Source organism: Franconibacter daqui, from assembly GCF_014644275.1.
Classification (GTDB): domain Bacteria; phylum Pseudomonadota; class Gammaproteobacteria; order Enterobacterales; family Enterobacteriaceae; genus Franconibacter; species Franconibacter pulveris.
In genome coordinates, this window is record NZ_BMKJ01000002.1 from 514955 (window position 1) to 570242 (window position 55288).

56 protein-coding genes, 5 tRNA genes and 2 pseudogenes (2 of these 63 cut by a window edge) are annotated in these 55288 nt (G+C 56.7%); 42 read left to right on the forward strand and 21 right to left on the reverse strand.

The genetic code is table 11. The annotated features are described in order from the left end of the window. The 3 genes from cysJ to IEX01_RS11705 form a co-directional block, all read left to right on the forward strand. Window positions 1–165 carry the 3' end of an NADPH-dependent assimilatory sulfite reductase flavoprotein subunit gene (cysJ, locus tag IEX01_RS11695; protein ID WP_024560157.1) on the forward strand. 1635 nt of this gene lie to the left of the window's left edge, so only the last 165 of its 1800 coding nucleotides appear in the window; its start codon lies beyond the left edge, outside the window; the stop codon is at window positions 163–165. Next, window positions 165–1877: an assimilatory sulfite reductase (NADPH) hemoprotein subunit gene (cysI, locus tag IEX01_RS11700; RefSeq protein WP_188723885.1), complete on the forward strand. Its 1713-nt coding sequence runs from the start codon at window positions 165–167 to the stop codon at window positions 1875–1877. The genes cysJ and cysI overlap by 1 nt, the downstream gene beginning before the upstream one ends. A 95-nt stretch (window positions 1878–1972) precedes the next feature. Continuing rightward, on the forward strand, window positions 1973–2707 hold the full coding sequence (locus IEX01_RS11705; RefSeq protein ID WP_024560158.1) for a phosphoadenylyl-sulfate reductase: 735 nt from the start codon (window positions 1973–1975) through the stop codon (window positions 2705–2707). A gap of 31 nt (window positions 2708–2738) precedes the next feature. Here IEX01_RS11705 and IEX01_RS11710 read toward each other — a convergent pair whose 3' ends face one another. Then, the gene (locus IEX01_RS11710) at window positions 2739–3779 is read right to left on the reverse strand and encodes an aminopeptidase (RefSeq protein ID WP_048887897.1); all 1041 of its coding nucleotides are present in this window, start codon (window positions 3777–3779) and stop codon (window positions 2739–2741) included. A 243-nt stretch (window positions 3780–4022) separates the two neighbouring features. Between IEX01_RS11710 and cysG the strand changes: the two genes are divergently transcribed. The 13 genes from cysG to rpoS all read left to right on the forward strand — a co-directional run bounded on the left by cysG (window position 4023) and on the right by rpoS (window position 15361). Next, window positions 4023–5438 carry a siroheme synthase CysG gene (gene cysG / locus IEX01_RS11715; protein ID WP_188723886.1) on the forward strand — a complete coding sequence of 472 codons (1416 nt, stop codon included), beginning with the start codon at window positions 4023–4025 and terminating at the stop codon, window positions 5436–5438. A 155-nt stretch (window positions 5439–5593) separates the two neighbouring features. After that, window positions 5594–6502: a sulfate adenylyltransferase subunit CysD gene (cysD, locus tag IEX01_RS11720; RefSeq protein WP_024557187.1), complete on the forward strand. Its 909-nt coding sequence runs from the start codon at window positions 5594–5596 to the stop codon at window positions 6500–6502. A 9-nt stretch (window positions 6503–6511) separates the two neighbouring features. Next, window positions 6512–7939 carry a sulfate adenylyltransferase subunit CysN gene (gene cysN / locus IEX01_RS11725; protein WP_188723887.1) on the forward strand — a complete coding sequence of 476 codons (1428 nt, stop codon included), beginning with the start codon at window positions 6512–6514 and terminating at the stop codon, window positions 7937–7939. After that, window positions 7939–8544, forward strand: coding sequence for an adenylyl-sulfate kinase (cysC, locus tag IEX01_RS11730; protein ID WP_024557189.1), 606 nt, complete (start codon window positions 7939–7941; stop codon window positions 8542–8544). The genes cysN and cysC overlap by 1 nt, the downstream gene beginning before the upstream one ends. A 49-nt stretch (window positions 8545–8593) precedes the next feature. After that, window positions 8594–8914: a DUF3561 family protein gene (locus IEX01_RS11735; protein WP_024551663.1), complete on the forward strand. Its 321-nt coding sequence runs from the start codon at window positions 8594–8596 to the stop codon at window positions 8912–8914. Window positions 8915–9095: 181 nt separating this feature from the next. Then, a complete protein-coding gene (gene ftsB, locus IEX01_RS11740; RefSeq protein WP_024551664.1) occupies window positions 9096–9407 on the forward strand; it encodes a cell division protein FtsB in 312 nt (103 codons plus the stop codon). Window positions 9408–9425: 18 nt separating this feature from the next. Next, entirely contained in the window at window positions 9426–10136 is a 711-nt protein-coding gene (gene ispD / locus IEX01_RS11745; protein WP_048887895.1) for a 2-C-methyl-D-erythritol 4-phosphate cytidylyltransferase, read from the forward strand. Beyond that, a complete protein-coding gene (gene ispF / locus IEX01_RS11750) occupies window positions 10136–10615 on the forward strand; it encodes a 2-C-methyl-D-erythritol 2,4-cyclodiphosphate synthase (protein ID WP_024557191.1) in 480 nt (159 codons plus the stop codon). Before ispD ends, ispF begins: the two co-directional genes overlap by 1 nt. Then, a complete protein-coding gene (gene truD, locus IEX01_RS11755) occupies window positions 10612–11661 on the forward strand; it encodes a tRNA pseudouridine(13) synthase TruD (RefSeq protein ID WP_188723888.1) in 1050 nt (349 codons plus the stop codon). Before ispF ends, truD begins: the two co-directional genes overlap by 4 nt. After that, complete coding sequence (gene surE / locus IEX01_RS11760) at window positions 11642–12403, forward strand: 5'/3'-nucleotidase SurE (RefSeq protein WP_024557193.1); 762 nt, start codon at window positions 11642–11644, stop codon at window positions 12401–12403. The genes truD and surE overlap by 20 nt, the downstream gene beginning before the upstream one ends. After that, complete coding sequence (locus IEX01_RS11765) at window positions 12397–13023, forward strand: protein-L-isoaspartate(D-aspartate) O-methyltransferase (RefSeq protein ID WP_024557194.1); 627 nt, start codon at window positions 12397–12399, stop codon at window positions 13021–13023. Before surE ends, IEX01_RS11765 begins: the two co-directional genes overlap by 7 nt. A 126-nt stretch (window positions 13024–13149) precedes the next feature. Next, entirely contained in the window at window positions 13150–14307 is a 1158-nt protein-coding gene (gene nlpD, locus IEX01_RS11770) for a murein hydrolase activator NlpD (protein ID WP_024557195.1), read from the forward strand. A 61-nt stretch (window positions 14308–14368) separates the two neighbouring features. After that, complete coding sequence (gene rpoS / locus IEX01_RS11775) at window positions 14369–15361, forward strand: RNA polymerase sigma factor RpoS (RefSeq protein WP_024551671.1); 993 nt, start codon at window positions 14369–14371, stop codon at window positions 15359–15361. 101 nt (window positions 15362–15462) lie between these two features. On the opposite strand, the gene IEX01_RS11780 is transcribed toward rpoS, so the two are convergent. After that, complete coding sequence (locus IEX01_RS11780) at window positions 15463–15873, reverse strand: MarR family winged helix-turn-helix transcriptional regulator (protein ID WP_024557196.1); 411 nt, start codon at window positions 15871–15873, stop codon at window positions 15463–15465. 173 nt (window positions 15874–16046) lie between these two features. On the opposite strand from IEX01_RS11780, the gene IEX01_RS11785 reads away from it, so the two are divergent. The 3 genes from IEX01_RS11785 to IEX01_RS11795 are packed head-to-tail and all read left to right on the forward strand — an operon-like array spanning window position 16047 to window position 18329. Further along, entirely contained in the window at window positions 16047–16640 is a 594-nt protein-coding gene (locus tag IEX01_RS11785) for a non-oxidative hydroxyarylic acid decarboxylases subunit B (protein WP_024561651.1), read from the forward strand. 14 nt (window positions 16641–16654) lie between these two features. After that, window positions 16655–18082 carry a non-oxidative hydroxyarylic acid decarboxylases subunit C gene (locus tag IEX01_RS11790; protein ID WP_188723889.1) on the forward strand — a complete coding sequence of 476 codons (1428 nt, stop codon included), beginning with the start codon at window positions 16655–16657 and terminating at the stop codon, window positions 18080–18082. A 10-nt stretch (window positions 18083–18092) separates the two neighbouring features. Further along, window positions 18093–18329 carry a non-oxidative hydroxyarylic acid decarboxylases subunit D gene (locus IEX01_RS11795; RefSeq protein ID WP_024561653.1) on the forward strand — a complete coding sequence of 79 codons (237 nt, stop codon included), beginning with the start codon at window positions 18093–18095 and terminating at the stop codon, window positions 18327–18329. Between the two features lie 185 nt (window positions 18330–18514). On the opposite strand, the gene mutS is transcribed toward IEX01_RS11795, so the two are convergent. After that, complete coding sequence (gene mutS / locus IEX01_RS11800; protein ID WP_188723890.1) at window positions 18515–21082, reverse strand: DNA mismatch repair protein MutS; 2568 nt, start codon at window positions 21080–21082, stop codon at window positions 18515–18517. Between the two features lie 414 nt (window positions 21083–21496). Here mutS and mltB point away from each other — a divergent pair, with 414 nt between their 5' ends. From mltB to IEX01_RS11880, 16 genes and pseudogenes are all read left to right on the forward strand, one after another. Next, entirely contained in the window at window positions 21497–22588 is a 1092-nt protein-coding gene (gene mltB, locus IEX01_RS11805) for a lytic murein transglycosylase B (RefSeq protein WP_188723891.1), read from the forward strand. 142 nt (window positions 22589–22730) lie between these two features. Continuing rightward, window positions 22731–23228 (forward strand): nicotinamide-nucleotide amidase, encoded by a 498-nt coding sequence (gene pncC / locus IEX01_RS11810; protein WP_024557202.1) that lies wholly within the window; start codon window positions 22731–22733, stop codon window positions 23226–23228. A gap of 88 nt (window positions 23229–23316) precedes the next feature. Next, window positions 23317–23538, forward strand: a pseudogene (recA, locus tag IEX01_RS11815) (recombinase RecA); the annotation flags it as partial. A 50-nt stretch (window positions 23539–23588) separates the two neighbouring features. Continuing rightward, a complete protein-coding gene (recX, locus tag IEX01_RS11820) occupies window positions 23589–24113 on the forward strand; it encodes a recombination regulator RecX (protein WP_024559825.1) in 525 nt (174 codons plus the stop codon). A 136-nt stretch (window positions 24114–24249) separates the two neighbouring features. After that, window positions 24250–26877, forward strand: a complete 2628-nt coding sequence (gene alaS / locus IEX01_RS11825; RefSeq protein WP_188723892.1) for an alanine--tRNA ligase — start codon at window positions 24250–24252, stop codon at window positions 26875–26877. 246 nt (window positions 26878–27123) lie between these two features. After that, entirely contained in the window at window positions 27124–27309 is a 186-nt protein-coding gene (gene csrA, locus IEX01_RS11830; protein WP_000906486.1) for a carbon storage regulator CsrA, read from the forward strand. A 292-nt stretch (window positions 27310–27601) separates the two neighbouring features. Next, window positions 27602–27694: transfer RNA gene (locus IEX01_RS11835), tRNA-Ser, on the forward strand. A 4-nt stretch (window positions 27695–27698) separates the two neighbouring features. Next, a tRNA-Arg gene (locus IEX01_RS11840) sits at window positions 27699–27775 on the forward strand. A gap of 82 nt (window positions 27776–27857) precedes the next feature. Continuing rightward, window positions 27858–27934 (forward strand) — tRNA-Arg (locus tag IEX01_RS11845). Between the two features lie 216 nt (window positions 27935–28150). After that, window positions 28151–28227 (forward strand) — tRNA-Arg (locus IEX01_RS11850). 216 nt (window positions 28228–28443) lie between these two features. Beyond that, window positions 28444–28520, forward strand: a tRNA-Arg gene (locus IEX01_RS11855). 342 nt (window positions 28521–28862) lie between these two features. Beyond that, window positions 28863–29429: a fructose-1-phosphate/6-phosphogluconate phosphatase gene (yqaB, locus tag IEX01_RS11860; RefSeq protein WP_024560119.1), complete on the forward strand. Its 567-nt coding sequence runs from the start codon at window positions 28863–28865 to the stop codon at window positions 29427–29429. Further along, on the forward strand, window positions 29426–29857 hold the full coding sequence (locus IEX01_RS11865) for a YqaA family protein (RefSeq protein ID WP_024558924.1): 432 nt from the start codon (window positions 29426–29428) through the stop codon (window positions 29855–29857). Before yqaB ends, IEX01_RS11865 begins: the two co-directional genes overlap by 4 nt. 77 nt (window positions 29858–29934) lie before the next feature. Next, complete coding sequence (gene gshA, locus IEX01_RS11870; protein ID WP_024558923.1) at window positions 29935–31491, forward strand: glutamate--cysteine ligase; 1557 nt, start codon at window positions 29935–29937, stop codon at window positions 31489–31491. A 150-nt stretch (window positions 31492–31641) separates the two neighbouring features. Further along, window positions 31642–32157: an S-ribosylhomocysteine lyase gene (gene luxS, locus IEX01_RS11875; RefSeq protein ID WP_024558922.1), complete on the forward strand. Its 516-nt coding sequence runs from the start codon at window positions 31642–31644 to the stop codon at window positions 32155–32157. Between the two features lie 445 nt (window positions 32158–32602). Then, the gene (locus tag IEX01_RS11880) at window positions 32603–35194 is read left to right on the forward strand and encodes a bifunctional diguanylate cyclase/phosphodiesterase (protein WP_308423946.1); all 2592 of its coding nucleotides are present in this window, start codon (window positions 32603–32605) and stop codon (window positions 35192–35194) included. 41 nt (window positions 35195–35235) lie between these two features. Here IEX01_RS11880 and emrB read toward each other — a convergent pair whose 3' ends face one another. The 13 genes from emrB to nrdH all read right to left on the reverse strand — a co-directional run bounded on the left by emrB (window position 35236) and on the right by nrdH (window position 48822). After that, window positions 35236–36774, reverse strand: a complete 1539-nt coding sequence (emrB, locus tag IEX01_RS11885) for a multidrug efflux MFS transporter permease subunit EmrB (protein WP_024558920.1) — start codon at window positions 36772–36774, stop codon at window positions 35236–35238. A 14-nt stretch (window positions 36775–36788) separates the two neighbouring features. Beyond that, window positions 36789–37961 carry a multidrug efflux MFS transporter periplasmic adaptor subunit EmrA gene (emrA, locus tag IEX01_RS11890; protein ID WP_024558919.1) on the reverse strand — a complete coding sequence of 391 codons (1173 nt, stop codon included), beginning with the start codon at window positions 37959–37961 and terminating at the stop codon, window positions 36789–36791. Window positions 37962–38095: 134 nt separating this feature from the next. Further along, window positions 38096–38626 (reverse strand): transcriptional repressor MprA, encoded by a 531-nt coding sequence (gene mprA / locus IEX01_RS11895; protein WP_024558918.1) that lies wholly within the window; start codon window positions 38624–38626, stop codon window positions 38096–38098. A 90-nt stretch (window positions 38627–38716) separates the two neighbouring features. After that, a complete protein-coding gene (gene ygaH / locus IEX01_RS11900; protein WP_188723893.1) occupies window positions 38717–39052 on the reverse strand; it encodes an L-valine transporter subunit YgaH in 336 nt (111 codons plus the stop codon). Then, window positions 39042–39788 (reverse strand): AzlC family ABC transporter permease, encoded by a 747-nt coding sequence (locus IEX01_RS11905; RefSeq protein ID WP_188723894.1) that lies wholly within the window; start codon window positions 39786–39788, stop codon window positions 39042–39044. Before IEX01_RS11905 ends, ygaH begins: the two co-directional genes overlap by 11 nt. A gap of 120 nt (window positions 39789–39908) precedes the next feature. Continuing rightward, entirely contained in the window at window positions 39909–41099 is a 1191-nt protein-coding gene (locus tag IEX01_RS11910; protein ID WP_028019997.1) for an MFS transporter, read from the reverse strand. Between the two features lie 272 nt (window positions 41100–41371). After that, entirely contained in the window at window positions 41372–42367 is a 996-nt protein-coding gene (proX, locus tag IEX01_RS11915) for a glycine betaine/L-proline ABC transporter substrate-binding protein ProX (RefSeq protein WP_024558446.1), read from the reverse strand. 88 nt (window positions 42368–42455) lie between these two features. Beyond that, window positions 42456–43529 carry a glycine betaine/L-proline ABC transporter permease ProW gene (gene proW, locus IEX01_RS11920; protein ID WP_188723895.1) on the reverse strand — a complete coding sequence of 358 codons (1074 nt, stop codon included), beginning with the start codon at window positions 43527–43529 and terminating at the stop codon, window positions 42456–42458. After that, window positions 43522–44724: a glycine betaine/L-proline ABC transporter ATP-binding protein ProV gene (gene proV, locus IEX01_RS11925; RefSeq protein WP_024561422.1), complete on the reverse strand. Its 1203-nt coding sequence runs from the start codon at window positions 44722–44724 to the stop codon at window positions 43522–43524. The genes proW and proV overlap by 8 nt, the downstream gene beginning before the upstream one ends. A gap of 353 nt (window positions 44725–45077) precedes the next feature. Further along, window positions 45078–46040: a class 1b ribonucleoside-diphosphate reductase subunit beta gene (gene nrdF, locus IEX01_RS11930; protein ID WP_188723896.1), complete on the reverse strand. Its 963-nt coding sequence runs from the start codon at window positions 46038–46040 to the stop codon at window positions 45078–45080. A 9-nt stretch (window positions 46041–46049) separates the two neighbouring features. Next, complete coding sequence (gene nrdE / locus IEX01_RS11935; RefSeq protein WP_188723897.1) at window positions 46050–48194, reverse strand: class 1b ribonucleoside-diphosphate reductase subunit alpha; 2145 nt, start codon at window positions 48192–48194, stop codon at window positions 46050–46052. Further along, on the reverse strand, window positions 48167–48577 hold the full coding sequence (nrdI, locus tag IEX01_RS11940) for a class Ib ribonucleoside-diphosphate reductase assembly flavoprotein NrdI (RefSeq protein WP_188723898.1): 411 nt from the start codon (window positions 48575–48577) through the stop codon (window positions 48167–48169). Before nrdI ends, nrdE begins: the two co-directional genes overlap by 28 nt. Beyond that, window positions 48574–48822: a glutaredoxin-like protein NrdH gene (gene nrdH, locus IEX01_RS11945; RefSeq protein WP_024558440.1), complete on the reverse strand. Its 249-nt coding sequence runs from the start codon at window positions 48820–48822 to the stop codon at window positions 48574–48576. The genes nrdI and nrdH overlap by 4 nt, the downstream gene beginning before the upstream one ends. A gap of 307 nt (window positions 48823–49129) precedes the next feature. On the opposite strand from nrdH, the gene pdxR reads away from it, so the two are divergent. Next, window positions 49130–50497, forward strand: coding sequence for a MocR-like pyridoxine biosynthesis transcription factor PdxR (gene pdxR, locus IEX01_RS11950; protein ID WP_034882224.1), 1368 nt, complete (start codon window positions 49130–49132; stop codon window positions 50495–50497). A gap of 32 nt (window positions 50498–50529) precedes the next feature. Here the strand turns inward: pdxR and IEX01_RS11955 are convergent, their stop codons facing one another. Beyond that, entirely contained in the window at window positions 50530–50865 is a 336-nt protein-coding gene (locus IEX01_RS11955; RefSeq protein ID WP_024558438.1) for a DUF883 family protein, read from the reverse strand. 163 nt (window positions 50866–51028) lie between these two features. Between IEX01_RS11955 and IEX01_RS11960 the strand changes: the two genes are divergently transcribed. After that, window positions 51029–51370, forward strand: a complete 342-nt coding sequence (locus tag IEX01_RS11960; RefSeq protein ID WP_024558437.1) for a DUF2002 family protein — start codon at window positions 51029–51031, stop codon at window positions 51368–51370. 41 nt (window positions 51371–51411) lie between these two features. Here IEX01_RS11960 and IEX01_RS11965 read toward each other — a convergent pair whose 3' ends face one another. Continuing rightward, window positions 51412–51864 carry an L-alanine exporter AlaE gene (locus tag IEX01_RS11965; RefSeq protein ID WP_024558436.1) on the reverse strand — a complete coding sequence of 151 codons (453 nt, stop codon included), beginning with the start codon at window positions 51862–51864 and terminating at the stop codon, window positions 51412–51414. A 382-nt stretch (window positions 51865–52246) separates the two neighbouring features. On the opposite strand from IEX01_RS11965, the gene IEX01_RS11970 reads away from it, so the two are divergent. Both IEX01_RS11970 and IEX01_RS11975 read left to right on the forward strand, forming a co-directional pair. Beyond that, window positions 52247–52441 carry a hypothetical protein gene (locus IEX01_RS11970; RefSeq protein WP_188723899.1) on the forward strand — a complete coding sequence of 65 codons (195 nt, stop codon included), beginning with the start codon at window positions 52247–52249 and terminating at the stop codon, window positions 52439–52441. Window positions 52442–52445: 4 nt separating this feature from the next. Beyond that, window positions 52446–52787, forward strand: a complete 342-nt coding sequence (locus IEX01_RS11975) for a hypothetical protein (protein WP_024558435.1) — start codon at window positions 52446–52448, stop codon at window positions 52785–52787. 26 nt (window positions 52788–52813) lie between these two features. Here IEX01_RS11975 and IEX01_RS11980 read toward each other — a convergent pair whose 3' ends face one another. After that, window positions 52814–52993: a GDFGVC terminal motif YodC-like protein gene (locus tag IEX01_RS11980; RefSeq protein WP_024558434.1), complete on the reverse strand. Its 180-nt coding sequence runs from the start codon at window positions 52991–52993 to the stop codon at window positions 52814–52816. A 319-nt stretch (window positions 52994–53312) separates the two neighbouring features. Here IEX01_RS11980 and IEX01_RS11985 point away from each other — a divergent pair, with 319 nt between their 5' ends. Together IEX01_RS11985 and IEX01_RS11990 are read left to right on the forward strand one after the other, a co-directional pair. Beyond that, window positions 53313–54023, forward strand: a complete 711-nt coding sequence (locus IEX01_RS11985) for a hypothetical protein (RefSeq protein ID WP_188723900.1) — start codon at window positions 53313–53315, stop codon at window positions 54021–54023. A gap of 8 nt (window positions 54024–54031) precedes the next feature. Then, window positions 54032–54445 carry a hypothetical protein gene (locus IEX01_RS11990; protein ID WP_188723901.1) on the forward strand — a complete coding sequence of 138 codons (414 nt, stop codon included), beginning with the start codon at window positions 54032–54034 and terminating at the stop codon, window positions 54443–54445. 84 nt (window positions 54446–54529) lie between these two features. Here the strand turns inward: IEX01_RS11990 and IEX01_RS11995 are convergent. Next, window positions 54530–54786 (reverse strand): annotated as a pseudogene (locus IEX01_RS11995) (helix-turn-helix domain-containing protein); the annotation flags it as partial. A gap of 166 nt (window positions 54787–54952) precedes the next feature. On the opposite strand from IEX01_RS11995, the gene IEX01_RS12000 reads away from it, so the two are divergent. After that, window positions 54953–55111 (forward strand): YqaE/Pmp3 family membrane protein, encoded by a 159-nt coding sequence (locus IEX01_RS12000; protein WP_035896923.1) that lies wholly within the window; start codon window positions 54953–54955, stop codon window positions 55109–55111. A 103-nt stretch (window positions 55112–55214) separates the two neighbouring features. On the opposite strand, the gene yncL is transcribed toward IEX01_RS12000, so the two are convergent. Beyond that, window positions 55215–55288, reverse strand: partial view of a stress response membrane protein YncL gene (gene yncL, locus IEX01_RS12005; protein ID WP_071788503.1) — the 3' portion only. 19 nt of this gene lie beyond the right edge of the window; 74 of the gene's 93 nt are visible here — the last part of the coding sequence; its start codon lies off the right edge, out of view — the gene reads right to left on this strand; it ends in the stop codon at window positions 55215–55217.

A 55288-nucleotide genomic window follows, 5' to 3' on the forward strand; every position in this document is an offset into this window, starting at 1 on the left:
GGCGCGCACATTTATGTCTGCGGCGACGCGACTCGCATGGCGCGAGATGTCGACCAGGCTTTACTGGAAGTGATTGCCGAACACGGCGCGATGGACGCCGAGGCGGCAGACGAATATTTAAGTGAGCTGCGCGTAGAGCGCCGTTACCAGCGAGACGTCTATTAATGAGCGAAAAACACCCAGGGCCTCTGGTGGTCGAAGGAAAACTTACCGACGCGGAACGCATGAAACGCGAAAGTAACTTCCTGCGCGGCACCATCGCCGAAGATTTAAATGACGGCCTGACCGGCGGCTTTAATGGCGACAACTTCCTGCTGATCCGTTTTCACGGCATGTATCAGCAGGATGACCGCGATATCCGCGCCGAGCGCGCCGAGCAGAAGCTTGAGCCGCGCCACGCGATGATGCTGCGCTGCCGTCTGCCAGGCGGGATCATGACCCCGAAGCAGTGGCTGGCGATTGATAAGTTCGCGGGCGAAAACACTATCTACGGCAGCATTCGCCTGACCAACCGTCAGACGTTCCAGTATCACGGTCTGCTGAAGAAAAACGTCAAGCCGGCGCACCAGATGCTGCACTCTGTCGGGCTGGACGCGCTGGCGACCGCCAACGACATGAACCGCAACGTGCTCTGCACCTCTAACCCGGTGGAATCGCAACTGCACGCCGAAGCGTATGAGTGGGCGAAAAAGCTCTCTGAGCATCTGCTGCCGCGCACCCGCGCTTATGCGGAAATCTGGCTCGACCAGGAGAAAGTGGCGACCACCGATGAAGAGCCGATTCTCGGGCTGACGTACCTGCCGCGTAAGTTCAAAACCACGGTCGTGGTGCCGCCGCAGAACGATGTCGACCTGCACGCTAATGACATGAACTTCGTGGCGATTGCCGAAAACGGCAAGCTGGTGGGCTTCAACCTGCTGGTGGGCGGCGGGCTGTCTATCGAACACGGCAATAAGAAAACCTACGCGCGCACCGCGACGGAGTTTGGCTACATTCCGCTGGAGCATACCCTTGCCGTGGCGGAAGCGGTGGTGACGACCCAGCGCGACTGGGGCAACCGTACCGACCGTAAAAACGCTAAAACCAAATATACGCTGGAGCGTGTCGGGCCGGACGTGTTCAAAGCGGAAGTGGAGCGTCGCGCGGGCATTAAGTTTGAGCCGATCCGTCCTTACGAATTTACCGGTCGCGGCGACCGCATCGGCTGGGTAAAAGGCATCGATAATAAATGGCATCTGACGCTGTTTATTGAAAACGGCCGTATCCTGGACTTCCCGGGCCGTCCGCTGAAAACCGGCCTGCTGGAAATTGCGAAGATCCACAAAGGCGATTTCCGCCTCACCGCCAACCAGAACCTTATCGTGGCGGGCGTGCCGGAAAGCGATAAGGAGAAGATTGAACAACTGGCGCGGGCGCACGGCCTGATGGACGCCGTTACGCCGCAGCGTGAAAACTCCATGGCTTGCGTGTCGTTCCCGACCTGCCCGCTGGCGATGGCGGAAGCCGAGCGTTTCCTGCCAACGTTTATCGATAAAGTGGACGCCCTGATGGCGAAGCACGGCGTGGCGGATGAGCATATCGTCCTGCGCGTTACCGGCTGCCCGAACGGCTGTGGCCGCGCGATGCTGGCGGAGCTGGGTCTCGTGGGTAAAGCGCCGGGGCGCTATAACCTGCATCTTGGCGGCAACCGTATCGGCACGCGTATTCCGCGGATGTATCGCGAGAACATCACCGAGCCGGAGATCCTGGAAACGATAGATGAGCTGGTGGGCCGCTGGGCGAAAGAGCGCGAAGCGGGCGAAGGCTTCGGCGACTTCACCGTGCGCACCGGGATAATCCGTCCGGTTCTCGATCCGGCGCGGGATTTCTGGGAATAAGCAGGCCTGGCGGGTGGCGCTGCGCTTACCCGCCTCACGGGGTGAAGCGATACGCTTCACCCGGCTGAAAGCGAACTCAAACAAGCGAGGTCAACATGTCTCAACTCGATCTGCACGCGCTTAATGGTCAGACGAAAGAAGAACGCGCGGCGGCGCTCGCCGAAACCAACGCCCGGCTTGAAACGCTGAGCGCCGAAGAGCGGGTGCGCTGGGCGCTGGAGCATTTGCCCGGCGAGTTTGTGCTCTCTTCAAGCTTCGGCATCCAGGCGGCGGTCTGCCTGCATCTGGTCACGCGCGAGCGCCCGGATATTCCCGTCATCCTCACCGATACGGGCTATCTTTTTCCAGAAACGTACCGCTTTATTGATGAGCTGACGGAAAAGCTCAACCTGAACCTGAAAATCTACCGCGCCGAGCAAAGCCCGGCCTGGCAGGAAGCGCGCTACGGCAAGCTGTGGGAACAGGGCGTGGAAGGGATTGAGAAGTACAACGAGATCAATAAAGTCGAGCCGATGAACCGCGCGCTCAACGCGCTTAACGCGCAAACCTGGTTCGCAGGCCTGCGCCGCGAGCAGTCCGGCAGCCGCGCCAGCCTGCCGGTATTAGGCGTTCAGCGCGGCGTATTTAAAATCCTGCCGATTATCGACTGGGACAACCGCACCGTTTATCAGTACCTGCAAAAGCATGGGCTGAAATATCACCCGCTGTGGGACGAGGGTTATCTTTCCGTCGGCGACACCCACACCACCCGCAAATGGGAGCCGGGCATGGCGGAAGAAGAAACCCGCTTCTTCGGCCTCAAGCGCGAATGTGGATTGCACGAAGGTTAAAAGAGAAAACGCGACGAAATGTCGCGTTTTTTTATTTCCCCGCCTTTGCCAGCTCTTTCACCAATGGCAGCATGACGCGCATTACATCACGGCTGCGTTTTTCAATGCGGCCCGGCAGTGCTTCATCAAGGTATTGCTGGTTATCGAGGCGCACGTTATGCCAGCTGTTGCCATCCGGAAACGCTTTGCTTTTCGCGCGCTGCTGGTAGCCATCTTTTTTGCCCAACGACCAGTTTGTCGCTTCAACCGAAAGCACCGGAATACCCGCTTTATCAAACACCTCAGCGTCGTTGCAGCAGCCCGTACCCTGCGGGTAGCGCGGGTTCAGGCCAGGGTTGGTGGCGGCGGGAATGCCATGCTGATGCGCGATAGCCAGCGCACGGTCGCGGGTGAGCTTACGCACGGCGGCGGGGGTGCTCTGACCGCTGTTGAAATAAAGCCGGTCGCCCACGACCAGATTGTCCAGGTTAATCACCAGCAACGTATTTTTCTTCTCTTTTTCGCTCATGCGCTTGAGGACATTTTCCGCGCCAAGCTTGCCCTCTTCTTCACCGCTGGTGGCGATAAAGCGAATGCCGTAGCGCGTGGGCACCGCTTTCAGGCGCTGCGCGAGTTCCAGCAGCACGCCGAGCCCTGCGGCATTGTCATCCACGCCCTGCAGGGTCAGCCCGCCCAGATTGTTATCGACATCGTTATCGCTTTGCGGCGCGTAAGTGTCGAGGTGCGCCATGATGATTATCTGCTGCGGCTCTTTTCCTTCATGCGCGGCGATGACTGTGCTGCCGGTGACGTTATGCCAGTTGGCGTGTTTATTCTCGGTGGTATAGACGTAACGGCTGTGAAAAGCGCGAATATCGCTCTGGTAGCCCCACTGCGCGAACTGCTGGCGCAGGTAATCCGCCGAGAGCATTTCAGCAGGCGAGCCGGTCATCCGGCCGGGAAAATAAGTGGCGATATAGCGAGTCTGTTGATTGGCGGTCTCCCCCAGCACAGGGGCGCGCGCCGCGGCAGGCAGAGTAAAGCATACGCTCAGCGCCAGGCTCAGGGTTAAGCGGCGCACTGCGGAAAGCATAGATAATCCTTAATCGAAAAAGAGCGGAAAAATTTTTCCGCTTAGTATGAAACTGTGACCGGGCTTACACAATTTCATTTCATCCCAAACGCCCGAAAAACCACGTCTTAAGCACTTTTTGGTATTTGCTTTGCCAGCGACTTATTCCTTTGTGGAACTACTCATGCCAATTCGTAATTTCATTCGTTATCAAGCGCCCCCTATAGTCCCCCGTAGTCCCTGTTACTTGCGAGCTTTGCCGTTGTGGATTATCTCCCCCTGTTTGCCGCGTTAAAAAATCGCCCCGTGCTGGTTGTCGGCGGCGGTGAGGTAGCGGCGCGTAAAATCGCTTTGTTGACTCGCGCGGGCGCGCAGGTGCGGGTGGTGGCGCGAGCGCTGCACCCGGAACTGGCGGCGCTCGCTGAAGCGAAAGCTATCGACTGGTTCGCGCAGGCGTTTGACGAAGCGCAGCTGGATACGGTTTTTCTGGTCATTGCCGCCACGAACGACAGCGAACTGAACCGCCGGGTTTTTGACGCGGCGAATGCCCGCCAGCGGCTGGTCAACGTGGTGGACGATCAGCCGCTCTGCTCGTTTATCTTTCCCTCTATTGTCGACCGCTCGCCGCTGGTGGTGGCTATCTCCTCCGGCGGCAACGCGCCGGTGCTGGCCCGCTTGTTGCGGGAGAAGATTGAGGCGCTGCTGCCCGCGAATCTCGGTCGCATGGCGGAAGTGGCGGGAAGCTGGCGCGAGAAGATTAAAGCGCGGTTGACCACCACCGATGCGCGTCGTCGCTTCTGGGAAGGTGCTTTCCGCGGCCGTTTCGCAAGCCAGATGGCGGCGGGCAATGAGCAGGCGGCGCAGGAGACCCTGGCGCAGACGCTGGCGGAGCCTGAGAGCGAGCAGGGCGAAATTATTCTCGTCGGCGCCGGGCCGGGCGACGCGGGGCTGCTGACGCTTCGCGGATTGCAGGTCATGCAGCAGGCGGATGTGGTGCTGTATGACCACCTGGTCAGCGACGGGGTGCTCGATCTTGTGCGCCGCGATGCCGAGCGTATCTGCGTAGGCAAACGCGCGGGCTCGCATGCCGTCGCGCAGCACGAAACCAACCAAATGCTTATCGATTTCGCGCGGGAAGGGAAAACCGTGGTGCGCCTGAAGGGCGGCGACCCGTTTATCTTCGGGCGCGGCGGCGAGGAGCTTCAGGCGGCGAAGGCCGCGGGGGTGCCTTTTCAGGTGGTGCCTGGCGTCACGGCGGCTTCAGGTGCGACGGCCTATGCCGGCATCCCGCTGACGCACCGTGATTATGCCCAGAGCGCGGTCTTCGTCACCGGACATTATAAGCCCGATAGCGCGCCGTTCGACTGGGCCTTGCTGGCGAAAAGCCGCCAGACGCTCGCCATCTATATGGGCACCATGAAAGCCGCTGAGATAAGCGAACAACTTATTCAACACGGCCGCGACGCCGATACGCCGGTGGCGGTTATCAGCCGCGGCACGCGGGAAGATCAGCAGGTCTTCACCGGCACGCTACAACAACTCGATGCGCTTGCGAAACAGGCGCCGATGCCAGCTCTGCTGGTGATTGGGGAAGTGGTGACGCTTCACCCGCAACTGGCCTGGTATCAACAATCCAACCCGGCGGAAGAGTTCCGCTCTTCCGTGGTTAATTTGGCTTAGTCCTGGCGCAACAGGCTAGTTTATTTGCCCTTTTTGTTCCGGGCTGTGCTCGCCATCCTCACGTACTTGTGTACGCTGCGGTTGCTGCGCGCAGGCCGTAACAAAACTGGCTGCAACAATAACGCCTGCTGCACCAGGCCTTATAAGGAAAGGTTATGGACCAAAAACGACTCACTCACCTGCGGCAACTGGAGGCGGAAAGCATCCATATCATTCGTGAAGTGGCTGCAGAATTTTCTAACCCGGTGATGATGTATTCCATCGGTAAAGATTCCAGCGTAATGCTGCACCTGGCGCGTAAAGCTTTTTATCCGGGCACGCTGCCGTTCCCGTTGCTGCACGTCGATACCGGCTGGAAATTCCGTGAGATGTACGAGTTCCGCGACCGTACCGCCAAAGCCTACGGCTGTGAACTGCTGGTGCATAAAAACCCGGAAGGGGTGGCGATGGGCATCAACCCGTTCGTGCACGGCAGCGCCAAACACACCGATATCATGAAAACCGAAGGGTTGAAGCAGGCGCTTAACAAATATGGTTTTGACGCCGCCTTCGGCGGAGCGCGCCGCGACGAGGAAAAATCTCGCGCTAAAGAGCGTATCTACTCCTTCCGCGACCGCTTCCACCGCTGGGACCCGAAAAACCAGCGCCCGGAGCTGTGGCATAACTATAACGGCCAGATCAACAAAGGCGAGAGCATTCGCGTCTTCCCGCTTTCCAACTGGACCGAGCTGGACATCTGGCAGTACATCTATCTGGAAAATATCGAAATCGTTCCGCTTTACCTGGCGGCAGAGCGCCCGGTGCTGGAGCGCGACGGCATGCTGATGATGATCGACGACGATCGCATCGACCTGCAGCCGGGCGAAGAGATCAAGCAGCGGATGGTGCGTTTCCGCACGCTGGGCTGCTGGCCGCTGACCGGCGCGGTGGAATCCGGCGCGCAGACGCTACCGGAAATCATTGAAGAGATGCTGGTATCGACCACCAGCGAACGACAGGGTCGCGTGATTGACCGCGACCAGGCAGGCTCGATGGAGCTGAAAAAACGCCAGGGTTATTTCTAAGGAGCCGTCATGAACACGACCATCGCACAACAAATCGCTAAAGAGGGCGGCGTGGAGGCTTATCTGCACGCCCAGCAGCACAAAAGCCTGCTGCGCTTTCTGACCTGCGGCAGCGTGGATGACGGGAAAAGCACCCTGATAGGCCGCCTGCTGCACGATACGCGCCAGATTTATGAAGACCAGCTTTCCTCGCTGCATAACGACAGCAAGCGTCACGGCACCCAGGGCGAAAAGCTCGACCTGGCGCTGCTGGTGGACGGCCTGCAGGCGGAGCGCGAGCAGGGCATCACCATTGACGTGGCTTACCGCTACTTCTCCACCGAAAAGCGCAAATTTATTATCGCCGATACCCCCGGGCACGAGCAGTACACCCGCAACATGGCGACCGGCGCCTCCACCTGCGATCTCGCGATTCTGCTGATCGACGCCCGTAAAGGGGTGCTGGACCAGACGCGTCGCCACAGCTTTATCTCTACGCTGCTGGGGATTAAGCACCTGGTGGTCGCGGTGAACAAAATGGACCTGGTGGAGTTCAGCGAAGAGCGTTTCGAGCAGATCAAACAGGATTACCTTAACTTCGCCGCGCAGCTGCCGGGCAACCTGGACATCCGTTTCGTGCCGCTTTCCGCGCTGGAAGGAGACAACGTCGCTCTCTCCAGCCTGAACATGACCTGGTATACCGGCCCGACGCTGCTGGAAGTGCTGGAAACCGTCGAGATAAATCGCGGCGTCGATGTGCAGCCGCTGCGCTTCCCGGTGCAGTATGTTAATCGCCCGAACCTCGATTTTCGCGGCTATGCGGGTACGGTGGCTTCCGGCGCCGTGAAAGTCGGCCAGCGCGTGAAAGTGCTGCCTTCCGGCGTGGAATCCGCCGTTGCCCGTATTGTGACCTTTGATGGCGATTTAGACGAGGCGGGCGCAGGCGAGGCGATTACGCTGGTGCTGAAAGATGAAATCGACATCAGCCGCGGTGACCTGCTGGTGGACGCCGCCCAGAACGTGCCTGCGGTGCAGAGCGCGTCGGTAGACGTGGTATGGATGGCGGAGCAGCCGCTGACGCCTGGCCAGAGCTACGACATTAAAATCGCCGGTAAGAAAACCCGCGCCCGTGTCGACAACATTCAGTATCAGGTGGATATCAATAACCTGACCCAGCGCGTAGTGGAAAACCTGCCGCTGAACGGCATCGGGCTGGTAGACCTTACTTTCGACGAGCCGCTGAGCCTGGATAAATATCAAGAGAACCCGGTGACCGGCGGGCTGATTTTCATCGATCGCCTGAGCAACGTTACCGTGGGCGCCGGCATGGTGCGCGAGCCGCAAACCGAGGTCTACCAGGAGCCTTCCGCTTACAGCGCTTTTGAGCTGGAGCTGAACGCGCTGGTGCGTCGCCACTTCCCGCACTGGGGCGCGCGCGACCTGCTGGGAGGCAAATAATGGCGCAGCATGACGAGAACGTCGTCTGGCACGCCCATCCCGTGACCGCCGAACAGCGCGAACACCTCCACGGCCACCGTGGCGTTGTGCTCTGGTTTACCGGGCTTTCGGGCTCGGGTAAATCGACGGTGGCCGGCGCGCTGGAAGAGGCGCTGCACCAGCTTGGCGTCAGCACCTACCTGCTGGATGGCGACAATGTGCGCCATGGGCTGTGCAGCGATTTAGGCTTTAGCGACGCTGACCGTAAGGAGAATATCCGCCGCGTTGGCGAAGTGGCGAACCTGATGGTCGACGCAGGTCTGGTGGTGCTGACGGCCTTTATTTCGCCGCATCGCGCCGAGCGCGCTATGGTGCGCGAGCGCGTAGGGGCGGGGCGGTTCATTGAAGTGTTTGTGGATACGCCGCTTGAGGTGTGCGAAGCGCGCGACCCGAAAGGGCTTTATAAAAAAGCCCGCGCCGGCGAGCTGCGCAATTTTACCGGCATCGACTCGGTTTACGAAGCGCCGGAAAAGCCGGAAATTCACCTCGATGGCCAACAATTAGTAACAAATTTGATTGCGCAATTGTTAGATCTGTTGCGCCGGGACGATATCATCAAATCCTGAGACGGCGCCGGGAAGCCGCTTCCCGGCATGTCAGGTCACAGGATAAGTTATGCGCAACGGCACCAATATCATCATCTCACAGGCTCAGACGCCACCCGCTGAAGAAACGACCTGGTCGTGGCCTGGCGCCGTGCTGGGATTTATCTCGTGGCTCATCGCGCTGGGCCCGCCCTTTCTGGTCTACGGCTCCAACACGCTGTTTTTCTTTCTGTATACCTGGCCTTTCTTTCTGGCGTTAATGCCCGTAGCGGTCGTGGTGGGCATCGCGCTCTATTCTCTGCTTAACGGCAAGCTTCTTTACAGCAGCATTGCAACACTGTTAACGGTGGTCCTGATGTTCGGGCTGCTGTTTTTCTGGCTGATGGGCTAAGACAAGCCTGCGCCTGTCGTTTTATCATGAATATGTTACAAATATGTGCAGTACGCATCGCGCCGCGTTCTGTGGTACATTCTGCCGCTGTTTTGGCAGCGCTGCTGCGCCTGGGGACTGTATCGGGTGTAGAGCCTGGCAGGAAGTTATGGGATGATAAGGCCGTTTTTCAGGGGGCGGAATGGGTAAACTAACGCTGCTGTTGCTGGCTTTACTGGTCTGGCTACAGTATTCGCTGTGGTTCGGCAAAAATGGCGTTCACGATTACTCCCGCGTCGCCGACGACGTCGCCGTACAGCAGGCTACTAACGCCAAACTTAAGGCGCGCAACGATCAGCTTTTCGCCGAAATTGACGATCTCAATGGCGGACAAGAAGCTATCGAAGAGCGCGCACGCAATGAATTAAGCATGACCAAACCTGGCGAAACCTTTTATCGTCTGGTGCCGGACGCCTCAAAGCGTCCTAACGGGTCAGGGCAAAACAATCGCTAACCAGACTCGGGTTAACTCATGGCGCCTTCCTTTGCGGACGTGATAGCCGTGGTGCCGGCTGCCGGAATTGGCAGCCGCATGCAAACGGAATGTCCGAAACAATATCTCACCATTGGTGAAAAAACGATCCTCGAACACGCGCTGGCGCCGCTGCTGGCGCATCCTCGCATCAGCCGGGTGATTATCGCCATCAGTCCTGGCGATGCGCGCTTTATGGCGTTGCCGCTGGCCTCCCATCCCCGCGTTCAGGTGGTGCAGGGCGGCGCGCAGCGGGCCGACTCGGTGCTGGCAGGGCTAAAGCAGGCCGACGACTGCATCTGGGCGTTGGTGCATGACGCTGCCCGCCCCTGTCTGCATCAGGACGATCTTGAGCGTCTGCTCACTCTTACCGAAACCAGCGCTGTCGGCGGCATTCTCGCCGCCCCCGTGCGCGACACCATGAAGCGCGGCGAGCCGGGTAAACCCGCTATCGCCCATACGGTCGACAGAGAAGATCTCTGGCACGCGCTCACGCCCCAGCTTTTTCCTCGCGAACTGCTGCTTGACTGTCTGACGCGCGCGCTCAACGAAGGGGCCACCATTACTGATGAAGCCTCGGCGCTCGAATATTGTGGTTTTCATCCTGAACTGATTGCTGGCCGCGCGGATAATATTAAAGTGACGCGCCCTGAAGACCTGGCGCTGGCGGCGTTTTATCTTACCCGGTTAACCCATATGGAGAATGCATAATGCGCATCGGACATGGTTTTGACGTACACGCTTTTGGCGGCGTTGGGCCGATTATTATTGGCGGCGTTCGTATTCCTTACGAGCAGGGGCTGCTGGCGCATTCCGACGGCGATGTCGCGCTACACGCCTTGACCGATGCGCTGCTGGGCGCGGCGGCGCTGGGCGATATCGGCAAACTCTTCCCGGATACCGACCCGGCCTTTAAAGGCGCGGATAGCCGCGAACTTCTGCGTGAAGCCTGGCGCCGCGTACAGGCCAAAGGTTACGCGCTTGGCAATGTTGACGTCACGATTATCGCCCAGGCGCCGAAAATGGCGCCGCACATCCCGCAGATGCGCGTTTTTATCGCCGAAGACCTGGGCTGCCATATGGAGCAGGTCAACGTGAAGGCTACCACCACCGAGAAGCTCGGCTTTACCGGACGTGGCGAAGGCATCGCCTGCGAGGCGGTGGCGCTGCTGCTTAAGGCTGGCGTATGATCGACGTGCATCAACTGACTTACCAGCATGGCAAGCCTCAGGGCAGCGGCGTGCTTAAAGCCAACCCGGAAGATTTTGTCGTAACGGAAGATTTAGGCTTCGAGCCGGATGGCGAGGGCGAACATCTGCTGGTGCGCATCGTCAAAACTGGCTGCAATACGCGCTTTGTGGCGGACGCGCTGGCTAAGTTCCTTAAAGTGCACGCCAGGGAAGTCAGCTTTGCCGGGCAAAAAGATAAGCACGCCGTCACGGAACAGTGGTTCTGCGTCCGTCTGCCGGGCAAAGAGATGCCGGATCTAAGCGCCTTTTCCCTGGAAGGGTGCCAGGTGCTGGAGTATGCCCGCCACAAGCGCAAGCTGCGTTTAGGGGCGCTGAAAGGCAACCACTTCCGGCTGGTGCTGCGCGAGGTGACGAACCGGGAGGAGATGGAAACCTGTCTGCAGGCGGTGCGTGACGAAGGCGTGCCGAACTATTTCGGCCCGCAGCGTTTTGGCATCGGCGGCAGCAACCTGTTGCAGGCGCAGCGCTGGGGCGAGACGGCTACGCCGCCCCGCGAGCGCAACAAACGCAGTTTTGCTTTGTCTGCGGCGCGCAGCGCGCTGTTTAATCAGATAGTCAGCCAACGTCTGAAAAAACCAGAATTTAATCAAGTTGTTGATGGCGATGCGCTACAATTAGCGGGCCGCGGCAGCTGGTTTGTCGCAGCCGCAGAAGAGCTGCCGGAGCTGCAGGCTCGTGTAGACGCGAAGGCTTTGCTTATCACCGCCGCGCTGCCTGGCAGCGGAGAGTGGGGTACCCAGCGTGAAGCGCTGGCGAACGAACAGCAGGCCATTGCTGGAGAAACAACGTTGCAGACGCTGCTGGCGCGTGAAAAAGTGGAAGCGGCGCGCCGGGCGATGCGGCTCTTTCCCCACGATTTTCGCTGGGAGTGGTGGGACGATATGACTGTCGAACTGCGCTTCTGGCTGCCGGCGGGCAGTTTTGCCACCAGCGTCGTGCGGGAATTAATGAACACAGCGGGTGATTATGCGGATATTGCTGAGTAACGATGACGGGATCCATGCGCCGGGCATTCAGACCCTGGCGAGAGCGCTTCGCGAATTTGCCGAAGTGCAGGTCGTTGCTCCCGATCGTAACCGCAGCGGCGCGTCCAACTCTCTGACGCTGGAATCCTCCCTTCGCACTTTCACCTTTGAAAATGGCGATATCGCCGTGCAGATGGGCACGCCGACCGATTGCGTGTTCCTTGGCGTCAACGCGCTGATGCGTCCTCGTCCTGACGTGGTGGTTTCCGGCATTAACGCCGGACCTAATCTGGGCGATGACGTCATTTATTCCGGCACCGTCGCCGCGGCGATGGAAGGGCGTCATCTGGGCTTTCCGGCGCTGGCGGTGTCGCTTAACGGCTACCAGCATTACGACACGGCGGCGGCGGTCACCTGTACGATTTTGCGGGCGCTCATGCGTGAACCTTTGCGTACCGGCCGCATACTGAACGTTAATGTGCCGGATCTGCCGCTGGCGGAGATCAAAGGCATCCGCGTCACGCGCTGCGGCAGCCGCCATCCGGCGGATAAAGTTATTCCGCAGGAGGATCCGCGCGGCAATACGCTTTACTGGATAGGCCCTCCGGGCGAAAAATGCGATGCCGGGCCGGATACAGACTTCGCCGCGGTGGAGGAAGGTTATGTCTCCGTCACGCCGCTGCATGTGGATTTAACAGCGCACAGTGCGCATGATGTTGTCTCAACCTGGTTAGACCGCGCCGGAGTGAACGGGCAATGGTAAGCAATCGCGTTCAAACTCTTCTCAATCAATTGCGTGCTCAGGGCATTCGCGACGAGCACGTGCTCGAAGCGCTCGCCCGCGTGCCACGCGAAAAATTTATCGATGAAGCGCTTGAGCACAAAGCCTGGGAGAACGTGGCGCTGCCTATCGGCTCCGGGCAGACCATTTCTCAGCCTTATATGGTGGCGCTGATGACCGAGCTGCTGGAGCTCACGCCCGAATCACGGGTGCTGGAGATAGGCACCGGCTCGGGCTACCAGACGGCGATTCTGGCGCATCTCGTCCACCACGTTTGTTCCGTTGAGCGCATCAAAAGTTTGCAGTGGCACGCTCGTCGTCGCCTGAAGCAGCTTGATTTACACAATATTTCTACCCGTCACGGTGATGGCTGGCAGGGGTGGCAGGCGCGTGCCCCGTTTGACGCTATTATTGTGACGGCCGCGCCGCCGGAGATCCCGCCTGCGTTGATGTCGCAGCTGGATGACGGCGGCATTCTTGTGCTTCCCGTTGGAGATGAGCATCAGCTATTAAAGCGGGTTCGTCGGCGGGGAGATGAATTTATTATCGACACCGTGGAAGCCGTGCGTTTCGTTCCTCTGGTGAAAGGGGATCTGGCGTAATCCAGGAGTTTTTCCTGTTACTTTCAGGCGTTATCCGCGTATGGTGGGCTCATTTTGAGCCTGCCGGACGTGCAGAGCCACGGTCGTCGTAAGTAGTCACTGACAGATAACAATCCTGGGGGATAAATGAGCGCGGGAAGCCCAAAATTCACAGCACGCCGGGTAGCAACAGCAACATTCATTTCACTTTGGCTGGCGGGATGTTCATCCAATGACGCCTCTCAGGCGCCGATAAGTTCTGTAGAGGGAAACAGCGGCGCAGCCGCCAGCAGCACGAGCAGCAGCGGTATGATGATTACGCCGCCACCCAAAATGGGCGCCTCTACTGCCGCACCGGTTTCCGCCCCCGTTTCTGCGCCGCAAATTCAGCCCGCGCAGCCTCCCGTTTCGCAGCCTCGTCAGGTTCAGCCTGTGATCGAGCAGCCGGTGCAGACCGAAAATGGCCGCATCGTATACAATCGTCAGTATGGGAACATTCCGAAAGGCAGCTATACCGGCGGCAGCACTTATACCGTTAAGCGCGGCGATACGCTCTTTTATATCGCCTGGATTACCGGGAACGATTTCCGTGATTTGGCCCAGCGCAATAACATTCCAGCCCCGTATGGCCTGAATGTTGGGCAAACGCTGCAGGTAGGCAATGCTTCCGGTACACCGATCACAGGAGGCAATGCAATTACACAGGCAGATGCAAATGCTCAAGGAATTGTCTCAAAACCTGCACAAAATTCCAGCACGGTGGTTGCGTCGAAACCCACAATTATTTATTCTGAGGACTCAGGTGAACAAAGTGATAACAAAATGTTGCCTGGTAACAGAAATAGCGGTGCTGTCGTAACGGCACCCGTTACCGCGCCAACCGTTAACACTACAGCCGAACCGACAGTCAGCAGTACGTCCACTAGCGCGCCGATAGCAGCATGGCGCTGGCCGACTGAGGGCAATGTTATCGAGAACTTTTCTGCTTCCGAAGGGGGCAATAAAGGGGTCGATATCGCAGGAAGTAAAGGCCAGGCTATCGTCGCTACCGCTGACGGTCGCGTCGTTTACGCCGGTAATGCTCTGCGCGGTTACGGTAATCTTATCATCATAAAACACAACGATGATTACCTGAGTGCCTACGCCCATAACGACACAATGCTGGTCCGGGAACAACAAGAAGTTAAGGCGGGGCAGAAAATCGCTACCATGGGTAGCACCGGAACCAGTTCTACACGCTTGCATTTTGAAATTCGTTACAAGGGGAAATCCGTAAACCCGCTGCGTTATTTGCCGCAGCGATAAATCGGCAAAGCATGCTTCTGTCAGGTGCTTTGCTTAGGGATCACGGGTAGGAGCCACCTTTATGAGTCAGAATACGCTGAAAGTTCATGATTTAAATGAAGACGCGGAATTTGATGAGAACGGAGTAGAGGCTTTTGATGAAAAAGCCTTGATAGAAGAGGAACCCAGTGATAACGACCTGGCAGAAGAGGAGTTGTTGTCGCAGGGTGCCACACAGCGTGTGTTGGATGCGACTCAGCTGTATCTGGGAGAAATCGGTTACTCTCCTCTGCTAACAGCAGAAGAAGAAGTCTACTTCGCACGCCGCGCGCTGCGTGGTGATATCGCCTCACGCCGCCGCATGATCGAAAGTAACCTGCGTCTGGTGGTGAAAATTGCCCGTCGTTACAGCAACCGCGGTCTTGCGCTGCTGGATCTGATCGAAGAAGGCAACCTGGGCCTTATCCGCGCAGTTGAGAAGTTCGATCCGGAGCGCGGTTTCCGTTTTTCAACGTACGCAACCTGGTGGATTCGCCAGACCATCGAACGGGCTATCATGAACCAAACCCGTACGATTCGTCTGCCGATTCATATTGTTAAAGAGCTGAACGTTTATCTGCGTACCGCACGCGAGCTTTCTCACAAGCTGGATCATGAGCCGAGCGCGGAAGAGATTGCAGAGCAGCTGGATAAACCGGTTGATGACGTAAGCCGTATGCTGCGCCTGAACGAGCGCATTACCTCTGTTGATACCCCGCTGGGTGGTGATTCAGAGAAAGCGCTGCTGGATATTCTGGCCGATGAAAAAGAAAACGGTCCGGAAGATACCACGCAGGACGATGACATGAAACAGAGCATCGTTAAGTGGTTGTTCGAACTGAACGCCAAGCAGCGTGAAGTGCTGGCTCGTCGTTTCGGCCTGCTCGGCTATGAAGCGGCAACGCTTGAAGATGTGGGCCGGGAAATCGGTCTGACTCGTGAGCGTGTTCGTCAGATTCAGGTTGAGGGTCTGCGTCGCCTGCGCGAAATCCTGCAGGGGCAAGGGCTGAATATCGAAGCGCTATTCCGCGAATAAGCTACGAATTGTTGTTTTCAGCCAAAAAGGCCGGTCATTTGACCGGCCTTTTTCTTTTATTTCCGTGGGTTACGGCCTTTGCAAAACAGAGAGGATAAGCCCTATTGCTTGTCCATCATCTTTCCAATTAGCTGTGTAAAAAGCGCTCGCTCATCCGCTTCCAGTTTACCCAGAAACCGTTCATCCACCGCGTTGCCTACAGGGATAATGGCATTCAGCAGAGATTCGCCTTCCGGCGTCAAATAGATAAAACGTCGCCGCTTATCGGCCGGATCGTTTTCTCGTCGAACCAGTCCACGGCTTTCCATACGACTTAGCATTTCCGCCAGTGTCGCTTTAGTGCTGACGGCCGCGTCGGTCAGCGCGACTTGTTCAATGCCCGGCTGCTCCTGAATCGCACGCATTACGGCATACTGCGGCTTGGTCAGTTCCGGCAGTTCGCTCTGCCAGCGCGACGTATGTTGTTGAAAAAGCTGGCGTAGCAGGTGAAAAGCCTCTTCACGAAGATACATGGCGGCTCCTGTTTTATCGTCCATCCCGCCATCATAGCCGCTTACGGCAGCCTTTATAACCTTTATAAAAATAAGCGATTCGTGCGGTTTTGCTCCTGTGGGCTTGTTCATCCCGCTGGCTGGCGATAGGCTTGGTTAAAACGTTCGTATACGAACAATATTGTGAGGTAAGGATGAGATTAATAGTGGGCATGACGGGCGCCACTGGCGCGCCGCTTGGAGTAGCACTGTTAAAAACGCTGCAGAAGATGCCGGAAGTGGAAACGCACCTGGTGATGTCGAAGTGGGCCAAAACCACTATTGAACTGGAAACGCCTTATAACGCCCGGGAAGTCGCAGCGCTGGCGGATGTTATACATAGCCCCGCCGATCAGGCGGCGACGATTTCTTCGGGGTCGTTTCACACTGACGGCATGATTGTTATTCCATGCAGCATGAAAACGCTGGCGGGCATTCGCGCTGGCTACGCCGAAGGGCTGGTTGGACGCGCCGCCGATGTGGTGTTGAAAGAGGGGCGCAAGCTGGTGCTGGTGCCGCGTGAAATGCCGCTTAGTACTATTCATCTGGAAAATATGCTGGCGCTATCCCGTATGGGCGTGGCAATGGTGCCGCCCATGCCCGCTTTTTATAACCATCCGAAAACCATCGAAGACATTACCCGCCATATTGTCGCGCGCGTGCTGGATCAGTTTGGGCTTAACGATCCGCAGGCACGGCGTTGGGGAGGCCTGCACAGTACAGGCTCAGCGAATTCACATCATGCATAACAGGAGATTCACGCATGGCTTTTGATGATTTGCGCGGCTTTCTACGCGCGCTGGACGAGCAGAAACAACTGCTGAAAATAAGCGAGGAAGTGCAGGCGGAGCCAGATCTGGCCGCCGCGGCCAACGCGACCGGACGTATTGGCGAAGGCGCGCCGGCGCTATGGTTCGATAATATCCGTGGTTTTACTGACGCGCGAGTGGTGATGAACACTATCGGCTCCTGGCAGAACCACGCTATTTCGCTTGGTCTTCCGCCCGCTACGCCGGTAAAACAGCAGATTGCGGAATTTATTCGCCGTTGGGATAAATTTCCGGTGACGCCGGAGCGTCGCGACAATCCGCCCTGGGCGGAAAACAGCGTAGACGGCGAAGCCATCAATCTGTTCGACATTTTGCCGCTGTTTCGTCTGAACGACGGCGATGGCGGTTTTTACCTCGATAAAGCCTGCGTGGTTTCGCGCGATCCACTCGATCCTGAACATTTCGGCAAGCAGAATGTCGGCATTTACCGGATGGAAGTCAAAGGCAAACGTAAGCTCGGCCTGCAACCTGTGCCGATGCATGATATCGCCCTGCATCTGCACAAAGCCGAAGAGCGCGGCGAAGATTTGCCTGTCGCTATTACGCTTGGCAACGATCCGATTATTACGCTGATGGGCGCCACGCCGCTGAAATACGATCAATCTGAATATGAAATGGCGGGGGCGCTGCGTGAAAGCCCGTATCCGATCGCTACCGCACCGCTGACCGGCTTTGATGTGCCGTGGGGCTCAGAGGTGATCCTGGAAGGGGTGATTGAAGGCCGCAAGCGTGAAATAGAAGGGCCGTTTGGTGAATTTACCGGACACTATTCTGGCGGCCGCAATATGACGGTAGTGCGTATCGATAAGGTTTCATATCGCACGAAGCCGATTTTCGAATCGCTCTATCTGGGCATGCCCTGGACTGAAATCGACTACCTGATGGGGCCCGCCACCTGCGTGCCGCTCTATCAGCAACTGAAAGCAGAGTTCCCGGAAGTGCAGGCGGTTAACGCCATGTATACCCACGGGTTGCTTGCCATTATTTCCACGAAAAAACGCTATGGCGGTTTTGCCCGCGCCGTGGGGCTTCGCGCCATGACCACGCCGCACGGTCTTGGCTATGTGAAGATGGTTATCATGGTCGATGAAGATGTCGATCCGTTCGATCTGCCGCAGGTGATGTGGGCGCTCTCTTCCAAAGTTAACCCGGCAGGGGATCTGGTGCAGTTGCCAAATATGTCCGTGCTGGAGCTGGATCCAGGCTCAAGCCCGGCGGGAATTACCGACAAGCTGATTATCGACGCCACCACACCCGTCGCGCCGGATAACCGCGGGCACTACAGCCAACCGGTGAAAGATCTGCCGGAAACCGCGCAGTGGGTTGAAAAGCTCACCGCTATGCTCGCCAACCGTAAATAAGGAGGGAGAAATGATTTGCCCACGTTGCGCTGATGAACAAATTGAAGTGATGGCGACATCACCTGTAAAAGGCGTCTGGACAGTATTTCAGTGCCAGCATTGTCTTTACACCTGGCGAGATACCGAGCCGCTGCGTCGGACCAGCCGCGAGCATTATCCCGAAGCGTTTCGCATGACGCAGAAAGATATTGATGAGGCGCCAGAGGTACCGACGATACCGCCGCTACTGGCGGAATCAAAGCGGTAAAAAAGCGTTGGCGGATAATGAAAAGGACGGGAGAGGCGCATTCTACCCGTCTTTTTAATTTCGCCTGCGCGAAATCTGCCGTGCTTAATATGGGATAACTGTAAGGCAGATAAGCGAAGCATTTTTACCATGCTTAAAACTGTCGCAAGGCGGGTAGCGAAGCGCTACCCGCTATTTTTCCAGCGTTACACCAGGTTTTTCAGGCGATAGATCCACTCCAGCGCCTGACGGGGCGTAAGCGAATCCGGGTCAAGATTTTCCAGCGCTTCCACCGCAGGTGAGGTTTCTTCCGCGGGCGTTAGCAGCGACATCTGCGTGCCGTCTATCTGCGTGGCGGCGGCATTCCCTGAGAGACTTTCCAGCTCGCGCAGTTTCTGGCGCGCCCGCTTAATCACCTCTTTTGGCACCCCAGCCAGCGCGGCAACCGCGAGACCGTAGCTTTTACTGGCGGCGCCGTCCTGCACGCTGTGCATAAAGGCGATGGTGTCGCCGTGCTCAATCGCGTCCAGATGCACATTCGCCACCCCTTCCATTTTTTCTGGCAGTTGGGTGAGTTCGAAATAGTGGGTCGCGAACAGCGTCATCGCCTTAATGCGGTTCGCCAGGCTTTCCGCACAGGCCCAGGCGAGCGAAAGCCCGTCATAGGTGGAGGTGCCGCGGCCTATTTCATCCATCAACACCAGGCTGTGCTCGGTGGCGTTATGTAGAATATTCGCCGTCTCGGTCATCTCCACCATGAAAGTGGAACGTCCGGAGGCGAGATCGTCCGCCGCGCCGACGCGAGTGAAGATGCGGTCAATCGGGCCTATCTCCGCCCGCTGCGCCGGAACGAAACTGCCGATATAGGCCATCAGCACGATCAGCGCAGTCTGGCGCATATAGGTGCTTTTACCGCCCATATTCGGACCCGTGATGATGAGCATCCGTCTCTGCGGTGAAAGATTCAGCGGGTTAGCGATAAACGGCTCGTTCAAGACGCGTTCCACCACTGGGTGACGCCCTTCCACCAGGCGAATGCCAGGTTTATCGGTCAGCGTCGGGCAGGTGTAATTCAGCGTTTCGGCACGTTCGGCGAGGTTAGCTAATACGTCCAGTTCCGCCAGCGCCGCGGCGCTCTTTTGTAGCGCTGGCAGGTGGGGAAGCAGCAGGTCGAAAAGCTCATCATAAAGCTGTTTCTCCAGCCCCAGCGCTTTGCCTTTTGAGGTGAGGACTTTGTCTTCGTACTCTTTAAGCTCCGGAATGATATAGCGTTCGGCATTTTTCAGGGTCTGACGGCGGACATAATGGATAGGCACCAGGTGGCTCTGCCCGCGGCTTACCTGAATGTAATAACCGTGTACGGCGTTGAAGCCGACTTTTAGCGTATCCAGCCCCAGCTTCTCGCGCTCGCGGATTTCCAGCCTGTCGAGGTAATCGGTCGCGCCGTCCGCCAGCGCGCGCCATTCGTCGAGCTCTTCGTTATAACCCGGCGCAATGACGCCGCCGTCGCGCACCAGCACGGGCGGCGCCTCAATAATCGCCCGCTCCAGCAGTTCGCGAAGCTCGGTAAACTCGCCCATGTTTTCACGCAGAGTCTGTACGTAACTGGCGTCGCTTTGGGCCAGCATTTCCCGTAGCGCAGGCAACTGCTGGAAGGCGTGCCGCATACGCGCCAGGTCGCGCGGGCGAGCGGTGCGTAGCGCAAGACGCGCGAGAATACGCTCCAGATCGCCAACCTGACGCAATACCGGCTGCACTTCTCCCGCCAGGTCCATTAATGCGCTGATGGCCTGCTGACGATGCGACAGCACGGCTACGTCACGTACCGGCATATGCAGCCAGCGCTTGAGCATACGACTGCCCATTGGCGTTACGGTGCAGTCAAGCACCGAGGCGAGGGTGTTTTCGATGCCCCCCGCCAGGTTTTGGGTTATCTCAAGGTTACGACGCGTGGCGGCATCCATGATGATGCCATCCTGCTGGCGCTCCATAGTGATAGAGCGAATGTGAGGCAGGGAGGTGCGCTGCGTATCTTTCACATACTGAAGCAGGCAGCCTGCCGCGCAGAGACCGCGTACTGCATTCTCCACGCCGAAACCCACCAGGTCGCGCGTGCCGAATTGCAGGTTTAACTGCTGGCGCGCCGTTTCGATTTCAAACTCCCACAACGGACGGCGACGCAGGCCGCGGCGGCCTTCAATCAACGCCATTTCCGTAAAATCTTCGGCATACAGCAGTTCTGCCGGGTTGGTGCGCTGTAATTCCGCCGCCATGGTTTCACGGTCTTCCGGCTCCGTTAAGCGAAAGCGACCGGAACTGATATCAAGCGTAGCGTAGCCAAAGCCGCGGCTGTCCTGCCAGATAGCCGCCAGCAGGTTATCCTGACGCTCCTGCAGCAGCGCTTCGTCGCTGATGGTGCCGGGCGTTACGATACGCACCACCTTGCGTTCCACGGGGCCTTTCGTGGTCGCCGGGTCGCCAATCTGTTCGCAAATCGCCACCGACTCGCCAAGGCTCACCAGCTTCGCCAGATAGTTTTCCACCGCGTGATACGGCACGCCCGCCATGGGAATTGACTCCCCCGCCGAAGCGCCGCGTTTCGTCAGCGAAATATCCATAAGCTGAGAGGCGCGTTTCGCGTCGTCATAAAACAGCTCGTAGAAATCGCCCATGCGGTAGAACAGCAAGATATCGGGGTGCTGCGCCTTGAGCTTCAGATACTGCTGCATCATTGGGGTATGGTCGGAAAAGTCCTTATCGATAGACTCAGTCATTTGATTTTGCTCATTTCTTGAAGCGAGGTACGGCGTGTGATGCCCTGTAGAAACGGCCATCTTATCATTGATAATCCCCTGCTTTCATCCGCAGAGCGCGCAATCCTGTTTGCCTTAAACGTCGGTGACAGTAGCAGCGTAAAAAGCAACAGGGGAGGGGAGAAGGCGAAGCTTGCGGCTTGTTTCGCAAGCTTTAGCGCGTTTAGCACTTCAGATTCAGGCGAATTGCGAGCGGCGGCGCATTCGTCCCGTATCGTGAGGAAAAGATAAAACCTGCGATATCAATCAGCTTTTTCAGGCTTATCAGCTCGCAATAAATAAAGCCGTCTGAAGGACGCTTGCGGCGCTTTCTCGGCTGGCTTGAGATGATCTACCATTAGTGCCACTTGTCTTCGAATGCCATAGGGATATTTCATGCTTAAGCGTCGCTACACCGCCTTATTATCGACACTTGTTCTTCTTTCCGCTTGCAGCAGCAAGCCAAAAACGGAAGCGGCCGACGCCACAGCCGGCGCGCCTGCTTCCGCACCTTCAGGAGGCTTTCTGCTGCAGCCTCAGCACGACATGCTCATGCCCAGCGGCGATTTCGCGAATAACGCCGCCGCCCAGCAGTTCATCGATAAGATGGTGAGCAAGCATGGTTTTGATCGTCAACAACTGCATGAAATCCTCTCACAGGCGAAACGGCTGGATTACGTGCTTCGCCTGATGAATCAGCAGGCGCCGACTACGCAGCCGCCAACGGGGCCGAACGGCGCATGGCTGCGCTATCGCAGCAAATTCATCACGCCGGATAACGTGCAAAACGGCGTGGTGTTCTGGAACCAATATCAGGACGCGCTTAATCGCGCCTGGCAGGTTTACGGCGTGCCGCCGGAAATTATCGTGGGCATCATCGGCGTGGAAACCCGCTGGGGACGCGTAATGGGGAAAACCCGCATTCTCGATGCGCTTGCCACGCTTGCTTTTGAATATCCTCGCCGCGCAGATTACTTCGCCAGCGAACTGGAAACCTTCTTGTTAATGGCGCGTGATGAAGGGGACGATCCGCTGGCGCTGAAAGGCTCTTTTGCGGGCGCAATGGGGTATGGTCAGTTTATGCCCTCTTCTTACAAAGAGTATGCGGTGGATTTCAATGGCGATGGCCATATCAATCTCTGGGATCCGGTCGATGCCATTGGCAGCGTAGCGAACTACTTTAAAGAACATGGCTGGGTGAAGGGCGATGCGGTGGCCGTACCGGCAAACGGTCAGGCGCCAGGCCTTGAGAATGGCTTTAAAACGAAATACAGCATCAGCCAGCTTGCCGTGGCGGGCTTAACGCCGCAGCAACCGATCGGTAATCATCAGGAGGCCAGCCTGCTGCGTCTGGATATCGGCACGGGTTACCAGTACTGGTACGGGCTGCCGAATTTTTATGCAATCACCCGCTATAACCACAGCACGCATTATGCGATGGCGGTCTGGCAACTGGGCCAGGCGGTCGCGCTGGCTCGCATTCAGTGATCTTCTTCCCGCGTCCCGGCGCGGGATCTCCTTTTTTGCCTGCGCTAACCTTGAATTTAGCCCGAAAAACGCAATGTAATCCTCTGCAACAAAGGGGAAGTGCTATTGTCAAACAGGGGATCTGCTTACAATCGGAGCTGTCATGAATGACCGCGAAATGATGCAATTAAGTCAGCAACTTGGCGAGGCGTTGCGCCAACTCGGCGCAACGGTGACGACGGCTGAATCCTGCACTGGCGGGTGGGTGGCTAAGATGATTACCGATATCGCCGGTAGTTCCGCCTGGTTTGAACGCGGATTTGTTACCTACAGTAATGAAGCCAAGCAGCAGATGATTGGCGTCGACGGCGCCACGCTTGAGGCGCATGGCGCAGTGAGCGAGCCGGTTGTGCGTCAGATGGCGCTGGGGGCGTTGAATGCCGCCGCCGCAACCTGGGCGGTCTCTGTCAGCGGCATTGCAGGGCCGGATGGCGGCAGCGCGCAAAAGCCTGTCGGCACCGTCTGGTTCGGCATCGCGAATGACCAGGGTGAGGTGCGAACTTACCTGCAAAATTTTCCTGGCGATCGTGAAGCGGTGCGGCGTCAGGCCACGGTTTTCGCCCTACAGACGCTGTGGCAAAACATTCGACAAAAAGCTTGATACTGTATAGCCATACAGTATAATGGCTGCAACAGAAACAAAGGCAGCGTGGCGCATAGTGCTTCACCCTGCATGACAGGAGTAAAAGAAGCACAAGCTGATTGAAAAAGCGGGTGCATGGTACAGCTACAACGGCGAGAAAATTGGTCAGGGTAAAGCTAACGCGACCAACTTCCTCAAAGAGAACAAACCGATGGCGGAAGAGATTGAGAAAAAGCTGCGCGAGCTGCTGCTCAATAACCACGACGCTATCCCGGCCTTCGCCGCTGAAGACGGTGACAACGCCGAAGAGACAAACGAAGAGTTTTAATGCTATAAGGGCTGCGAATGCAGCCCTTTTTTTGTTTCCCCTGATTGCTTATGACTGACGCTACTTCCCGCCGCACTGCCTACGCCCGCCTTCTCGATCGCGCTACGCGCATTCTCGCGATGCGTGACCACAGCGAGCAGGAGTTGCGCCGCAAGCTGACAACGCCTTCGCCAGTTAAACCGCGTCAACAAGAATCCCGCCAGGTCGCCGAAACAGACCCCGAACCTACCGCTGAAGAGATCGATCAGGTCATCGCCTGGTGCTATGAGCATCGCTGGCTTGATGACGAACGCTTCGCCGCGCAGTTTATCGCCAGCCGCAGCCGTAAGGGTTACGGCCCGCAGCGTATTCGCCAGGAGCTACAGCAGAAGGGCATTTCACGTGCGCAGTGTGAATCTGCGCTGGCGGAGTGTGATATCGACTGGGGCACGTTGGCGCGCGAGCAGGCGGAGCGAAAATTCGGTTCGCCTTTACCAAAACAGTACCCGGAAAAAGCCAAAGTGCAGCGTTTTTTGCTATATCGTGGCTACTATATGGAAGACATTCAGGACTTATACCGAAATTTTGCTTCCTGAAGCCATACGGGATTTTACTTCCCTGTGAAGAAAACTTATCTTATTCCCACTTTTTTCCGTTAAGCCCGGTAATGTTTGCGTACTCCGTACGTTACGCCGGGCGACGACATTTCGTTAGCTTGATTTCAGGATAATTATGAGCAAGAGCACCGCTGAGATCCGTCAGGCGTTTCTCGATTTTTTCCATAGTAAAGGCCATCAGGTAGTTGCGAGCAGCTCCCTTGTACCTAACAACGACCCGACTTTGCTGTTTACCAACGCAGGGATGAACCAGTTCAAGGATGTTTTCCTTGGTCTCGACAAGCGTAATTATTCCCGCGCCACCACTGCGCAGCGCTGCGTTCGCGCAGGTGGTAAGCACAACGATCTGGAAAACGTCGGTTACACCGCGCGTCACCACACCTTTTTCGAAATGCTGGGTAACTTCAGCTTTGGCGACTACTTCAAACATGACGCCATTCAGTACGCCTGGGAACTGTTGACCGGCGAGCAGTGGTTCAACCTGCCGAAAGAACGTCTGTGGGTGACCGTCTATGAGACGGACGACGAAGCTTACGAAATCTGGGAAAAAGAAGTCGGTATTCCGCGCGAGCGCATTATCCGCATCGGCGATAACAAGGGTGGTCCGTACGCATCCGACAACTTCTGGCAGATGGGCGATACCGGCCCCTGCGGCCCATGCACCGAAATTTTCTACGATCACGGCGATCACATCTGGGGTGGCCCTCCGGGGAGCCCGGAAGAAGATGGCGATCGTTATATCGAGATCTGGAACATCGTATTTATGCAGTTCAACCGCCAGGCTGATGGCACCATGGAACCGCTGCCGAAGCCGTCCGTGGATACCGGCATGGGTCTTGAGCGTATCGCTGCGGTGCTGCAACACGTTAACTCCAACTATGAAATCGACCTCTTCCGCACGCTGATTGAGGCCGTGGCGAAAGTAACTGGCGCAACCGACTTCTCCAATAAATCGCTGCGCGTTATCGCTGACCATATTCGCTCGTGCGCATTCCTTATCGCAGACGGCGTTATTCCCTCTAACGAGAACCGCGGTTATGTGCTGCGCCGCATCATTCGTCGTGCGGTCCGTCATGGCAACATGCTGGGCGCTAAAGACACGTTCTTCTATAAGCTGGTCGCTCCGCTTATCGAAGTTATGGGTCCTGCCGGGGAAGACCTGAAACGCCAGCAGGCGCAGGTTGAACAGGTTCTGAAAACCGAAGAAGAGCAGTTTGCCCGTACGCTTGAGCGCGGCCTGGCGCTGCTGGACGAAGAACTGGCGAACCTTAAAGGCGATACGCTGGACGGGGAAACCGCCTTCCGCCTGTACGATACTTATGGCTTCCCGGTCGATCTGACTGCAGATGTTTGCCGTGAGCGCAACATCAAAGTGGATGAAAAAGGCTTTGAAGCGGCAATGGAAGAACAACGCCGTCGCGCACGCGAGTCCAGCGGCTTCGGTGCAGACTACAATGCCATGATCCGCGTTGATTCCGCTTCCGAGTTCAAGGGCTACGACCATACCGAGCTGACTGCAAAAGTCACCGCGCTGTTTGTTGATGGCAAAGCGGTTGAGCAGATTAGCGCGGGCCAGGATGCAGTCGTGGTGCTGGACGAAACGCCTTTCTATGGCGAATCCGGCGGCCAGGTCGGCGATAAAGGCGAGCTGAAAGGCAACGGCTTTGTCTTCACCGTGAACGATACGCAGAAATATGGTCAGGCTATCGGCCATATCGGCAAACTGGCGCAAGGCGCGCTGAAGGTTGGCGATGGCGTGAAAGCGGAAGTTGACGAGGCGCGCCGCGAGCGCATTCGCCTTAACCACTCCGCCACTCACCTTATGCATGCGGCACTGCGTCAGGTGCTGGGCACCCACGTAGCGCAGAAGGGCTCGCTGGTTAACGATAAAGGCTTGCGCTTCGACTTCTCGCATTTTGAAGCGATGAAGCCGGAAGAGATTCGTGCGGTGGAAGATATCGTCAACGCCCAGATCCGCCGTAATTTGCCAGTCGAGACCAACATCATGGAGCTCGAAGCGGCGAAAGCGAAAGGCGCGATGGCGCTCTTTGGCGAGAAATATGACGAGCGCGTACGCGTGCTCAGCATGGGCGATTTCTCTACTGAGCTGTGCGGCGGCACGCACGCCAGCCGTACTGGCGATATCGGTCTTTTCCGCATTGTATCTGAATCCGGCACTGCTGCAGGCGTTCGCCGTATTGAAGCGGTCACCGGGGAAGGCGCGCTGGCGATGGTACATGCGCAGAATGAGCAACTGCACGACATCGCACAACTGCTGAAAGGCGATAGCCAGAACCTGAATGACAAAGTGCGCGCGATGCTGGACCGCACCCGTCAGCTGGAAAAAGAGCTGCAGCAGTTGAAAGCGCAGCAGGCGGCTCAGGAAAGCGCCTCTCTGACCAGCAAAGCGCAGGAAATTAAAGGCGTTAAACTGCTGGTAAGTGAACTCAGCGGCGTTGAACCGAAAATGCTTCGCACTATGGTTGACGACCTGAAAAATCAGCTGGGCACTGCAGTTATCGTGCTGGCTACCGTGTCTGAAGGTAAGGTTTCTCTTATCGCAGGCGTGTCGAAAGATGTGACGGATCGCGTTAAGGCTGGCGAGCTGGTGGGCATGGTCGCCCAGCAGGTCGGCGGGAAAGGCGGCGGACGTCCTGATATGGCGCAAGCTGGCGGTACCGATGCGCAGGCTCTGCCTGCGGCGCTGGCAAGTGTCGAAAATTGGGTAACAGCTAAGCTGTAATAACAGTGAAGCGTGAGCGGAGCGCCATAACGGATTTGCCGTTATGGCGTTTTCGTCGCTACGCTATCTATAACGATAAAGTCGGGTTGAATTTTTCTGGATCGGCTAAACTTAGGTTTAACAGAATGTAATGCCGTGACTGCTTACACTCCATGTGTTTGTCATCGCTTACTTTTTGGCGTTATATGATGGATAATGCCGGGATACAGAGAGACCCGACTCTTTTAATCTTTCAAGGAGCAAAGAATGCTGATTCTGACTCGTCGAGTTGGTGAGACACTCATGATTGGGGATGAGGTGACCGTGACTGTGCTTGGGGTAAAAGGAAACCAGGTACGTATCGGTGTTAACGCCCCGAAAGAAGTTTCTGTACACCGTGAAGAGATCTACCAGCGTATCCAGGCTGAAAAATCGCAACAGTCCAGTTACTGAGTTATCGCGTCTCGCTGAGAGCTGGCGAGGCGCCCCCTTTTTCTTGCCTTAATTTTCCCTTCTGCCGTCTCTTCGCTATTTCCTTTTTCTTGCCCAGATCCTTCCCGGTACGCTTTTCTATGTTGATAAAACACTCGTTTTGTTGGCAAAGCAGGCGGATTGTTTGTGAAATGTGCAAACGATTAAGGGGTGGGAAAAATTGTTTGACTTATAAGTCTCAGAAAGTAATATGTGCGCCACGCAGCGACGATGAGCAGAAACAAGTTCTTCGAAGCACTCGTAAGAGGCGTGTGGTGAGGTGGCCGAGAGGCTGAAGGCGCTCCCCTGCTAAGGGAGTATGCGGTCAAAAGCTGCATCGGGGGTTCGAATCCCCCCCTCACCGCCATTTTGCATCCGTAGCTCAGCTGGATAGAGTACTCGGCTACGAACCGAGCGGTCGGAGGTTCGAATCCTCCCGGATGCACCATCTTCTTCATACTGTCAGCAAAGACAGTATGGTCTGGTAAGCGGTATAGCCGTAAGCCAGAAGCAAAGCAGTAAATCCCGATGCATCCGTAGCTCAGCTGGATAGAGTACTCGGCTACGAACCGAGCGGTCGGAGGTTCGAATCCTCCCGGATGCACCATACTTCTCCATGTTGTCAACAAAGACAGTGTGGCCTGGTAAGCGGTGATAACCGCGAGCGCCAGGGAGGATAACGCTGCTTCAGCAGCGGCCCGTAAGGGTGAGGCGAAGCCGAATAATCCTTCCGGAGCACCATCTTCTTCATACTGTCAGCAAAGACAGTGTGGCATGGCAAGCGGTATAGCCGTAAGCCAGAAGCAAAGCAGTAAATCCCGATGCATCCGTAGCTCAGCTGGATAGAGTACTCGGCTACGAACCGAGCGGTCGGAGGTTCGAATCCTCCCGGATGCACCATACTTCTCCATGTTGTCAGCAAAGACAGTGTGGCCTGGTAAGCGGTGATAACCGCGAGCGCCAGGGAGGAAACGCTGCTTCAGCAGCGGCCTGTAAGGGTGAAACGAAGCCGAATAATCCTCCCGGATGCACCATCTTCTTCATGCTGTCAGCAAAGGCAGTGTGGCATGGCAAGCGGTATAGCCGTAAGCCAGAAGCAAAGCAGTAAATCCCGATGCATCCGTAGCTCAGCTGGATAGAGTACTCGGCTACGAACCGAGCGGTCGGAGGTTCGAATCCTCCCGGATGCACCATACTTCTCCATGCTGTCAGCAACGACAGTATGACCCGGTAAGCGGTGATAACCGCGAGCGCCAGGGAGGATAACGCTGCTTCAGCAGCGGCCCGTAAGGGTGAGGCAAAGCCGAATAATCCTCCTGGATGCACCATTTCCCCAGAGCGTCAGTAAAAGCAGCTGATATAATAAGCGACCTGCCGCAATCATCTACTCCCTCATGTTATTAATAAAATTCCTTTTCTCTTTTCGCGTCCTCTTTCTCAGACAGCTTCTACGCCTTTAAGCCTCCTCCTAAAAAGCGACAATCTTTCCTGTTTACGTTAAAGTAACATCCTTACCTTTAGTGAATGAGGGCATGATGTACGATCGTTACGACGGGCTGATTTTCGATATGGATGGCACCATCCTCGATACCGAACCGACTCACCGTAAAGCCTGGCGCGACGTGCTGGGACGCTACGGCATGCATTACGACGAAGAAGCGCTGGTGATGCTTAACGGTTCGCCGACCTGGCGTATCGCTCAGACTATCATTGAGCTTAATCAAGCCGACCTTGACCCTCACGCGCTGGCGCAGGAAAAAACAGCAGCGGTGCGCTCCATGTTGCTGGATACCGTGCAGCCGCTGCCGCTGGTCGACGTGGTGAAAGCCTGGTATGGCCGCCGTCCGCTTTCTGTCGGCACCGGCAGCGAAAGCGATATCGCGGAGGCCTTGCTTAATCACCTGGGGCTGCGAAAGTATTTCACTGCCGTTGTCGCGGCCGATCATGTTGAAAACCATAAACCCGCCCCCGATACCTTTCTGCTCTGCGCGAAATTAATGGGCGTGGCGCCGGAAAAATGCGTGGTGTTTGAAGACGCCGATTTCGGCCTCCAGGCCGCGCGCCTTGCCGGGATGGATGCGGTGGACGTTCGCTTATTGTGAGCGACGTACTGTCGCTCGCTTCCCTGTTCGCGAGTAGCTTTCTCAGCGCCACGCTTCTGCCGGGCAGTTCAGAAGTGGTACTGGCGGCATTGCTGCTCGCCGAAAAGAGTCAGCCCTGGCTGTTAATTTTAATAGCAACAATCGGTAATAGCCTCGGAGGGCTGACTAACGTTATTCTTGGGCGGCTTTTGCCGCAGCGCGAATCATCGCGCTGGCAGCGAAAAGCGCTCGCCTGGCTGCAACGATTTGGCCCGGCGGCGCTGCTGCTAAGCTGGTTACCTGCGATAGGCGATCTTCTCTGTCTGCTGGCAGGGTGGCTGCGTCTTTCATGGGGACCGGTTATCTTCTTTTTGTGCCTTGGCAAGGCGCTACGCTATCTGGTGGTGGCCGTGGCGGCGTTACAAGGGATAACGTGGTGGCACAATTGAATTGCTTGAGTGACCTTTAATCGTCAACCATTACAATTATGCTTAATAAAAATGATTTCGACAGGCGGGAGGTCAAATTGATCCCGGACGTATCACAGGCGCTGGCCTGGCTGGAAAAACATCCTCAGGCATTGCAAGGCATTCGCCGCGGTCTGGAGCGTGAGACGCTGCGCGTTACACCCGAAGGCCAGCTGGCGACCACCGGCCATCCGGAAAGCCTGGGCTCAGCGCTAACCCATAAGTGGATCACGACGGACTTCGCCGAAGCCCTTCTTGAATTTATCACGCCGGTTGATGGCGATATCGACCATATGCTAACCGTCATGCGTGACATTCATCGCGCCACGGCGCGGGCGTTGGGCGATGAGCGCATGTGGCCGCTTAGTATGCCTTGCTATGTTAAAGACGGGCAGAACATTGAGCTCGCTCAGTACGGCACCTCTAATATCGGGCGCTTTAAAACGCTGTATCGCGAAGGGTTGAAAAACCGCTACGGCGCGCTGATGCAGACCATCTCCGGCGTGCATTATAACTTCTCGCTGCCGATGGCCTTCTGGCAGGCGAAATGTGGCGTGCAGGATGCGCAAAGCGGCAAAGAAGCGATCTCCGCAGGCTACTTCCGCCTTATTCGCAACTATTACCGTTTTGGCTGGGTGATCCCGTATCTGTTTGGCGCGTCGCCTGCGATTTGTCCTTCGTTTTTGCAAGGCAAGCCTACAACGCTGCCGTTCGAAAAGACCGAAAGCGGCATGTACTATCTGCCTTACGCTACCTCACTGCGCCTGAGCGATCTCGGCTATACCAATAAGTCGCAAAGCAATCTCGGAATTACGTTTAACGATTTGCAGACCTATGTGGCAGGATTGAAGCGCGCGATCAAAACCCCTTCCGAGGAGTATGCGCGTATGGGGTTAGTGAAGGATGGCAAGCATCTGCAAATCAACACCAATATTTTGCAGATTGAGAACGAGCTTTATGCGCCAATCCGTCCGAAACGCGTGACCCGCGAAGGCGAATCGCCGTCCGATGCGCTGCTGCGCGGCGGTATCGAATACATTGAAGTGCGTTCGCTCGACATTAATCCTTTCTCGCCGATTGGCGTGGACGAGCAGCAGGTGCGCTTCCTGGATCTCTTTATGGTCTGGTGCGTGCTGGCCGATGCGCCGGAAATGAGCAGCGACGAGTTGCTCTGTACGCGTAAAAACTGGAACCGTGTGATTCTGGAAGGGCGTAAGCCAGGCCTGACGCTCGGAATGGGCTGCGAAACCGCACAGCATCCGCTGAGCGAAGTCGGCAAGGATCTCTTTAAGGATTTGCGACGCGTCGCCGTCACGCTCGATAACATCGCCGGCAATCATGAATACCAGCAGGTCTGCGACCAGCTTGTCGCCTGCTTTGACGACCCGGAATTAACCTATTCGGCGCGTATTTTGCGTTCTATGATTGATAATGGCATCGGCGGCACCGGCCTTGCGCTGGCGGAACAGTACCGCGCCATGCTGCGCGAAGAGCCGCTGGAAGTGCTTTCAGAGGACGATTTCGCGAAAGAGCACGACGCTTCCTGGCAGCGCCAGCGCGAAATTGAAGAAAATGACCGCGAGCCGTTTGAAGCATGGCTGGCGAAGCAGGCTTAAAAAAGAAAAAGGCCACATCACTGTGGCCGAATTTTCATCTCTGTGAACAGGGATGATGATAACAAATGCGCGTCTTTCATATGTTCAGACTCGCCCCGGAACCAAGAGTTCAGTTTAATTTAAAAAAAATCACTTATCGGAGGTGACCAGATGCCGTTATTGGATAGCTTCACTGTCGACCATACCCGTATGGAAGCGCCTGCTGTTCGCGTAGCCAAAACGATGCATACGCCGCACGGGGATACCATTACCGTTTTTGACCTGCGTTTTTGCGTGCCGAACAAGGAAGTCATGCCGGAGAAAGGCATCCATACTCTGGAGCACCTGTTCGCAGGCTTCATGCGCGATCACCTGAACGGCAACGGCGTTGAGATTATCGATATCTCTCCGATGGGCTGCCGCACCGGCTTCTATATGAGCCTTATCGGCGAGCCGGATGAGCAGCGCGTAGCGGATTCCTGGAAAGCCGCGATGGAGGACGTGCTGAAAGTGAAGGATCAGAACCAGATCCCAGAGCTGAATGTGTATCAGTGCGGTACTTATCAGATGCACTCGTTGCAGGAAGCGCAGGACATTGCGCGTCACATTCTGGAGCGTGATGTTCGCGTGAACAGCAACGAAGAGCTGGCGCTGCCAAAAGAAAAGCTGCAGGAACTGCATATCTAGTTCAGCGCCCGCAATGTGAAAAAGGAGACCTTCGCGTCTCCTTTTTTATTTTCAGCAGAATGTTTTGTTACTGATAATCATTTATAAAAAATAACCATCAGGTGATTATCTAAAAACGGAACGGCTAAAAACCAGGCATAACCTGTGAAGCGGGAATTAACATTTTTTCAAGCAAGGTTATTCTTAAGTCGTTATTCTCACCGGAGGTAAAATGGCTTAGCTTTATTTTTCCTCAGAGCCCGCTATTTCTATTTCGCTTTTTACAGAAGCCACTTATTCTGTCTGGCCGCCAGGCGCACGGCCTTATCAGCCGCCGCCTGACGAGCCTGAAGTACTGTCAAAGCATCTTATTCTCTGTTCCCGCCGCATAATTTTTTCGCCGGGCGAAAAGTGAAGCGGGGAGCAATAATAATAAGATGCATTACGCCGGAAATACGGATAATCGATGATGAGATGGCTGGCAATAAAAGAGAATACTCCACTATTTACCTCTTCCGCAGGCAGCACCACCTCGGTGGTAAAGCGTTCGCTGATGTTTATGCTTTCCCTGTTAGGCACTTTTTTTCTGATAGCTATTCTGGCGCTGCTGCATATTGCCTGCGACATCAATAACCGTGCCGACGATCAGAGCCGCAACCTGTTGCAAAAAGCGCTGCAAAATCAGGAGGCGACCATGAAAGTTCACACGCAGGATTATGCCGAGTGGGGCGAATCTTATACGCATCTGCATAAGACGCTGGATACCGACTGGGCCTGGCAAAAGCAGAACCTTGGCGCCTCGCTTTTCGAGGACTTTCATTATGAAGCCATTTTTGTCCTCGGCCCGGGCGGCGATACGCGCTACGCCGTGGTTAACGGCAAGCGAGTCCGTCTTACGCTTGAGCAGTGGGCTGGCACGCATCCGCAGGCGGCTTTACGAACGGCGCTTGCTAAGAATCCTGATGAACCTGCCGCGCTCTCGCTTGCCGTTAACGGCCAACCGGCGCTGGTGGCTGCCGCCTGGATAACCACGGGCGGCGATGAGGATGTGCAGCCGCTGCCCGGCCCGCCTTCCATGCTGGTGTTCATAGACCAACTGCGACCGGCTGAGTTACGCGAACTGGGCGAAGAGTACGGCATTCACGAGCTGCATGTGCAGACGGGCTCATCCAGTAAAGCAGACTACCGGCAGGTCGTTTTACCGCTCACATTTTATAACGCGCCGATAGCTCTGGCGTGGCGCAGTGAAAACCCTGGCCGCAACCTGCTGCTGGTCGTGCTGCCGCTGCTGCTGTCCATTTTGCTGTTGACCGCGCTGCTGGCCGCCTGGTTGATGCGTAACGCGCTTAATAAAGCCCGGCTAAACGACGAAAACCATTTTCTGCTGGAGCAGAGCCGTCAGGCGCTGGCGGCGAGCGAAAGGCGCTTTCGCGACGTGGTGGAAGCGACCACCGACTGGATCTGGGAGACTGACGACCAGCTGCGTTTTACCTGGATCTCCGAGCGTTTCCCGGTCATTACCGGCCACCGTATTGACGACTGGCTGGGGCGCCCCATAACGCAGTTTATTGAATGCGAGCAGATTGAACTTGCCGACTGGCTCTTGCAACCGGGCCAGACCGCGCACCGTGGGTTGACGCACTGCCGCTATTTTTCCGCGCAGGGCCATCAGCGCTACTGCAACCTGGTGGCAAAACCAACCACCACGGCTGAAGGCGAGCTGAGCTATCGCGGCACCGCCACCGACGTCACGCTGGAGGTGGAAGCGCAGGCAAGGGTGCAATACCTCTCACGACACGACGAGCTGACTGGCCTGCCGAACCGGGTGCGGATGAAGGAGTTTCTGGAAGGGAAGCTGCAATCTATGCCGACCCGCGACCATCCGCTGGCGATGATTAGCCTCGACCTCGACAAATTTAAGCCGGTTAACGATCTCTTCGGTCATGGGGTAGGGGACGAGGTGCTGCATCAGGTTTCTGAGAGGCTGCGCGCCTGCCTGCGGGAGTTCGACCTGGTGGCGCGTCAGGGCGGCGATGAGTTTATCCTTATTATTCCGGATATCGAACAGAAGCAGGATCTCGACCAGCTGTGCGAGCGTATCATCCGCGAAATCCGCCGCCCGCTCTATATTCAGGAGCATGAGATTTTTATCGGCGCCAGCATGGGTATCGCCCTGGCGCCGCAGGATGCGGTAAACGCTACCGATTTGCTGCGCTACTCCGACATCGCCCTGTACAAAGCGAAAAGCGCCGGGCGTAACGGCTGGGTTTTCTACAGCGCCGATATGGAAGAGCAGATTGTTCAGCGGCGCGAAATGGAAAAAAGCCTGCGCGAAGCGCTGAAAGAGGATCAGTTCCGCCTGGTTTATCAGCCGCGTTACGACATGAAAGCGGGCCGCGTGGTGGCGGTAGAAGCGCTGCTGCGCTGGCATCATCCCCTCCACGGCTTGTTGATGCCGGATCAGTTTATTCCGCTGGCGGAAGAGACCGGGATTATCATTTCGCTCAGCGACTGGGTGCTGAACACCGCCTGTCGCGATGCGCAGCATGAACTGCAGGGAATGTCGGTTTCAGTCAACATTTCCGCCGTGGAGTTTCAGACCAGCGGGCTGGTGGGCCGCGTGCGCGACGCGCTGCGGGCGTCGAAGCTAGACCCGGCGCGTCTGGAGCTTGAAGTCACCGAAAACGCTACGCTCTGGAACCCGCAGAGCAGCCTTGAGATCATGAACGGCCTGAAGGCGCTGGGGGTGCGGCTGTTAATCGACGACTTCGGCACCGGCTATTCGTCGCTAAGCTATCTGCGTAACTTCCCGTTTGACGGCATCAAGCTCGATAAATCTTTCGTGGCGGGTATGCCGCATTCAGAGAACGCGAATAATATCGTTGAGAATATGATTGGGCTTGGCAAAGCGTTTTCGCTCAGCATCACCGCCGAAGGGGTGGAGACGCCAGAGCAACTGGAGCAATTGAAGATGTACCAGTGCGACGAAACGCAGGGTTACCTGATTAGCCGCCCGATGCCGCTTGAGGAACTGAAAGCGCAAATAGAGAAGCGCTAAAAGAAAAACCCGCCCGGCCAGGCCGTAAGCGGGTTTTTTCGTTAGTGAGCGCCGCCGCCCCCTCCGCCTGCGCCAAACGGCGGACGGGCGAACCAGATAAGCCCCAGCAGCACCACAAACATACCGGCAGAGACCCAGAAGATTTCGTTAGCGGAGATAATCAACCCCTGGTTGGTTATCTGCTGGGCGATATACCCGGAAGCCTGCTGCTGCGTCATGCCCATGCCCTGCAGCTGGTCGTACATCTGCTGGGCGTTCGGGTTATAAGGCGTGACCGATTCGGTAAACTGCGCGTGGTGCAGCGACTCGCGGTTCGTCCAGAGCGTCGTGGTAATGGAGGTGCCGATAGAGCCCGCCAGCGTACGCACGAAGTTCGACAGGCTCGACGCCGCCGCCAGCCGCTCCGGCGGCAGGCCGGAAAGGGTGATGGTGGTGAGCGGCATAAAGAAGCAGGCCACCGCAAAACCCTGAATAAACTGCGGCCACGCCGAAGCGCCAAAATCCATGCCCGGCTCAAACGTGTAAGCGCGCCAGTAGAAGCAGACCGCGTACATGATAAAGCTGAAGGTCACAAGCTTACGCATGTCGAGCTTATGGGCGAAACGGCCGATAATCGGCGAGAGGATGACCGGAATAACCCCCACCGGCGCCGAGGCGAGCCCCGCCCAGGTGGCGGTATAGCCATAGACCTCCTGTAACAGCTGCGGCAACAGCACTATCGAGCCGAAGTAGAGCATATAGGCGAGGCTGATGCAGAGCACGCCGATGGTAAAGTTTCGCGACTTAAACAGCGAAAGGTCGACTATCGGGTGTTCGTCGGTGAGCTCCCAGACAATCAGGAAGCAAATCGACACAACCGCCACGACCGCCAGCACCACCACTTCCGTGGAGTTAAACCAGTCGAGCTCTTTACCGCGGTCGAGCATCATCTGCAAACAGCCAATGCCCGCGACCAGCAGCGCCAGGCCCACGGCGTCGATGCGTCGCTGCTCGGTAGGCGTCTCGCGATCGCGCAGGGTTTGCAGCGTCATTAACACCACGGCGACGCCAATCGGCACGTTGATGAAGAAGATCCAGCCCCAGTGATAGTTATCGCTGATCCAGCCGCCGAGAATCGGCCCGCAGATAGGCGCAACGATAACCGTCATCGACCAGAGCGCCAGCGCAACGGAGCGTTTGGCGGGCGGGTAGTTGCTCAGCAACAGGCTCTGCGAAAGCGGGATCAACGGCCCGGCGACAATCCCCTGGATCACGCGGAAGAAAATCAGCATGGTCAGGCTGCTGGAGACGCCGCACGCCCAGGAGGCGATGGCGAAGGCGATGGTTGACCAGACGAAGAGCTTTACCTCGCCGACCCGTTTGGCAAGCCAGCCGGTTATGGGGATAGAGATAGCGTTCGCCACCCCAAACGAGGTAATAACCCAGGTGCCCTGGCTCAGCGAAGAGCCAAGGTTACCGGCGATGGTCGGGATAGCCACGTTGGCGATGGTGGAATCCAGCACCTGCATGAAAGTCGCCAGCGACAGGGCGATGGTCATGATGACCAGTTTCGCCCCTTCAAGCGGTTTACGTTGTTGCATACCACCTCCGCGGATTAGCCCGCGTTCGCCTGCACAATGTCGTTGATCAGTTTGTTAACCGGCTCAAGGCTGATTTCACGCGCGTTGCTTTCATACGCGGGCTGCTTGCGGCTCTGGGTGGCGAGGACAGCGCCGTCGCGGTTGGTGGTGTCCACCTTCACCAGCGTGGAAAGGCCGATGCGCAGCGGATGTTGCTCCAGCTGTTTGGCGTCGATTTCCACGCGTACGGGCAGACGCTGTACCACTTTGATCCAGTTGCCAGTGGCGTTCTGCGCAGGCAGCAGCGAGAAGGCGCTGCCGGTGCCCATATCCAGGCCGACGACTTTGCCGTTGTAGGTCACTTCGTCGCCGTAGACATCGCTCACCACGGTAGCAGGCTGGCCGATGCGCATATGCGCAAGCTGCGTCTCTTTGAAGTTCGCATCCACCCACAGGTTAGTGGCGGGAACAATCGCCATCAGCGGCGTGCTGGAGCTAATCTGCGCGCCTACCTGAACGGCGCGGCGGGAGACGTAGCCGCTCATCGGGCTGACGATTTTGGTGCGCTGCAGCGCAAGCCAGGCGTTGCGCACTTCGGTCGCCGCCTGCTGCACCGCAGGCTGATCTTCAAGCTTCGTGCCGAGGATCATCGCCTGGTTGGCGTTATATTGCTGCACCGCCACATCAAGCTGCGCCTGCGCGCTCGCTACCGCGTCGCGGGCATGCTGCAACTCTTCACGGCCAATCAGGTTGGCGCTGCCGAGCGGCACGCGACGGTTAAGGTCGCTCTGCGCCTGGGCGAGCTGGGTTTTTTGCAGCTCGATATTGGCCTGGTACTGTTTGCTGTTGATCATCAACTGGCGGGTCTGGCGCACGCTTGAAGCAAGCTGCGTCTGCGCGCGCTCAAAGGCCTGTTGGGCGTCGGTCGGGTCGAGAGTGACCAGCACGTCGCCTTTATTAACAAAATCGGTGTCTTCCACCCAGACTTTGGTCACGCTGCCGGTCACCTGGGACATAATCTGCACCTGGTTGCCCGCCACGTAAGCGTCGTCGGTTTCCTCGTAATGACGCAGCACTAAAAACCAATAGATCCCATATGCCACGGCAATAATAACAAAGAGCAAAGTCAGTAAGAGCAGGGCGCCCTTGCGTTTCCCTTTCTTTTTGACTGGTTGCTGCGGGGTCTGGCTCTCCGCATTTGCGCTCATGTTTCTCTCCACGTTCTTCTTATTTTCTTTTGTTATCGGCTGTGCCGACCGGTTTTAGCCAGACAGGCCAGCAGTATCCTGCTGGCCTGTCGTGTCAGTCTTTTTGAAATAATGCCAAACGCGCTGATGGGAAATTAGCGCACCGCTTCAAGCACGCTTTCGTCTTCATCCATCTGGTCGAGACGAGTCAGCAGCTTACGCGTGATCTGCTCAAGCTGCTCTTTCTCGCTTGCGCTTAACGAAGACCAGAGCTGGTGCAGGCAGTTATGCTGCGGCGGCAGCACCTGGCTTAAAAACTCCTGGCCTTTGGCGGTCAGGTGCAGGTGCAGACAACGGCGGTCGTTGTCGCTTTCGCGGCGTTCAATCCAGCCGCGCTTTTCCAGTTCATCGGCGATGCGGGTGGCGTTGGTGCGGGAGGAACCCAGCGCGCAACTCAGCTCGCTTGGCTGAATGCTGTGGTTTTCCTGCGACTCAAGCGTAATCAACGCCATAAACAACGTCTCGTTAATCCCTTGAGCTTTTAGCATCTTATTGCGATTTTCCAGCAGCTTGCCCTGCATATGCATACACAGGCGGGTGAGCAGAATTTCCTGATAAGGAAAATCCTCGTAGCGGCTGGCGCGGAATTTCAGCATTTGTTCAATGGGCGTAAACGAACTATCCATTTGGGCATAACCTCATTAATTACAGCCGATATAATAACTATTGTGACAAATAAAGCAAACATATTAATCACGGTTATTCATCAGCAAAATCTATAAAAACATCAGGAGCTTCCAGGCAACTCCATAGCCCAGAGCACTCAACAGCGTGGGAAAAATAATGCTGCGAGTCTTGTAGTAACTCACTCCCAAAACCGCAAAGCCAACAAGCGTCGGGAGCAAACGGCGAGTATCGTGAAGGATTTCCGGTACGCTGGAGACCACCAGCAGCGCACAGATAGACGCGATACCAATTGTGTCGAGCAACACGCGGGTCGCTCCACGTTTTGCCGGGGACGCCGCGCTGGCACGCAGGCGCAATGGCAAATAGCGAAAAAGATAGTTAACGCACCCGACCAGCAGGCCGAGCAGCAGCACGTCAGTGCGCATTGTCGGCCTCCTTGCGAAGGTGTTCCACCAGCGCCGTGAGGCAACCGCAGACGATGCCCGCGAGAATCGCGGCGGGAATAGAAAAGAGGGTAACGCCAGACAACGCGCCTGCCAGCGAAGCCGCGACGCTCAGGCTCTGTTTGCGCTGAAAAGAGGCGAGCAAAAAGCTCATAAACAGCGCAGGCAGCATAAAACCGAGCGCCGCCTCAACGGCGGGATACCCCTCCAGCAGCCCGTTGCCGGAATAAGCGCCAATAAGCGTGCCGAGAACCCAGGAGAACCACGAGCAAAAGGCGATGCCGAGCATCCAGTTTTCTGTCCAGCGGCGGTTATCGCGCACCAGTTTGGCGGTGGCGGCGGCAAACACTTCGTCCGTCAGGCCAAAGGCCCAGACCGCCGTTTTCTTTTTATTTAACGTGTGATGTATACGGGTGCGCAGCGAAGGGCCGTAAAGCACGTGCCGCACATCCATCGCCATGACGGTTAACGCGGCGACCCACAGCGAGCTGCCCGCCGCCAGCATGGCGGTAATCACAAACTGGCTGGCGCCTGCGTAAATAATGCAGGAGAAGAAAAGGCTTTCGAGTGGTGAGAACCCCAGGCGGGTGGCGTTCAGCCCAAAAGCGAACGCAACGGGGAGATAGCTGATAACCACCGGCAGGCTGTCTCTGACCCCTTCCCGCAGCGTCGCTTCGCTGCCGGTGTGGGTCACGCTAAGGGGTGCAGGGCTTTCCATATTAGTTATTGATAAATCACCGGCGTTAAAATCACTCGAATGAATAAGTCTACATAACCTTAACAGACTGTTAGCGCCCTTAACACCCTCAATTGCCCGTGGTGCGCCTTAAGGCGACGATTAATGCAGGTCATCCCCGCTCTGACGGTGATAGCCTAATCCCCATACCACCAGATTTAGTAGGCCCACCGTCGCGCCCGCAAGGCAGACGCCGTTCCACCCGCCGTGCTGCCATGCCCAGGCCGACAGCAGCGAGCCTGCCGCGCCGCCGATGAAATAGCTGGTCATATACCCGGCGGTAAGGCGGTTACGGGCGTCCGGGTAGAGCCGGTAGATAACGCTCTGGTTAGTGATATGCACGCCCTGCACGGTGAGGTCCAGCACCAGAATGCCGACTATCAGCGCGATAACGCTGAACTGGCCGAGCGCCACCGCCGCCCACGAGAGCAGCAGCAGAATAAGACCGATGGTCGTGGTCAGGTGCGCTTTGCCTTTATCGGCAAGCCCGCCTGCCGGACGCGCGCCCAGCGCGCCCGCCGCGCCGGCAAGGCCAAACAGGCCGATGGTCCCTTCAGAGAAGTTAAACGGCGGCGCGGCGAGCAGAAAGGCCATCGAGGTCCAGAGAATGCTGAAGTTAGCAAAGGTGAAACAGCCGAGCAGGGCGCGGGTGCGCAGCAGCTTGTCGCGGGTGAACAGCGAGAAAACGGAAGCCAGCAGCTGCGGGTAATTAAGGTGCGTGTTCTGCTTCACGGCAGGCAGACCGCGCCAGAGGGCGAGGGCCATAATAACCATCAGCGCCGTCGCCACCCAGTAAACGGTGCGCCAGCCGCCAAGGCTTGCAAGCAGCCCCGCCACCGTGCGCGCCAGCAGGATGCCGAGCAGCAGGCCGCTCATGATAGTGCCCACCACTTTGCCGCGTTTTTCCGGGGCGGCAAGAGTGGCGGCAAGCGGCACGAGAATCTGCGCCACGACCGAGAAGAGGCCGGTCAGGGCGGTGCCAAGGATCATCATCGAGAGCGACTGGCTGCTGGCGGTGATAAGCATCCCGGCGGCGGCGAGCAGCGTCATCGAGACAATCATCTTGCGGCGCTCGAACATATCGCCGAGCGGTACGAGGAACAGCAACCCGGCGGCGTAACCCAATTGCGCCGCGGTAACGATAAACCCGGCCTGGCCTGCGGTAAGCGAAAAGGCGCGGGCGATGGTATCCAGCAGCGGCTGCGCATAATAGTTGCTGGCGACGGTCAGGCCGGTGGCGACAGACATCAGCGCGATAAGCGCCGGGCTAAGTCCTTGAGATTTTGTAGTCATTGGTCTTTTTGTTGGGGTAAATGCGTGGGCGATGCGCCCTTGCCATGGGGTAATATCATAACGAAACAACACGATAGCGCCATATTGTTGAGAAGTTGTTACGTGTCGGATTGTGCCTTTTGGCGCAGGCGCAGCGCCATTTGCACCGCGTAACGGCATAAGTGGGATAAGCGTTGCGCTATCCATCAGCAATGGACAGCAGGAATGTTTATCGCCGCCCTGAAACAAAACACCCGCCATAAAGGCGGGTGTTTTTCAAAAGGCGTAAGCCATTACTTCTGCGCGGCCAGCGCCTCTTTGATCCAGCTGTCGAACTGCTGCTGGTGGGCTTTGATCCAGCCGTCGACGTGACCCTGGATATCCGCCTCTGAAGATTTGCCGCTATGCATCATCGCGTTCTCGGCGTTGATATCGGTAATCGGCAGCTTCATCACCGCGAACAGCTTCGCGGCCGCCGGGTTTTTCTGTGCCCAGGCTTTATTGGCGACGATGTGCATGGTGTTCACCGGGAAACCATAGTTCGCGCCGTTCGGCAGTTTGGTGTCGATATCTTTCTGCTCGCCCGGCAGTGAGGAGAACGGCACCTGCAGCCACACCACATCTTTGCCCGGCTTGAGCACGTCGCTCACCCAGTACGGCGTCCAGGTGTAATAAAGCACCGGCTTGCCTTCTTTGAAGCGGGCGATGGTGTCGGCCATCATCGCTGCGTAGTTGCCGTGGTTCACGGTGACGGTTTTCGCCAGGTCGAACGCTTCATTCTGATGGTTAATCACCGCTTCGCAGCCCCAGCCCGGCGTGCAACCCATCATGTCCGCTTTGCCGTCGCCGTTGCTGTCAAACAGCTTCGCAATCTTCGGGTCTTTCAGCTGCGCGATGTTGGTGATGTGATACTGTTCGGCGGTTTTTTTATCAATAAGGTAACCCTGCGCCGCGCCGGTGACATAAACCCCTTCGCGGTAAAACTTTTTGTCGCCGCCTGCCGCCGTGTACATATCGTCATGCAGCGGCTGCCAGTTCACGGCGGTAAAGGTCGCGTCCCCGGAGGCGATAGAGGTGTAACCCACGTTGTAATCCACTTCGCTCGGCTTGTTAACGGTGTAGCCGAGCTTCTCCAGCGCGCGGCTCACAATCAGCGTCTGGAACGACTCTTCAGAGATAGTGCTCTGTATCGGCTGTACGGTAATGCCTTTGCCCGGCAGGTCGGCGGCGAAAGCGGTGGTGCTAACGAGTGTGGCAAAAGCTGTGGCGCAAAGAACAGAATGTCGCATCGTTATTCCTTTTATCGGTATGAATGGCGGCAGCACGAACTGCCTTCAGGAAAGGGACCCGGCGAACGGCGTCGCCGGGCAAACTGCATTAACGGGTGAACGGGCGGGTCAGCAGCCCCAGCGGCCCGGTGGCGTACCAGCGGCGGTTGCCTTTACTGCGCGCGTCGCGGCCGACCGCCTGGGTCAGACGGTCCAGGATAATCGCAAGGATAACAATCCCCACGCCGCCCACGGTGGCGAGGCCCATGTCGAGACGGCCGATGCCGCGCAGCACCATCTGACCAAGCCCGCCGACGGCGATCATCGAGGCGATCACCACCATTGAGAGCGCCAGCATCAGCGTCTGGTTAATGCCCGCCATGATGGTCGGCATCGCCAGCGGCAGCTGCACCTTAAACAGCATCTGGCGCGGGCTTGAGCCGAACGATCGCGCCGCTTCGATCAAATCCTCCGGCACCTGGTTGATGCCAAGGATAGTCAGGCGCACCACCGGCGGCAGGGCGAAGATAATCGTCACCACCACGCCCGGCACGTTGCCGATGCCGAACAGCATGACGATCGGCACCAGATAAACAAACGCGGGGGTGGTCTGCATCGCATCCAGCAGCGGGCGAATAATTTTCGACGCTTTCGGGCTGCGGGCGAGCCAGATGCCCAGCGGCAGGCCTATCACCACGCAGAAGAGCAGGGCGGTCAGCACCAGCGCCAGCGTCACCATCGCCTGCGACCAGGCGCCAATCGCGCCGATGAGGACGAGCGAGATAAGCGTCGCCACGCCCATGCCGAGGCTTGAAATCTGCCAGGCGAGCAGCGCGAAGATAATGATCGCCACCGGCGCCGGCATACCCAGCAGCAGTTGCTGGAAAGCGCTCAGGATATAATCCACCGGCACGCGAATGCCCTGGAACAGCGGGCGAAAGTGCATCACCACCCAGTCGATCCCCTGCGTTACCCAGCTGTCGAGCGGGATCAGCGTCTTGTGGAACGGATCGAGAATATTGAAATGCTCCGGCTGCGGCGCAGGCGCGCTGTTCAGCCAGTCGGCGCTGCCGCTTTCGGGCGCAGGCGTCGGGCTACCCCACGCGTCGGCGCTGTTAGCGGCGGTGCTGCTCTGCGCCGCGCTGGTCGCGCCGGTATCCCACGGATTGTTTTGATCAGCCATTGTTTGCCCCCTCGCGATCTAAAGCCTGCAGCAGCATCCCCTTGGAGATAATGCCGATGTACTGTTGCGCTTCGCCGACCACCGGCACGGCGCAGGGCGCCATCCCGACCGGCGAGAGCAGTTCGCTAAGCGGCGTTTCGGCGCTCACCGCCGCAGGCGCGTCGAGCAGGGCGTTATCCAGCCCCTGGCCTGCCGCCAGCGCCGCTTTGAGGGAATCAATCGACACGGTGCCGACAAATTTATTGCCGCGTTCAATCACATAGCCAAATTCCCGGTCCTCATCCTGCAATAATTTAATTGCCGAACGCGGGCCGAAACCTGGCGTTTTGCGCAGCAGCCCCACCGGGGTGCGGCGGGCAATATCTTTGGCGCTGAAGACCTGGCTAATATCCACGCCGCGAAAGAACGTGCGCACGTAATCATTTGCCGGGTTATTCAAAATTTCATCCGGCGTGCCGACCTGCACCACTTCGCCGTTTTGCATAATGGCGATGCGGTCGCCAATACGCATGGCTTCATCAAGATCGTGAGAAATAAAGACAATGGTGCGCTGATGTTTCGCCTGTAATTTAATTAATTCGTCCTGCATTTCATTACGAATTAATGGGTCGAGCGCCGAGAAAGCTTCATCCATTAATAAGATATCGGGATTAATGGCGAGCGCGCGGGCGAGACCGACGCGCTGGCGCATGCCGCCGGAGAGTTCATCCGGATAAGCGTGCGCGTAATTTTCAAGGCCGACCTGGCGCAGCGCGTCCAGCGCTTTTTCCTGGCGCGCTTTCGCCGCCACACCCGCAAGCTCCATGCCAAAGGCGGTATTATCCAGCACCGTCATGTGCGGCATCAGGGCAAATGACTGGAAGACCATCGCAATCTTTTTCTTGCGCACCTCGCGAAGCTCGGCGTCTGAAATTTTGGCGATATCGACGCCATCAATCAGCACCTGTCCACGGGTGGGTTCAATCAGGCGATTGAGAAGGCGAACCAGGGTGGATTTTCCGGAGCCGGACAATCCCATGATCACGAATATCTCGCCTTCTTCAATGGCCAGAGTGGCGTCTTTTACGCCAACAGACAGCCCGGTCTTTTCCAGAATTTCTGCTTTCGACAAACCTTTATCTATATATTTAAAGGCGCGATGAGGATGTTCCCCAAATATTTTATACAGGTTTCTAATTTCTAATTTAATTGCCATGCAATATCAGTGTTCCCGTTATTTTATGCGCTAAACAATTCCTGATGGAAATAATTTCTGGGCCATACCCTAGCATACTCAGATTCTGAGACAACCCTTAATGTGGGATGCTTCCCATCCTATTGTTGTTATGGTTTGCCGTAACGCCCCATGATATAAGGGCTGAGGGAGAACTGCCGGGCAGGATAATTTTTTGGCAATCGTCTTGAAATGCCAACGGAAACCACAATATCGCGCCAAAAAAATGGCGGCGATATTAATACAAAACGGCCAGGGGATATTCAGAGAGGAATGGCTGTTGCAAGAAATAATCGGCACGGAAAACAGGGAGATTATTTCCGTGCCGCAGTGCCTTAAAAATCCCAGTCTTCGTCGGTGGTTTCCACGGCTTTTCCGATGACGTAGGAAGAGCCGGAGCCAGAGAAAAAGTCATGGTTTTCATCGGCATTTGGCGAAAGCGCGGCGAGAATAGCCGGGTTCACCTCCGCCATTTCCGGCGGGAAGAGCGCGTCGTAACCCAGATTCATCAGCGCTTTGTTGGCGTTGTAGCAGAGGAAAGCGTTAACCTCGTTCGTCCAGCCCACCTCGCCGTAAAGCGCCTCCGTATAGGCCAGCTCGTTGTCGTAGAGATCCATCAGCATATCCAGCGCAAAGCTTTTCAGCGCGTCGCGGCGCGCGGCGTCCACTTTCAACAGCCCCTGCTGGTATTTGTAGCCGATGTAATAGCCATGCACCGCCTCGTCGCGGATGATAAGGCGAATGAGATCGGCGGTGTTGGTAAGTCGCCCGCGGCTCGACCAGTGCATCGGCAGATAAAAGCCTGAATAGAAAAGAAAAGACTCCAGAAAAACGCTGGCGATTTTCTTTTTCAACGGATCTTCGCTGCGGTAGTGCTCAAGGATAATCTGCGCCTTGCGCTGCAGCGGGGCGTTCTCTTCACTCCAGGCGTAGGCGGCGTCCACATCCTTCGTCTGGCACAGCGTGGAGAAGATAGAGCTGTAGGAGCGGGCGTGCACCGCCTCCATAAAGCTGACGTTGGAGAGCACGGCCTCCTCGTGCGGCGTGAGCGCATCCGCCATCAGCGCCGGCGCGCCGATGGTGTTCTGGATGGTGTCGAGCAGCGTCAGGCCGGTAAAGACGCGGATAGTTAACTGCTGCTCCTGCGGCGTTAAGGTCTGCCACGCCGGAATGTCGTTAGAGAGCGGCACCTTCTCCGGCAGCCAGAAGTTGCTGGTCAGGCGGTTCCACACCTCTAAATCTTTCTCATCCTGGATTTTGTTCCAGTTAATGGCGGAAATACGGCTTAAACGGGTCATGTTAATTCCTCACAGGGCGCACGAAACGCAGCCTTCGATTTCGGTTCCTTCCAGCGCCATCTGGCGCAAACGAATGTAGTAGAGCGTCTTGATGCCTTTTTTCCAGGCGTAAATCTGCGCCCTGTTGATATCGCGCGTGGTGGCGGTATCCGGGAAGAAAAGCGTCAGCGACAGCCCCTGGTCGACGTGGCGCGTCGCCTCGGCGTAGGTGTCGATAATTTTCTCCGGGCCAATCTCGTAGGCGTCCTGATAGAGCGCCAGGTTTTCGTTGGTCATAAAGGGCGCCGGGTAGTAAACGCGTCCAGTCTTGCCCTCTTTGCGAATTTCAATCTTCGAGACAATCGGGTGAATGCTCGACGTCGCATGGTTGATGTAAGAGATGGAGCCGGTCGGCGGCACCGCCTGCAGGTTCTGGTTGTAAAGACCAAACTGCATCACCTCGTCGCGCAGTCGTCGCCACATCTCCTGTGTCGGAATGGCGATGCCGGCGCGGTCGAACAGCGCCTGCACTTTGGCGGTTTTCGGCATCCACGTCTGCTCAAGATACTTATCGAAGTACTCGCCGCTGGCGTAGCGCGATTGCTCAAAACCCTCGAAGCGCTGCCCGCGCTCGCGCGCCAGCATCATTGAGGTGTGCAGCGCGTGCCAGGTGATGGTGTAAAAATAGATATTGGTGAAATCGAGCCCTTCCGGCGAGCCGTACGCGATGCCTTCCCGCGCCAGATAGCCGTGCAGGTTCATCTGCCCAAGCCCGATGGCGTGCGACTTCGTGTTGCCCGCTTCAATCGACGGCACGCTGCGGATGTGGCTCATATCAGACACCGCCGTCAGTGCGCGCACCGCCACCTCCACGGTGCGGCCAAAGTCGGGCGAATCCATGGTGTGGGCGATATTCAGGGAGCCGAGGTTGCAGGAAATATCTTTACCCACCTGCGCATAGTCGAGGTTTTCGTCGTACGTCGACGGGCTGTTGACCTGCAAAATCTCCGAGCAGAGGTTGCTCATGTTGATTCGCCCGGCAATCGGGTTGGCGCGGTTGACGGTGTCTTCAAACATGATGTACGGATAACCCGACTCGAACTGAATTTCCGCCAGCGTCTGGAAGAAATCGCGCGCGTTGATCCAGCTTTTACGCACCCGCTCATCCGCCACCAGTTGGTCATACATCTCCGTAACGGCGATATCGCCAAACGCTTTGCCGTAGAGGCGCTCTACGTCATAGGGGGAGAAGAGCGCCATCTGCGCGTTGGCCCTGGCGAGGTGGAACGTGACATCCGGGATGACCACGCCAAGCGAGAGCGTTTTGATACGGATTTTCTCATCGGCGTTTTCGCGGCGGGTATCCAGAAAGCGCAGGATGTCCGGGTGGTGGGCGTTAAGGTAGACCGCCCCCGCCCCCTGACGCGCGCCGAGCTGGTTGGCGTAAGAAAAGGCGTCTTCCAGCATTTTCATCACCGGGATCACGCCTGAAGACTGGTTCTCGATGCGCTTGATAGGCGCGCCCGCTTCCCGCAGGTTGGAAAGCGATAAGGCCACGCCGCCGCCGCGTTTGGAGAGCTGCAGCGCGGCGTTCACCGCGCGGCCTATCGACTCCATATTGTCTTCAATACGCAGCAGAAAGCAGGAGACCAGTTCGCCGCGCTGCATTTTGCCGCAGTTGAGGAAGGTGGGCGTGGCAGGCTGGAAGCGACCGCTTAACATCTCCTGAAGCAGGCGGCTGGCGAGCGTTTCGTCGCCCTGGCCCAGCGTGAGCGCCACCATGCAGGCGCGGTCTTCAAAATGCTCCAGGTAGCGTTTGCCGTCGAAAGTTTTCAGCGTGTAGCTGGTGTAAAACTTCCATGCGCCGAGGAAGGTCTGGAACTGGAAGCCGCTCTCGTGCGCCTGCGCAAAAAGCGCGTCGACAAACGCCGGGTTATAACGCTGCAACACCGTTTTGTCGTAATAGCCCTCCGCCAGCAGATAGTCGAGACGCGCCTGAGGGCTGGCGAACGCGACGCTGTTCGGCGCTACATGCTGCGCCATAAACGCCGCCACCGCGTCTTTATCTTTCTCAAACTGAATGCGGCCTGCTTTATCGTAAAGATTCAGCATGGCGTTCAGCGCATGATAGTCCGGCGCGCTCTGCGTTACGCGGGTGATTTCTGTCGTTGCCAAAATTCGCTTACTCCCTTACGCACGTTGTCGATATCGGCCTGCGTGCCCATCAGCTCAAAGCGGTAAAGGTAAGGCACGTGACATTTATGGGCGATGACATCCCCGGCGCGGCAGAAACCCTCGCCGAAGTTACGGTTGCCGGCGGCAATCACGCCTCGTAACAGCGATCGGTTATGTTCATCGTTAAGAAACTGGATAACCTGGCGCGGCACGGCGCCTGCCGTACCGCCGCCCCCGTAGCTGGGAACCACCAGGATGTAAGGCTCGTCTACCTGTAACCGGCGGTGCATATCGCGCGGGATACGCACCGCCGGCAACCCCAGACGCGTGATAAAACGGTGTGTGTTTTCCGACGCGCTGGAGAAGTAGACCAGCGTGCTCATGCGCTGGCCGCAAGACCGCCCGCCGGGCGCAGACGGTTGATCATGTCGGGGCGAAAGCCGCTCCAGCTGGTTTCATCCGTCACCACCACCGGCAGCTGACGAAAGCCCTGAGCGCGCAGTTCATCAGCGGCCTGCGGCTGTTCGTCAATGTTGATCAGCTCAAAGCGCAAACCGCGGCTCTCCATGGCTCGTTTGGTCGCGTGGCACTGTACACAGTCATTGCGGGTGTAAATGAGTATACGCATGATTCGTATTTCCCTTGTGAATAGAAACCTGCCGCGCTACTGCGTGGAAGGATAGTGGTCGTTGTTAAAGAAGATACTAGATATAGTTGCTATAACTTTCAACCACGCAATATATGGGATTTTCCGATTGAAGAAAGTGGAATGATCAACGCGATGGCAACCCGCGCTGGCGGGCAAAAAGCCTGTAATAAGGGGCTACAGCGGGTATGGTCCGGCGCGTTAAACGGGCTAAAATCGCTTTTTCGGGCAGGCCAGTCTCCTGTAATGGCCTGCAACTATTCACGAAAGTTATTCAGGTGAACAGACCATGAGGCAGGAGAAGGATTCATCCGGGCATGCGCTGCCGCGCTATCAGCAAATCGCCCGTCAGCTCACCCAGGCTATTCTCAGCGGCGAGCTGGCGCCCGGCAGTCGTCTGCCTTCCAGCAGGACCATGGCGCTGGAGATGGGCGTTGCCCGCGCTACTATCGAAAACGCCTATGGCGAGCTGGTGGCGCAGGGGTGGCTGGAGCGGCGCGGGCAGGCGGGCACGTTCGTCAGCCAGACGCTTTCTCCGGCGCAGCCTGGCTTTACTGCCAGCGCCGCGCCGGCCGGCAATGGCGAGCCGCTGCCGTTTCAGATGGGGCTGCCCGCGCTGGACGCGTTTCCCCGTGCGCTCTGGTCACGGCTGATGGGGCGCAGGCTGCGGCTGCAAACCCGTTTCGATCTCGCCGCGCCGCAAAGCGAAGGGGAAACCGCGCTGCGTCAGGCCATCGTCGATTATGTGCGTTTTTCACGCAGCATCGACTGCCAGCCGGAGCAAGTCTTCATCACCGCCGGGTACGGGATGGCGATGACGCTTACCATGCGCGCGCTGGCGCAGCCAGGCGACGGTATCTGGCTGGAAGACCCGGGGTTTCCGTTTATTCGTCCGGTGCTGGCGCAGGCGGGGCTGCGCTTCTGTCCGGTGCCGGTGGATGGCGACGGCATGAATGTTCGTGAAGGGATAAGACAACACCCGGACGCCCGCTTCGTGCTTATCACTCCGGCGCACCAGAGCCCGCTCGGGGTGGCGCTTTCACTCCCTCGTCGCCGCGAACTGCTCGACTGGGCGGCGCTTAACGCACGCTGGATTATTGAAGACGACTATGACAGCGAATTTCGCTACCAGGGCAGGCCGCTGCCGCCGGTGAAAAGCCTCGACGCCCCGCAACGCGTTATTTACGCAGGCTCTTTCAGCAAATCGCTTTTCCCTGCCCTTCGCACCGCCTGGCTGGTGGTGCCGCCCCAGTGCGTGGCGGCGTTTCAGGCGGCGGCAAAACAGCTCCCCTGCACGGTGCCGCCGCTTTACCAGCAGACCATCGCCGATTTTATCCGTGAAGGGCATTTCTGGCGGCATCTCAGGAAAATGCGTCACTGCTATGGGCAACGACGCCAGTGGCTGGAAAGCGCGCTGGCGGAGCAGGGGTTCAGCGTCACCCCGCAGCAGGGCGGCATTCAGCTTGTGGTGCCGGTCGAGCGTGAAGATAGCGAGCTGGCGGGCAAGGCGGTCGCCGCCGGGCTGGCGGTGCAGGCGTTGAGCGACTGGCGTATCGCGCACCCAGGCGAGAAAGGATTAATCATGAGCTTTACAAACATCGCAACGCCCGAGCAGGCGAGGAAACAGGCCCGTGCGTTGCGCGAGGCCTTAAAATAAAACTCCCCGGCAGGGCCGGGGAGCGAAAGCGATTAACGGCGGCAGGACGAACCCGCCAGCAGGGCGCCGAGGAACAGGCCGACAGCCGCGCCAATCCCTACGCTTGACCAGGGTTTTTCACGCACGAACGTATCCGCGCAGCTTACGGCATCGCACGCGGCCTGCGACACGCGATTGCGGCCCTGCATGCGGGCGCGGGTTTCGCGCAACAGCGATTCAGCTTTACGGCGAGCGTTATCCGCTTCGTCTTTGGCATCACTGCCCCAGGACTTCAGGAGTTCCTCAAGGGAATCTGCCAGACGGCTCACATCGTCGTTAATTTCTTGTACGCCTTCTTGGGCATCGGTACGGGTAAATTTGTTAGCCATTTTGAATCCTCCTTTTCAGTCATGTAGTTAACAGTGTAGACCACATTTTTGCCGCTTGAAGCCCGTCACGCCTTGTTCGGGCGTTTATGGACTTTTCCGAAAGCCCTGCTAATGCTGCTTATTGTAAGGTTGCGATGCAGTAAGAAAATGACGAGGAAAAGGTATGTATTTACGACCCGACGAGGTGGCGCGCGTCCTGGAAAAAGCTGGCTTTACAATGGATGTGGTGACGCCCAAAACCTATGGTTACCGCCGCGGTGATAATTATGTGTATGTGAACCGCGAAGCGCGTATGGGCCGCACTGCGCTTATCATTCATCCGACGCTTAAAGAGCGCAGCTCATCGCTTGCGGAACCGGCTTCGGAAATGAAAACCTGCGATCACTATCAGCAGTTTCCTCTGTACCTGGGCGGCGAAGCGCAGGAGCATTACGGTATTCCGCATGGGTTTAGTTCACGCATGGCGCTGGAGCGCTATCTTTCCGGTCTCTTTGGCGACCAGTAAAAAACGCGACAGGCTTTACCCTGTCGCGCTGCTTTTCTTCATCACGCTTCCGCGCTAACCGGCGCAGCGCTCACCCGGAACAGGCGACGGCAAAACTCCAGGAAATAGCCATAGGCTGCGCCCATCAGCATCGACACCACCATATTGGAACTGACGGCGGTGACAATCTGCTGCCAGTCCGCGCCCACAAACAACAGAATGGCGGCGTAAACCGGCGACTGGAATGTCACATAGGCCAGCATATCCGCCAGGCTTCTGACCGTTCGCGCCGGGCTCAGCCGCTGCGCCTGTCGCATCATGACGTCACGATAAATGCCGTACGGAAAAGCGATCACGATATTCACCGGAATGGACACTAAGCGTGAAGAGAGCGATTGCTGGAAGCTCATCCCGGAGATAAAAATTTCAATCATCATCCCCACAATGAAGCAATACACTACCATGGCGACCGTGTCGGCAACGGCGTGACGCAGGCGAGAATGCGGCGAAAACATCTTTATTACTCCTCAGGGAAAGCAGCGTGATAACCCAGCAGAATGGCGGGTGATTAGTATTATGCAAAGGGGTTTGCGTATGATGTCAGGTTATATGACTGCATATAAACAGACAATTAGCGGTTTATTTTTATTTAACGCCGTTTGGTTAACAAAATGCTTTTAACAAATCGTTTTGGCCCTCCGATCGTGATTTTTTGTTGCTAACCTGAATTATTTATTTAAAAACAATAGTTTAAATTTTTTGATTGTGGTTATTCATCTTTGAGTGAATGCCTGGCGTATCGCTTTACAGAGTGGAATCTGCTGAATGAAACGATTCAGGCGCGCTGTCGTCTTTTAATTTTACAAGTCAGCTTTTTACAGGATTTTGTTCTGTTAAATGGCGTGGGTAATTATTCATTTTTATGACTATTTATGCGGTTTTGCTCGGGCTATTGCTCTGCGCTTCACTCGTGCGCAGACCTATTCACGCTGGTTATTTAATAAGCCCGTTGCAAAAGAGAGTTTAACCAAAGTAACCCCACTGCCCGCGGCGCGGCGCTATGCTGAGCGCCATGTTAAGTACTCAGGATAAAACTATGCTTAGTGTTTACGCTCAGGGACTGGCGGAGCTTGAAGAGGCGCTGATTGCGCTGTGTGGTGAGGGGGAGCCGAAACAGCGCCTGCTGCGCTTCTGGCTGGTGTGGCTAACGGCGACGTCGGCTCAGCAAATTCCCCCGCCTTTACGCCAGATGTTTGTCGATATTAAAACGCACTTCTGCGATGAAGAACGCGGCGCCATTACTCTTCACAGCGAAGCGGCGCTGGCGGAATTACGCAGAAAAATCGTGACGTTTTACCGGGAGTGGGGCGCTTATATGGCGCTGGCGTGCCCCCAGGAAAACGCAGGAGAAAAAAGCGAGCTGGCTGAAAAAAACTAACCCCCTCGCCGGAGGGGGCCCACGGCTTAGCAAACGCCAAAGTCGCCTTCTTCGTTATAAAGCGCAACATCCGCCGCTTTCAGCGTAAATTTCTCGCCGTTTTCGTCATCGGCGCGCACGGCGACAACCTGGTCGCTGTGCACTTCCAGAACTTTAAGCTTCGGGCCGCCGAGACGCGGCTGCACCAGATCGCCTGGCTGGAACATATTCACCTCCTGAATTGTTTATGTCGTTCAGCAACATTAGCGCAGGCCAGCGCGTGCCGACAAGCGGATTGGTAACGCGCTCGTTATTAGCATGATAAGAAAATGTTGTAGTGGCGAATTTTTCCGTTTGCAACCCGCTAACCTGCAACGTTTACAAAAACGATGCGAGGCGTCCCGCAGTGCTGAATCACGCTGATCAGTAATCAGAATTTGGCTCGGGCCCGGCGCCCGCTTCCGGCAGTACACTTTCGTTACTTTAAAGAGTGCGGCGCGCCCCGGCTGCGCAGACAGATAACGTTGTTACAGGAAGCGGCAAACTATGCAAACAGAACAACCAAAATGTCATCCCGTAATGGAAAACCGGACGCCTTCTCTGTTTCAGGGGAATCAACCGTTCTGCGAAACAGAGCAGCAGTGCAGGGTTAACGAGTCGGAAATCTTCGCCCCGCCTTATCAGCCGTTGAGTTTTAAAAGCCTGGCGAAGCGGGGTTATGCAGACCGCCGCATGTCAGGCGCGCCCGATGAAGACGCGCCTGAAGAGACGGTTTCTTTATTGAACCGTGTGCAGGCGCTTCGCTCGCAGGGGGAGCATTGTAAAAGCTATGCGTTGTTAACAAACGCCGCGGAAGGGAATGACCCTTTCATCCTGACAGAGCTGGCTATCGCCAGCGCTTACTGGGGCGACGTCGATACGCTTAATCATGTGGTTTCGCTTATAAACACCCTGTCGCTGCCTCATCATCAGGAGCGCGAGCAAGCTGTACGCTTGTCTGCGTTCCTTCTTTCTCAAGGCGACAGCGTAGCGGATTTAAAGCGCATCGCTTTTCTTATGATGAACATTGCGGATAAACACCGCTTGCGCCTTGGCGGTGCCTGCATTGACTGTTTTGAGGAAGGAACCCTGACGTTCTCGGTAACGGTGGAAACCACAGATCCCGACCAGCTTTCTGTGCTTAATAACGAAATGATAAGCGGCTTAATCGCGCATAGTCTGCAAATGAGCCCATGTTTCGGCTACTTTGTGGCGTAGGGGAAACCATGGCAGTTGAACACACTTGTTTTTTCCATCTGGCGCAAGCGGCGCTGGAGAAAAACGGCGAAGCGTGGACGCGAAGCGCCATCAGCCGCGCTTACTATGGGATGTATCACTCCGCAATGCGCGTCACCGGCAATCGGATCCCTGTTAAAACGCTCTCTGGAGAAAGCTTACCCGGAGGCGTTCACCAGCGGCTGTATACCTTCTTATGCAGCGGAGAGGCCGCGCAGGTCAGCGGCTACGATGTGGCAAGCATGCAGGAGATCGGTTTGAAGCTAAAGCAGTATCACGAGCAAAGAATCAAAGCGGATTACCGGCTGTATGAAAAGCTCAACCGGATCACCGCCATTACTGCGCTCAGGGAAGCGGAAAAGGTTGATGATATGGTTAATCAGTTATTAACGCCGCGCAGGTAAACCATCACCTTCCATTTTTAACCCGCCTTCCGGCGGGTTTTCTTTGTGTGCTCAAAGTTCAGGGCATTCCTTCCCCCCTTGTTTTTACACTATGCCTGGACGTAATACGCTGCGTGGCCGCGCGGCACCAATACGCTGGCTGCGATCCTGTTCGTCGAAATAGCGAGCTGGCCAGATTTCAGCGGCCGGAACGCCGATCGCACCGGCGATCGGCTGTTCGCCTTTCGGCCACGGGTGCGAGTGAGGGCGTTGGCAAGCGTGGATGAACTCAGACCGTGCGCACGTGAAAGGGTCGCGAGGCGGGTCTTGCGCTTTTTAAGGGCGGAGACGGTATCAGCAGAAGTTTTTTAACCCCAAACAGGGATAATCGCATCGTTTATTCTCTGTATACCCGCGTTAGTAACCGTAAAGTCCTGTATGGCAGGTAGCGATTTGCGCCACAGCAGCTAGACTTAATAAAAATTGATGTTTTTACAAGAACCTGCAAAAAACAATACAGGAGTAACTATGGGATTCTGGAGAGTCGTTATTACTATTATTCTGCCGCCGCTGGGCGTGTTGATTGGTAAAGGGTTCGGCTGGGCGTTTATCCTGAACATCATCCTGACGCTGCTGGGCTACATCCCTGGCCTCATTCACGCCTTCTGGGTGCAGACGCGTAATTAAGCCCGCCCAACGCCGCATAACATAAACAGAAAAGCCCGCTTCAGCGGGCTTTTTGTCAGGCAGGGGGCAGACGGCACAGTCTCTTAAGGCGCAATTCGCAACATCACAGCCATTGAAAACGCACGGAGAGCGTCAACAGGAGACCTGCGGCAGCCAGACAGTTAAGGAGAATGACAG

Excerpts from the sequence above, each read along its gene's own strand:
- cysI (WP_188723885.1), top strand. The coding sequence starts at position 165 with ATGAGCGAAAAACACCCAGGGCCTCTGGTGGTCGAAGGAAAACTTACC.
- IEX01_RS11705 (WP_024560158.1), top strand. The coding sequence starts at position 1,973 with ATGTCTCAACTCGATCTGCACGCGCTTAATGGTCAGACGAAAGAAGAA.
- IEX01_RS11710 (WP_048887897.1), bottom strand. The coding sequence starts at position 3,779 with ATGCTTTCCGCAGTGCGCCGCTTAACCCTGAGCCTGGCGCTGAGCGTA.
- cysD (WP_024557187.1), top strand. The coding sequence starts at position 5,594 with ATGGACCAAAAACGACTCACTCACCTGCGGCAACTGGAGGCGGAAAGC.
- cysN (WP_188723887.1), top strand. The coding sequence starts at position 6,512 with ATGAACACGACCATCGCACAACAAATCGCTAAAGAGGGCGGCGTGGAG.
- cysC (WP_024557189.1), top strand. The coding sequence starts at position 7,939 with ATGGCGCAGCATGACGAGAACGTCGTCTGGCACGCCCATCCCGTGACC.
- IEX01_RS11735 (WP_024551663.1), top strand. The coding sequence starts at position 8,594 with ATGCGCAACGGCACCAATATCATCATCTCACAGGCTCAGACGCCACCC.
- ftsB (WP_024551664.1), top strand. The coding sequence starts at position 9,096 with ATGGGTAAACTAACGCTGCTGTTGCTGGCTTTACTGGTCTGGCTACAG.
- ispD (WP_048887895.1), top strand. The coding sequence starts at position 9,426 with ATGGCGCCTTCCTTTGCGGACGTGATAGCCGTGGTGCCGGCTGCCGGA.
- ispF (WP_024557191.1), top strand. The coding sequence starts at position 10,136 with ATGCGCATCGGACATGGTTTTGACGTACACGCTTTTGGCGGCGTTGGG.
- truD (WP_188723888.1), top strand. The coding sequence starts at position 10,612 with ATGATCGACGTGCATCAACTGACTTACCAGCATGGCAAGCCTCAGGGC.
- surE (WP_024557193.1), top strand. The coding sequence starts at position 11,642 with ATGCGGATATTGCTGAGTAACGATGACGGGATCCATGCGCCGGGCATT.
- IEX01_RS11765 (WP_024557194.1), top strand. The coding sequence starts at position 12,397 with ATGGTAAGCAATCGCGTTCAAACTCTTCTCAATCAATTGCGTGCTCAG.
- nlpD (WP_024557195.1), top strand. The coding sequence starts at position 13,150 with ATGAGCGCGGGAAGCCCAAAATTCACAGCACGCCGGGTAGCAACAGCA.
- rpoS (WP_024551671.1), top strand. The coding sequence starts at position 14,369 with ATGAGTCAGAATACGCTGAAAGTTCATGATTTAAATGAAGACGCGGAA.
- IEX01_RS11780 (WP_024557196.1), bottom strand. The coding sequence starts at position 15,873 with ATGTATCTTCGTGAAGAGGCTTTTCACCTGCTACGCCAGCTTTTTCAA.
- IEX01_RS11785 (WP_024561651.1), top strand. The coding sequence starts at position 16,047 with ATGAGATTAATAGTGGGCATGACGGGCGCCACTGGCGCGCCGCTTGGA.
- IEX01_RS11790 (WP_188723889.1), top strand. The coding sequence starts at position 16,655 with ATGGCTTTTGATGATTTGCGCGGCTTTCTACGCGCGCTGGACGAGCAG.
- IEX01_RS11795 (WP_024561653.1), top strand. The coding sequence starts at position 18,093 with ATGATTTGCCCACGTTGCGCTGATGAACAAATTGAAGTGATGGCGACA.
- mutS (WP_188723890.1), bottom strand. The coding sequence starts at position 21,082 with ATGACTGAGTCTATCGATAAGGACTTTTCCGACCATACCCCAATGATG.
- mltB (WP_188723891.1), top strand. The coding sequence starts at position 21,497 with ATGCTTAAGCGTCGCTACACCGCCTTATTATCGACACTTGTTCTTCTT.
- pncC (WP_024557202.1), top strand. The coding sequence starts at position 22,731 with ATGAATGACCGCGAAATGATGCAATTAAGTCAGCAACTTGGCGAGGCG.
- recX (WP_024559825.1), top strand. The coding sequence starts at position 23,589 with ATGACTGACGCTACTTCCCGCCGCACTGCCTACGCCCGCCTTCTCGAT.
- alaS (WP_188723892.1), top strand. The coding sequence starts at position 24,250 with ATGAGCAAGAGCACCGCTGAGATCCGTCAGGCGTTTCTCGATTTTTTC.
- csrA (WP_000906486.1), top strand. The coding sequence starts at position 27,124 with ATGCTGATTCTGACTCGTCGAGTTGGTGAGACACTCATGATTGGGGAT.
- yqaB (WP_024560119.1), top strand. The coding sequence starts at position 28,863 with ATGTACGATCGTTACGACGGGCTGATTTTCGATATGGATGGCACCATC.
- luxS (WP_024558922.1), top strand. The coding sequence starts at position 31,642 with ATGCCGTTATTGGATAGCTTCACTGTCGACCATACCCGTATGGAAGCG.
- IEX01_RS11880 (WP_308423946.1), top strand. The coding sequence starts at position 32,603 with ATGATGAGATGGCTGGCAATAAAAGAGAATACTCCACTATTTACCTCT.
- emrB (WP_024558920.1), bottom strand. The coding sequence starts at position 36,774 with ATGCAACAACGTAAACCGCTTGAAGGGGCGAAACTGGTCATCATGACC.
- emrA (WP_024558919.1), bottom strand. The coding sequence starts at position 37,961 with ATGAGCGCAAATGCGGAGAGCCAGACCCCGCAGCAACCAGTCAAAAAG.
- mprA (WP_024558918.1), bottom strand. The coding sequence starts at position 38,626 with ATGGATAGTTCGTTTACGCCCATTGAACAAATGCTGAAATTCCGCGCC.
- ygaH (WP_188723893.1), bottom strand. The coding sequence starts at position 39,052 with ATGCGCACTGACGTGCTGCTGCTCGGCCTGCTGGTCGGGTGCGTTAAC.
- IEX01_RS11905 (WP_188723894.1), bottom strand. The coding sequence starts at position 39,788 with ATGGAAAGCCCTGCACCCCTTAGCGTGACCCACACCGGCAGCGAAGCG.
- IEX01_RS11910 (WP_028019997.1), bottom strand. The coding sequence starts at position 41,099 with ATGACTACAAAATCTCAAGGACTTAGCCCGGCGCTTATCGCGCTGATG.
- proX (WP_024558446.1), bottom strand. The coding sequence starts at position 42,367 with ATGCGACATTCTGTTCTTTGCGCCACAGCTTTTGCCACACTCGTTAGC.
- proW (WP_188723895.1), bottom strand. The coding sequence starts at position 43,529 with ATGGCTGATCAAAACAATCCGTGGGATACCGGCGCGACCAGCGCGGCG.
- proV (WP_024561422.1), bottom strand. The coding sequence starts at position 44,724 with ATGGCAATTAAATTAGAAATTAGAAACCTGTATAAAATATTTGGGGAA.
- nrdF (WP_188723896.1), bottom strand. The coding sequence starts at position 46,040 with ATGACCCGTTTAAGCCGTATTTCCGCCATTAACTGGAACAAAATCCAG.
- nrdI (WP_188723898.1), bottom strand. The coding sequence starts at position 48,577 with ATGAGCACGCTGGTCTACTTCTCCAGCGCGTCGGAAAACACACACCGT.
- nrdH (WP_024558440.1), bottom strand. The coding sequence starts at position 48,822 with ATGCGTATACTCATTTACACCCGCAATGACTGTGTACAGTGCCACGCG.
- pdxR (WP_034882224.1), top strand. The coding sequence starts at position 49,130 with ATGAGGCAGGAGAAGGATTCATCCGGGCATGCGCTGCCGCGCTATCAG.
- IEX01_RS11955 (WP_024558438.1), bottom strand. The coding sequence starts at position 50,865 with ATGGCTAACAAATTTACCCGTACCGATGCCCAAGAAGGCGTACAAGAA.
- IEX01_RS11960 (WP_024558437.1), top strand. The coding sequence starts at position 51,029 with ATGTATTTACGACCCGACGAGGTGGCGCGCGTCCTGGAAAAAGCTGGC.
- IEX01_RS11965 (WP_024558436.1), bottom strand. The coding sequence starts at position 51,864 with ATGTTTTCGCCGCATTCTCGCCTGCGTCACGCCGTTGCCGACACGGTC.
- IEX01_RS11970 (WP_188723899.1), top strand. The coding sequence starts at position 52,247 with ATGGCGTGGGTAATTATTCATTTTTATGACTATTTATGCGGTTTTGCT.
- IEX01_RS11975 (WP_024558435.1), top strand. The coding sequence starts at position 52,446 with ATGCTTAGTGTTTACGCTCAGGGACTGGCGGAGCTTGAAGAGGCGCTG.
- IEX01_RS11980 (WP_024558434.1), bottom strand. The coding sequence starts at position 52,993 with ATGTTCCAGCCAGGCGATCTGGTGCAGCCGCGTCTCGGCGGCCCGAAG.
- IEX01_RS11985 (WP_188723900.1), top strand. The coding sequence starts at position 53,313 with ATGCAAACAGAACAACCAAAATGTCATCCCGTAATGGAAAACCGGACG.
- IEX01_RS11990 (WP_188723901.1), top strand. The coding sequence starts at position 54,032 with ATGGCAGTTGAACACACTTGTTTTTTCCATCTGGCGCAAGCGGCGCTG.
- IEX01_RS12000 (WP_035896923.1), top strand. The coding sequence starts at position 54,953 with ATGGGATTCTGGAGAGTCGTTATTACTATTATTCTGCCGCCGCTGGGC.